Consider the following 57,671-nt stretch of genomic DNA (forward strand, 5'->3'; position numbering starts at 1 on the left):
CGATAGCCACCGATTGCGAGGCCGGTTTCGAGCACGGGCCAGACCGCGCCGAAGGCCGCGTCGGGCGGCGTATAGCCGGGCTTGTCCAACCGCCGATACCAGCGGCGGATGCCGGGATGCGAGGGATCGGGCGCGTTACGTCGCCCGACAAGCGCGCTCGCGCCGAGCACCACACCGACCGTCGCCAACGCCGCCAAGCGCGGAAGGCCACCGGATGCAAGGGGGTCGGGCCGCGCCATCGGCTCAAGCCTGCCCAAGATAGCGTTCGAGATCGTCGCTACCGCCGATCCGCTCGCCATCGATGAATATCTGCGGCGTGGTGGCGACGTCCTGTTCCGCCTTGAAGGCATCGACCTCCTCACGCGACTGGAGAAGTCGATCGTCGACGGTGAAGCCCGCCCCCTCCAGCATCTGCTTGGCACGGACGCCGAACGGACAGGTATGTTCGGGCAGCACCATACGGTAAAGGGTCGCCATCCTGCTATCCGCCATCACATATCTCCGCGAGCCTGAACGCTCATGGGGCTATAGCGACCGGCACCGCACGACGTTCCGGGCCCGGCTTCGAGGACAGCCTATGTCCTCGTCGATATGGGAAAGGCCGCATTCCTCTGTCCCGGCGGAACCGGCCCCCGCGATCAAGCGGCGGGGACCAATCCGGGCGATGACAATGGTCAAGCCTGATCGGTATCGGCTCCGGCTCAATCCGCCGCGATCGGGCCGGAGGGCGCGTTCGGGCGGCGCGTGAACCATACGATCGGGATCATCACCGCGCACAGCCAGGCGGACAGGCGGAACAGGTCGGTCGAGGCCAGCAGATAGGCCTGCCCCACCATCTGCCGCGTCACCGCGGCGGCCGCCTGCGTCTCGTTCAGCCCCAGCTTGGCGAGGCCGTCGCGCGCCATCTGCCACGGCACCCCCTGCCCGATCGCCTCGGACAGCCGGCTCTGGTGCAGCGCCTCGCGCCGGTCCCAGGCGGTGGTGATGATCGAGGCGGCGAACGACCCGGCGACGATGCGGGTGAAGTTCGACAGGCCGGTCGCGGACGGCAATCGCTGCGCCGGGATGCGGTCGAGCGAGATGGTGAGCATCGCCAGGAAGAAGGTGCTCATCGCCACCCCCTGCACTAGCACCGGCAGCATGATCTGCCCGAAACTGGCATTGGCGGTCAGCAGCGAGCGCATCCAATAGGAGGCGGCGAAGGACACGAACGCGACGGTCGCCAGCCAGCGCGCATCGATCTTGCCCGACATCCGCGCGACGAAGGGCGTCAGCAGCACCGCGACCACGCCGCTCGGCGCCGCGACCAATCCGGCCCAGGTCGCGGTATAGCCGATCTGCGTCTGCAGCCACAGCGGCAGCAGCAGCGTGTTGGCGAAGAACACCGCATAGCCGAGGCAGAAGGCGACTGCGCCGATCGTGAAGTTGCGGCTCTTGAACAGCGACAGGTCGACGATCGGATTGGCGTCCGTCATCTCCCAGATGATCCAGGCGATCGCACCGACCACCGCGATGACGCCGAACACGACGATGCGCGGCGACTGGAACCAGTCGTCATTCTTGCCCAGGTCCAACATGCATTGCAGCGACCCGACCCACAGCACGAGCAGGAACAGCCCGACCTTGTCGATCGGCAGCTTGCGGGTCGGCGTCTCGCGATCCTTCAGCCCGCGCCAGCACAACGACGCGCAGATCAGACCGAAGGGCACGTTGATCAGGAAGATCCAGCTCCAGTGATAATTGTCGGAGATGTAGCCGCCCAGGATCGGGCCCATGATCGGCGCGACCAGCGTCGTCATCGACCAGATGCCGAGCGCGGTGGACCGCCGGTCGGCCGCGAAGATCGAGATCAGCAGCGCCTGGCTGCCCGGCATCATCGGCCCCGACACCGCGCCTTGCAGCACGCGGAAGAAGATCAGCGACGACAGGTTCCAGGCGATGCCGCACAGGAAGGAGGCGATGGTGAACAGCAGCACCGACAGGCAGAAGGTCCGCACCACGCCGAACCGCCCCATCAGGAAGCCGGTCAGCGGCACGCCGATGCCGTTGGCCACCGCGAAGGCGGTGATGACCCAGGTCGAATTGTCGCTCGACACGCCGAGATTGCCGGCGATCGTCGGCAGCGACACGTTGGCGATGGTGGAGTCGAGCACCTGCATGAAGGTGCCGACCGCCAGCGCGATCGCGATCACCGCCAGCTTGCCGCCGGCGAGCGGGGGCGGCCCCTCGCCGGCCGCCGGGGCCGGGCCGGCCATCAGCGGTTCGCCGCGATGATCTGGCGGATACGCGCCTCGACCGCCGGATCGTTGGCGTCCTTCGCCGTCGCGCCGTATGCCTGCGCCGCCGGCAGGCCCAGCCGCTGGCCCGACTTGCTGGCGGTATCGACCGTGGCGGCCACCGACAGCCCGACGCGCAAGGGATTGGCGCGCAGCTCGCGCGGGTCGAGCGCGATGCGCACCGGCACGCGCTGCACGATCTTGATCCAGTTGCCGCTGGCATTCTGCGGCGGCAGCAGCGCGAAGGCGTTGCCGCTGCCCGCACCGACGCCGATCACCTTGCCGTGATAGACCACGTCATCGCCGTAGACGTCGCTGACCACGGTGGCCGGCTGGCCGATGCGCAGGTCCTTGAGCTGGGTCTCGCGGAAGTTGGCGTCGACCCACAGCCGGTCGAGCGGCACCACCGCCATCATCGGCGTGCCTGCCGCGACCTGCTGGCCCAGCTGCACCGTGCGCTGCGCCACCACGCCGTCGATCGGGGCGGCGACATGCATGTGGCTCGCCGTGATCGCCGCGCGGCGATAGGCCGCCGCCGCCGCCAGCACCGCCGGGTTGGTGTTCACCTCGGTGCCCTGCACGGCGGTGCGCGACTGGGTCTGCTGGCTGAGCGCCAGTTGCAGATTGGCGCGCGCCACCTTCACCGCATCGGCGGCATGGGCCAGTTCCTCGCCCGAGATCGCGCCCTCGGCCGCCGCACCCCGGCGGCGGCGGTAATCGTCGCTCGCCCGTGCCAGCTCGGCTCGCGCCTGCACCACCTGTGCCCCCGTTTCCGACAGGCGTGAGAAGGTGGCGCGGGTGGAACGCACCGCGCGCGCCAGCTCCGCCTCGGCCGAGGCGAGGCCGACATCGGCGGTCGCCGGGTCGAGGTCGATCAGCGGCTGGCCGGCCTTCACCATCTGGGTATTGTCGGCATGGATCGCGGTCACCTGGCCCGGATCGCGCGCGGTGATCGCCACCACGTCGCCCGCGACATAGGCGTCGTCGGTCTCCTCCTCCGGCTTGGCGAGCAGGAAGTGGAACACCGCCCAGACGATCACGCCGATCAGGACGATCACGCCCAGGATCAGCAGTGCCCTGCGCCGCCCGCCCGGATTGCCCCGGGGCGCGGGCGTGGTCTGCGGTGCGGCCTGCTCTGCGGAGTCGGCACGGTTGTCGGTCATGGCTGGACACTTTCGGCGGAGAAGCCGCCGCCCAGCGCCAGCACCAGCGCCACGCGCTGGCGGGCCGCTTCGGCGGCGAGGTTGGTGGCGGTCAGGCGGGCGTCGAGCAGGCGCACGTCATTGTCGACCAGATCGAGTTGCGAGTTGAGGCCGCTGGACACGCGCACGGCGTTGAGCCGCCCGGTCTCCGCGAAGCCGCGCACTACCTGCTCGGCACGCTGGCGCTGGGCCTGGAGGTTGGTGGAGAGGGCCAGCGCATCGGCCGCCTCGCGCACCGCGCCGACCACCCGCTCGTTATAGGCGGCATTGGCGAGGTCGACCTGCGCGGTCGCGGTCTCCAGTCCGGCGCGCAACCGACCGCCCTCGAAGATCGGCAGGTGGATCGCGCCACCGCCCCCGGCGGTGCCGGCATCGAGCGAGAAGAGATTGCCGATGCCGATCGCCTGGAGCCCGGCGAGCGCCGTCAGGTTGACATTGGGGTAATAGGCCCGCCGCGCGACCTGCTGCCCCGCCGCCGCCGCCGCGATCCGCGCCTGCGCCGCCGCGATATCGGGCCGGCGGGCGAGCAGATCGGCGGGCAGCACGGTCGGCACCGGCAGGCCGGCGTCGAGCCGGGCAGCGGTCGGACCGATGCCGGCGGCATACTCGCCCCCCCGCCCCGCCAGCGCCGCCAGCGCGTTGACCGCCAAGGCCCGCGATCCTTCCGCCGCCGTCAGCGCCTCGCGCGCCTGGGCGAGCAGCGTGGCCGCCGCCGTCGACTGCACCTTGCTGGCCAGCTGGTTGCGGACCTGCGACTCGACCAGCCGCAGCGAGCGTTCGCGCTCGGTGATCGTCGCGCGGGCGATCGCCGCCTGCGCATCGGCGCGGACCAGGTCGAGATAGGTCTGGACCACCGATCCCGCGATCGCCAGCCGCGCCGCCGCCACGTCGTAGCGCGCGGCCTGGGCGCTTTGCCGCGCCTCCAGGATCGCGGCCTGCTGCCGCCCGAACAGGTCGAGATTGTAGCTGAGATTGGCGACGCCGGTGCCGACGAAGCGGACGCTGCCGCCATAGGGGGGCGGAATGATGTAGCGGCCCGACAGGCGCTGCACCTGCGGCGACAGATCGGCGCTGACGTCCAGGTTGCGCTCGGCCTGCTGCCGCTCCAGCCCCGCCTGTGCCTGCCGGACCCGCGCCAGCGCGGTGGCGAGCGACGGATTACCGCCGGTCGCATCCGCGACGAGCCGGTCGAGCTGTGGGTCACCGAAGCTCCGCCACCAGGCCTGGTCGATATAGGGAGCGGGTCCACCCGCCAGTCCCATCTGCACCGGCGCGACCGGCGTCACCGACTGATGCGTCGCGGGGGCGGCGCAACCGGCGAGCAGCACGGCGAGCGTGCCCATCGCCCAGACAGCCCGGCTCATGCGCAGCCTCCCTCGTTCACGGCATTTTCGAACGTCGCCTTCAGGCGCTGCAATCCACCGATCAGCCCTTCGAGCTCCTCGCGGTCCCATTCGGCAAGGACTGCGTTCCAGCATTGCTGGACCTGTCGCTTGCAGCGGAGCGCGATCTCGCGCCCCTCCGGGGTCAGGGAAAGGTTGATCTGGCGACGGTCGCCATCGTCGCGTGCGCGGCGGAGCAGGCCGCGCTCCTCCAGCTGGTCGACGACGCGGGTCATCGCACCCTTGTCATACCCCATGTCCCGCGCCAGCGCGACGCAGGTATTGGCATCGGTCATGAGGATCATCGCCAGCGACGACCATTGCGTGGCGGTGATCCCTTCGCGCGCGAAGATCGGTTCGATCAGCTGCCCGCCCATCACATGGATGCGCCGGATCAGATAACCGATCGAAGTGTTCGGCCGAAACGACTCATCATCTTCGTACAGGTTCATGCGGTTGCCGTGGCAAAGGTTGCCTAGGCAGTCAATTATCTTTCCCGTCAGAAATGGACGAATTTCTGACCGATCCGGTCAGCGCTGATCAGGCGCGACCGATGAGCCCCCGCGCGATGCGATCGGCAACCTCGGACGCCGGCTCGCCGCTGGAAGCGCTTTCGGCCCAGACCTGCTCCAGCCGCTCCGGGATGCGGGCGATGCGCGCCATCACCTCGGCCTCGTCGCCATGCCCCAGATATTCCAGGCCGACATTGATGATGCCGCCGGCGTTGATGACATAGTCCGGTGCGTAGAGGATGCCGCGATCATGGACGCGCTGACCATCCTCGCGCACGGCCAACTGGTTGTTCGCGCCGCCCGCGATCACCTTGGCGCGAATCTGCGGGATGCTGGTCTCGGTCAGCACGGCGCCCAGCGCGTTGGGGCTGACCAGATCGACATCCTGGGTCAGGATCGCATCGGCCGGCACGGTGGTCGCGCCCAGTTCCGCCGCCATCGCCTCGGCGCGATCGGCGTTCACATCGGCTAGGGTCAGCACCGCGCCGTCGCGTGCCAGCAGCCGCGCCAGACCACCGCCGACCGAACCCAGGCCCTGCACCGCGACGCGCACGCCCTTCATGTCGGTCGCGCCCAGCCCGCGCTTCGCCGCCGCGACCACGCCCAGATAGACGCCGTGGGCGGTATAGGGGCCGGGATCGCCGCCCGCCGCGCCGCTTTCGACCGGCAGGCCGGAAACATAGCGGGTCTGGCCGGCAATGACCTTCATCCGCGCCTCGGACATGCCGACATCCTCGGCGGTCACATAGCGGCCGCCAAGCGATTCGACCGCCCGGCCAAAGGCTTCGAGCTGTTCGGTGGTGATGACGGCGCCCGGCTCGGGGGCCAGCACGACGCCCTTGCCGCCGCCCAGCTCCAGGCCGGCCATCGCGTTCTTGAAGCTCATGCCGCGCGACAGGCGCAGCGCATCGGTGATCGCGCGGTCGCTGTCGGCATAGTGCCAGAAGCGGACGCCGCCCGCCGCCGGGCCCAGCTTGGTGGAGTGGATCGCGACCACCGCCTTCAGCCCAGAGGCCGGGTCGGTGAAGAGATGGATGCCTTCATGGTCGTCGAAATCGGGAAAGCCCCAATTGCTGGTCATGGGCAGCCTCTGCGCGATGTCTGAAGATGGTGGGGCGACCGACGGGACTTGAACCCGCAACTTCCGGCATCACAAGCCGGCGCTCTAACCAATTGAACTACGGTCGCCGCGAAGGAGTTGGGCCGATAAGGGGTGATGGACGGTCCGTCAAGCGGATCAGAAGCGTCCTTCGACAGAAAGTTGATAACCGCGTGGACCAGCGACGAATCCGGCGGCCTGCAACCGACCGATCGTCGCCGCGTCGCCGCCCTGCATCACCAGTTCCGCCCGGTAGCGGCCATCGCCGGTGATTCGCAGCGTCACGCCTTCCGTCCCCGCCGCGCCGGTCAGCGGCAGGACCAGCGCGCCCGCATCGCACCGCGCATCGCCGCTGACCGAGGGCGGCAAGCCGACGCCCGCCACATCGCCCGCCAGGGTCGCGGTCACCCGACCCTGCGCCTCACTGCACTGGTCGTCGCGAAAGCGGATGGTGACATCGGCCAGGTCGAGGAACGCGACCGGCAGTGGCTGGAACAACGCCCCCGCCCCGATCCGGGCGGTCGCCCGCTCCACGCCCATGCCATGCCGGCTGACATAGGCGCGCGCCGACAGCGGCGGCACGCCGATCGCACCGTCGCGCTCCAGCGTCAGCACCGCGCGTCCGGTCAGCAGCCCGAGCGGCGACAGGCGCGCATCGACATCGCCGATCGGCAACTGGCCGAGGCTGGCGTCGCGCAACCGCGCGTCCCAGATGCTGCCCTCGACCTCGCGCGCGACCAGCCCCTGCCGCCCCGCCCCGGCCCAGCCGAGCACCGCGCGCATCGGCAGGAAGACGATCAGCGCCACCAGCATCATCGCGCCGAACAACGCCGCCGGCCCGGTGGTCAGACGAATCCGCCTCATGCCGCCCGCCCCCGCAACAGCAGCCGGGCAGAGACGGTGCGATCGCCATTGTCGCTGAGCGTCGCGCCCTCGACCACGATCCCCGCCCGCTCCAGCCGCGCCAGCCAGGCGGTCAGCGCCGCACCCCGAGCCGAGCTGATCGAGACGCGAACCCCGTCACCCTCCGGCTCCAGGCTGGCGAGCGGGAAGCCGGCCGTCTCCGCCTGGGCGCGGATCACGTCGGCCAGCGAGCCGGTGAGCGGCGGCACCTTGCGCGCCGCGCCCAGCGCGTCGACCACGGCGCGCGTCTCGCCCAGCCGGATCACCGCCGCCGCATGCCGCTCGCGGGCGCCGGCCATCACGTCCGACAGCGGCCGGATCACCAGCCCCCACAGGATCGTCACGATCGCCAGCGCGGCCATGACCAGCAACAGCCTCTGCTCGCGCTTGGAGCGGCCCTGGAACCAGTGTCGAAGCGCGCTCATCGGCCGCTCACCGTCAGTTCGCCGGTGATCCGGCCGTTGGCGGACTGGAAGACGCTGGCCTGCACCGCGAAGCCGGCGCGCTCCAGCGCGCGTTTCAAATCGGTGGCCAGCGCCTCGCGCTCGACCGCGACCGACAGGCGCAGATCGCCATTGGCAGTGAAATCCATGCCCGTCACTTCACTCCCCGGCACGCTGCGGATCGCGGCGAAGGCCGCCGCGGTGGTGGTGGTGAAGCCCAAGCCCGGCCCGATCACCCGGCCCGACCGCTCGGCCAGCTGCCGATCGGGATCGGTCACCGTCTCGCCGCGCGGCAGGGCGGTGGCGGCGAGCGCATCGGCCTGCGCCTCCAGCCGGTCGGCGGCGAAGCTGTACTTGGCGACGCGGACCAGCGAGATGGCGAAGCTGACCGCCAGGATCGCAGCACCCAGCGCGGCCAGACGCCGCACCAGCCGCCAGTCGATCGCGAAGCCCCGCCGCCGCGCGAACACGCCCTGGCGCAGGTCGAGCGTGGGCGCGGCGGTCGCGTCAAACAAGGCGGCGTCCAGCACCTGTCGCTCGACCGTCGCGGGCGGCTCACCGCCGGTGACCAGCTCGGTCAGCCGTGCTTCGTCGGCGAAACCACTGGTCCGGCCGCGCACCACCGCCTGGCCCGCCAGTTCGGCGCGCACATAGCCTTCCTCCGGACGGGGCAGCAGCATCGGGGCGGGCACAAGCGCGACCGGATCGACCCCGGCGGCGGCCAGCTGGCTGAGCCAGGCGCGCATCGTCTCCATCGCGACGACGCCGATCGGGCGTTCGCCGCCGCCCTCGTCGCCCACCGCGACATGAAGCTCGCCGGGCGGGGCGGCGCTCGCCTCGGCCGCGAGCAGCCGCGCCGCCGCCACCGCCTGGGCGGGGGACCGGGCGGGCAGTTCGGCCCAGTGCAGCGTCACCGCCTCGGCGGGCGCGACCGCGACGATCGGGTCCGGCTCCACCGGCACGCCGTCGCCCCGCGCCATCAGCCCGGCATCGCCGAACCGCATCCAGCGGAAGCCGGCCTCGCCGCTGGGCAGGAATAACAAGGTCGTCACGTATCTTCCCCCCATTGTCGCGCGACCAGGCGTACCGGCAGCCTCGACGCGTCGATCAACGCTCGTTCCTGTAGTTGCGCGCCCGGGACCGTTACGTCCACCGTCATTCGAAACCAGGCCGTGGTCGCCGCCGTCTGCGCCGCCGCGTCGCTGGGCGTCGTCGCCCCCTTCCACAGATCGAGCGCGTTCGACCAGCCCTGGGGCGGACGGCGCAGCAGCAATGCGCGGACCGAGTCGACCGACTGGCTGCCGTCGGGCGCCAGCATGGCGAGCAGCGGCGCCTGTTCGGGCAGGATGGTGTTGACGTTCATCCGGCTCGGCTCCGCCACCGGCAGGGCGCAGACCCAGGGCCGGAGCCGGGCATAGACCTCCGGCGTCACGCCCGACACCGCGCGCAATTCGCTGACATCCGCCATCAACGTGCCGGCGGTGCGATAGCCGGTCTGCTGGCCGGTGTAGAACGAGTCCTCCGCGCCGCCGGGCTGCTGGTCCTGGTCGCTGTCGATCCAGTCGGCGGTGCTCGCCGCGATCTGGTCGGCGACCTGGCCGGAGATGCCGAGCAGCCGCATCAGCCGCGCGAACTGGATGCGCTGCAATCCGGCGGTCTGGTAGAGGCCCGGCGCGCCTGCCGACGTCGCCAGCCCGTTGAGGTTGAAGCAATTGCCGCCATCCACCACGCGCGCCACCGCCATCCCCCCGCCGGGTAGCGGCAGCGGAAAGGGCCGGTCGCTCCAATTGCCGAGCAGCGTCACCCGTCCATCGCTCTTGGTCAGCAGATCGCCCAGGCGAACGGTCGCCATCGCCTCCGCCCCGATGGCATAGGCGCGCGCCTGGTCGGCGGCGGCGGCATTGGCGGCGAGGCGGGTGGACAGGCGCAGCTTCTCCAGCGCCGCGCCCGCCATGACCGCGATCACCGCCACCAGCATCAGCACGGTGAGCAGCGCCGCGCCGCGTTCGCCGGCGCGCCTAGACGCCATTCTGCCCTCCCGGCGGCGCGAGCGGGGCCGGCTCTCCGCGCGGCATCGATGGCGGGGTGGTCGGTGCGCCCTCCGGCGTGCTGGCCTTGGGGCCGGGCACGCGGATGCCGCCGGGACCGAAGCCGGTGCCGACCAGCGCCATCATCCGCCAACTCGTCCCGTCCGTCCGGGTCAGGCGCAGCTCCAGCGCCTGGGGCAGCGCGATGCCCCCCGCCCCGTCCCAGCGATCGCTCCACGCACCGGCATAGCGGTAGCGGACGACCATGGCGCTGACCCGGTCCAGCATCGGCGTCTGCGCCAGCGGCTGTGCGCCGTCGACCTCCGGATAGCCGATGCGCACCAACGTCTGCCCGGACAGGCGCCACAGCACCTTCTGCAGATTGGGCCGGGCGGTGGCGTCCAGGTTCGTCCAGCCGCCGCGCGTGAACAGCATCTCGCCCGGCTCGCCGACAAAGGCGGGACGCAGCCGCCCGGCCTCGTCGCGTGCAGCACGAGGAGTCGCCTGCGCCAGATCGGCGGTCAGCGCGGAGACGGTGCGGGCGATCGCCGCCTGATCGTCGAGCCGCGCCCCCGTCGCTGCCTGTGCCCGGATGCTGAACGACAGGATCGCAACGCCGGCCGAGGCGATCATCGCGAAGATCAGCAGCGCGACCATCACCTCGACCAGCGTGAAGCCCTGTTCGGCGGACCGTCCGGCGGGGCGGCGATCCGTCATGTCGCCACCGCGACGGCGGCGGCGGGGCTCGGCGGGCGGATCATCGTCATGCGGCCGAGCACCTGGCCGCGGACATTCTGCACCACCACGTCGATCCGCACCACCTGCCGGTCACCGAGCGAAGTGATCTGGCGGGTCCAGCGCCAGTTGCGGCCGCCATTGACCTCGCCGCCTTCGGTCCGGCCGGGTTCGGGCGGTTGCGCCTCGGTATAGGCGTCGAGCGCGACATTGTGCGCGACCATCTGCGCGACCAGCGTATCGTCGATCAGCCCGACGCCGCGCACGGTCGCGCCCTCCAGCCGGACGAGCGCCAAAGCGGCCAGGCTGAACACCGCCAGCGCGACCATGATCTCGATAAGGGTGAAGCCGCGCTCGGCGGAGCGGTCACTGCGCATCGGCGCGCACCTCGCCATCCGCGCCGATCCGGACCAGCGCGTCGTTGCCGTCGCGGGTCAGGCGGATATCGGCATTGCGGTCGGCGATACCGGTGGGGTCGAAGGTGACGCGCAGCCGCCCCTGCCCCTCCACCAGCGACGCCCGCGTCCCCTCGGCCCAGCGCTCGACGCGCAGCGGCTTGTCGGCGACCGGGGTCCATGCCCCCGCGACGCGCCGGTCGAAGCCATAGCCGCCGCTCGTCACCCACAGGCTGATCGGCTGGGACTCGACGATCGCCAGGTTGCGCGCCGCCCTGGTCCGCGCGGCGAGCCGCAGCCCCTCGTCCAGCACGCGTCCACGCGGATCGGGCATGACGAACGCGACCACCGCCGCCGACAGGCCGATGATGGTGATGACGATCATCAGTTCGACCAGCGTGAAGCCGTGTTCGGCGGAACGCCTCACAGGTGTGAAGCCGTGTTCGGCAGAGCGCCTTACGGACGCCAAGCCGGCTTCGGCGGAACGCGCAGATCCAAAGAGGAAAGCCGGCTTACTGCCAGCTGCCGATATCGGCATTGATCCCCTCGCCGCCTTCCTTGCCGTCGGCGCCATAGGTCCAGATGTCCGCCTCGCCATGCTGGCCGGGCGAGGCATAGAGATAGGGCCGGTTCCACGGGTCCTGCGGCAGGCGCTTGATATAGCCGCCCTGCTGGTAGCGCGACGCATCGACGCCGGCCGGTGCGCTGGTCAGCGCCGCCAGTCCCTGCGTCGTCGTCGGATAGCTGCCCATCTGCAGGCGATAGAGTTCCAGGCCATTCTCGACATTGGCGATATCGGCCTTGGCCTTCTGGATGCGCGCGGTGTCGCCCGAGGGCAGCACGTTGAGCGCGACGATGGTGGCCAGCAGGCCGATGATGACGATCACCACCATCAGCTCCACCAGTGTGAAGCCGTGTTCGGCGGAACGCCTCACGGAGGTGAAGCCGTGTTCGGCGAAGCGCCTCACGGGCGTGAAGCCGTTGCGCCGCTTGCGACGCGTCTTGTCCTCGATACGCATGAACATCCTCATTGCCCGGCCAATGTGTTGAGTTGCAGGATCGGCAGCAGGATCGATAGCACGATCGTCGCGACGATGCCGCCCATGATGACGATGATCGCCGGCTCCAGCAGTGACAGCGCGGTGGCGGTGAAACGGTCGAACTCCCGCTCCAGATAGTCCGCCGCCCGCTCCAGCATCTCGTCCAGCCGCCCGGCCGCCTCGCCGCTCGCCGCCAGATAGGTGAGCAGCGGCGGGAACACGCCCGCGCGCCGCATCGCCGCCGACAGGCTGCCGCCGCCCCGGATCGCCTCGACGATGTCGTCGGAGGCGACCCGCAGCCGGCGGTTGTGGATGGTGCCGGCGGTCAGCGTCAGCCCTTCCAGCAGCGGCAGCCGGCTGGCGACCATCGTGCCCAGCGTCCGCGCCATCCGCGCCGCATGCAGGTCGCGCAGCAACCGGCCGAGCAGCGGCAGCCGCAACAGCCAGCTGTCGAAGGCGAGCCGGATCGACGGCTCCTTCAGTGCCCGCCACCCGATCAGGCCGATGCCGACCACGACCAGCAGCATGATCCACCAGCCATTCACCAGCACGTCGGACAGCGTGATCACCATCCGCGTCAGCAGCGGCAGTTCCTGTCCGACCGTGTCGAACTGTTCGACCACCTGCGGCACCACGAACATCATCAGCGCGGTGACGACGCCCAAAGCAACCAGCGCCAGGATCGCCGGATAGGCGAGCGCGGTGATCAGCTTGCCACGGATTTCCGCCTGCCGCTCCAGCAGGGCCGCCAGCCGGTCGAGGATCGTCGGCAGCGTGCCCGAACTCTCGCCCGCCGCGACCATCGCGCGGTACAGCGGCGGAAAGCTCTTCGGCTCGCGCGCCATCGAGTCCGCCAGCCGCCGCCCCTCGACCACGCCGGCATGGACGGTGGCGACGATGCCGCGCACGCTCTCCTGCTCGGTCTGGCGGGTGATGGTGCGCAGGCTCTCCTCCAGGGGCGACACGCGGTTCAGCGTCGCGAGCTGGCGGGTGAACAGCGTCAGCTGCTTGCCCGACATACGCGCCCGGCCCAGTTGCAGGCCGAACAGCGGCCGCGCGCGGACCGCGGGCGGCGCGCCCGGCTCGATCCGCACGACATAGAGCTTCTGCCGGTCGAGCGTCTTGCGGGCCGCGTCCAGATCGGCGGCGGCGACATGGCCGCGCTTCTCCACGCCGCGCGTATCGATCGCGACATAGTCGAAATCAGCCATGCGCAGTCGTCATCATCGCGCCGCCTCGGCGGGAACGGCGTCCTCGATCGCGGGCGCGACATCGGTGACGTCGCGGCGCGACACCCGGATCGCTTCTTCGGGCGTGGTCTGGCCCGCCAGCACCAGCGCGCGCGCGGCACTTGCCAGGTCAGACGACCGGCGAAAGGCGTGATCGACGATCGCCTGCTCGTCGCCGCCCTCGTTGATCAGACGGCGGATCGTCTCGTCGACGCGTACCGCCTCATAGACGCCGGTACGACCGCGATAGCCGGTATGGCCGCACTCGTCGCAGCCGACCGCCTGATAGACGATCGCGTCGCTGGCGATGCCCAGCATCGGCGCGACCGTCTCGTTCGCCGGCACCGGGCGGCGGCAGGCGGGACAGAGCCGCCGCACCAGCCGCTGCGCGATCACCGCGCGCAGCGTCGAGGCGAGCAGGAACGGCTCCACCTTCATGTCGCGCATCCGCGTGATCGCGCCGACCGCGTCATTGGTATGGACGGTCGACAGCACCAGATGGCCGGTCAGCGACGCCTGCACGGCGATCTCCGCCGTCTCCCGGTCGCGGATTTCGCCGACCATCACCACGTCCGGGTCCTGGCGCAGGATGGCGCGCAGGCCGGCGGCGAAGGTCAGGCCGACCTTGGCGTTGACCTGGGTCTGGCCGACACCCTCGACCGCATATTCGACCGGGTCCTCGACGGTCAGGATGTTGCGGCTGCCGTCATTGAGCAGGCGCAGCGCGGCATAGAGGCTGGTGGTCTTGCCCGAGCCGGTCGGGCCGGTGACCAGGATGATGCCGTTCGGTTCCGCCAGCGCGCCGCGCAACAGGCCCAGCATCGCCGGGGTCATGCCCAGCGCGTCGAGATCGATGCCGGCATTCTCCTTGTCCAGGATACGCAGCACCACCCGCTCGCCCGCCCGGCTCGGCAGCGTCGAGACGCGCACGTCGAGCAGCTTGCCGCCCAGCGTCAGCCCCATGCGGCCGTCCTGCGGCACGCGCCGCTCGGCGATGTCGAGCCGCGCCATCACCTTGATGCGGCTGACCACCACCGGTGCGACATGCGGCGGCATCCGCATCGTCTCGCGCAGCACGCCGTCGATCCGCATCCGCACGACCAGCCCCGTCTCATAGGGCTCGACATGGATGTCGGACACGCCGTTGCGCGTCGCATCGGCGATGATGCCGTTGATCAGCCGGATCGCCGGCGCATCGTCGGCGGTGTCGAGCAGATCCTCCGCGGTCGGCAGATCGCCGGCCAGCGCGTCCAGCTCGTCGCCCATCCCGACCGCCGCCAGCGCGGTCGCCTGGCCCGTCATCGCATAGCCGTCCGACAACAGCCGGTCGAACGCCGCCGGCTCGACGATCGCGATGTCGAACGCGCGGCCGAGATGACGCCGCACCTCGATCAGCGCCTTGGGGTCGGCCCCCTCGCGCAGGGCGATGGTCAGGTGCGAGTCGACGTCGCTATGCTGCACCACCACGCCGAACTTGCGCGCGAAGGCATAGGGGATCGTGACCTGCGGCAGCGGGGCGATCGCCTCCGCCGGGGTCTCGACCGGCAGCGCGGTGTCGGCCGCGACCAGCGGCGGCGGCTCCGCCATCGCCCCCATCGGCAGCGGGGCCGGATCGTCGCCGTCGCGGATCATCTCTTCCCCTTCGGCCGGATCGCCATCGACGGCTGGGTCTGGACGGGCACCGCGATATTCGGGTCCTCGATATTGCCCGGCATCGGCGCGCGCGGGATCGGCGGCGCGGCATTCATATAGTCGCGCACCAGCTGGTCGATCGACGGCTCGACGCCCGGCTGGGCATAGCCCTGGAGCGCGCGGAGATAGCCGTAGCGCTGCTCGGTCACCCGCCGGCTGTCCTCGGCGGTGCGCAGGATGGTCGGCCGGATGAAGACCATCAGGTTGCTCTTGGTGCGGCTGCGGGCGCGGCTCTTGAACAGGTTGCCGACGACCGGGATGTCGCCCAGCAGCGGGATCTTCTCGATCGTCCGCCGTTCCGCATCGTCGAGCAGGCCCCCGATCACGGTGATCTGCCCGTCGTCGGGCGTGAAGACATTCTCGAACGCACGCTTGTTGAGGATCAGCTCGCTATTGTTGCTCGACACCGGCCCGGCAATCGAGCTGACCTCCAGCCGCACGAACAGCTTGAGCGAGCCGCCGGCATTGACCTGCGGCTTCACGTCGAGCTGGATGCCGACATTCTGGCGCTGCACCGTGCGGAAGGTGTTGTTGAAGTCGTTGGACAGCGCCTGCCCGGTGGTGACCGGAATTTCCTGACCCACCAGGCTGTGCGCCTGCTGGTTGTCGAGCGTGATCAGGTGCGGCACCTGGAGCAGGTTCGACGTGTTGTCGCTCTTCACCGCGTTGATGATCGCGCCGAAAATGGTGTCGCCGACCCGGCCGCCCCAGCCCGCAAAGCCGCCCGACGTGCCGAGCAGCGAGCCGATCGCCGATTGCGCCAGCTGGTTGGAGATGGTGTTGTCGGTGGTCGTCGTCGTGTTATTGCCGTTGATGACGGTGGTCTGCGTCGCCAGCGACCGCGCGCCGATCGCCCCGGCGATCTGGAGGATGTTGGGCGCGGAATTGCTGAAGGTGGAGGCGGCGAACGCCCCGCCCGACAGGTTGCCGAGCAGGAACTGCGCGCCCAGCCGGTTGACCGTGGCGTCGGACACCTCGGCGATGATCGCCTCGATCAGCACCTGTTCGCGCCGGGTGTCGAGCTGGCGCACCACCTCCGACAATTGGCGCTGGATGTCGGCCGGGGCGGCGATGACGATCGCATTCGCCCCGGCGAAGCGAGTGACGACCGCCGCCGTCCTGCCGCCTTGCGTCGACACCGCCGCCTGCTGGCCGTTGGGCGTGGCATTGCCGCCGCCGCTGTTCGCGCTCGGCTGACTGGGCTGGATGATCTGCGGCGTGATCGTGCCGCTCGACGTCCCGGTCGTGCCGTTGGTATTCTGGAACGAGCCGCGCGACAGTGTCGTCTCCTGCACCGGATCGGGCGTCTGCCCGACCAGCCGCTGGAGCACGGGCAGCAGCTGCTCGGCATCCGCATTCTCCAGGAAGACGACCCGGATCTCGGTGCCGCTCCGGGCCTTGCGGTCGAGATCGGCGGCGACGCTGGCGAGGCGCGACACGGTCGCCGGGTCGCCCCGGATCACCACCGAATTGCTGCTGTCGACCGACACGACCGACACGGTGCCGCTGCTGCCGCCGGCCGGCGCGCCGCCACCGCCCTGCCCCGGCCCCTGGCTGGCCGCGCCGCTGCCGCCGCCGGCCAGCGTCTGGAGCGCGGTCGCGATCTCGCGCGATCCGGCATTCTGGAGCGTGACGACGCGGGTCGCGGCATTGTCCGTGTCGATCCGGCGCAGCACCTCGCGGATGCGGCGGATATTGTCGCCAAAATCGACCACGACCAGGCTGTTGCCGGCGCGGTTGGCGGTGACCGAACCCTGGGGGGAGACCAGCGGCCGCACCGTCTCCACGGCACTCTGCGCGTCGACCGAGCGCAACCGCACGATCTCGGTCACGAAGCTGTTGCGTTGCGCCCCCGCCGAACCGACGCGGGTCGGCTGCGACGCGGCATTGTCGAGCGGCTGGATGCGGAAGCTGCCATTGCCGGTCGGCACCGCGACCAAGCCGTTGGCGCGCAGCGTCGACAGGAAGATCTCGAAATATTCGGAGCGCGACAGTGGCCGGTCGGTCACCACCGTCACCTTGCCGTTCACCCGGTTGTCGATGATGAAGGTGCGCCCGGTCACGCGCGCGGCGTCGGCGATGAAGGCGCGGATATCGGCATCGCGCACGTTCAGCGTCGTCTGCGCGACGACGGGCGCGGCCGCCAGGGCGGTCAGCGGCAACGCGGTGAAGGCAAGGAAATGCGAAAGCTTCATTTGGAAGGGGCCGCTATCGTGATGGCGAGCGCCAGCGTCTGCTGGCCGCGCTCGACGGTGATGGGGACGTTGCCGCCCCCGGCATAATCGGTGGCGATCCGGTCGAGATCGCCGGGTCCGCTGACCGCGCGCCCGCCGATCGCGGTGACGACGTCGCCCTCGCGCAGGCCGGCCTGGCGGAATGCCGCGCCGCTGCCCTGTGGCCGGACGACCAGGCCGCTGATCCGGCCGCCGTCGATGCGCGGGATGAAGCCGATCTCCTGGCGAAGCTGGCCGACCGGCACGCCGGCGCCGGCACCCGCGCCGGCGGGGGCCGGGCCGCCCAGCACCGGGGTCGCGCCCGCCGCGCGTGATCCGATCTCCGGGCCGGCCGGAGCCGCGCCGGTCGGCGGCGGCGCGTCGGACTGGTCGAGGAACAGGTCCTCCGCGGTGCCGCCGCGGTCGAGCGTGATATGGTCGAAGGCGACGGCCTTCAGCGTGACGCCGGGCTGGATCTCCTCGCCGACCGCCACGCTCTTCTGCACGCCATCCGCCCCCGCGACGATCGCCGAGCCGCGCCCCGTCGCCTCGTCCAGCCGGATGCCGAACAACGTCAGTTGCAGCGGCGTCACGGTGGCGGGGCCGGCTTGGGGCGCGTTGAGGCGGAAGAAGGGGTCGAACTGGCTGAGGATCGCAGCCGGCGAGCCGGGCAACGTCACCCCCGCCGGACGCCAGTCGCCGACCGGTCCGACCGGCGTCGCCACGACCCAGACGAAACGCGCGCATTGGACCGCCAGCGCCCCCATCAGCACCAGTTCGGCCAGTGAATAGACGTTGACGACGGGTATCCGCCGCAACCAGCGGCGTGCCCGCGCGTCGAGCTTCAATCGCATCCTGTTCCCATCCCGCCGGCCAGGGGCTTTAACCATGCCATGTTACGTCTCGGCGTCAAACATCGGAAACAAAAATCCGCTGGCGTCACCGACCCGATGTTCGGCAGAGAGCGATGCCATGACACCGCTTCCCTCCCTCGGCAATGGACTGGATGCCATTGCCGTCACCGACCGGATCCTTTCGCATGGCCAGGTGCAGAAGATTCCCGGCGGCAAGCTGACCCTGTTTGTCCGTCGCGCCTTCCTCTCGCCCGCGCTCTGCGCCGAGCTGGTCGCCCGGATCGACGCGGTGCGCCGTCCCTCGACGCTCGCCGACGCCAATGGCGATGCCGCCTATCGCACCAGCGAGACCGGCGACCTCGCCGCCGACGACCCCGTGGTCCGCGAAACGGAGGCGTGCATCGCCGCGCTGACCGGCCTGGACGGCGTCTATGGCGAACCCTTGCAAGGGCAGCGCTATGCCGTGGGGCAGGAGTTCAAGGGTCACACCGATTATTTCGAACCCGGCGGCCTCGACTTCGACCGCTATTGCGGCGTCGCCGGCAACCGCACCTGGACGGTGATGGTCTATCTCAACGAGCCCGAAGCAGGCGGCGCGACGCGGTTCAAGGCGATCGACAAGATCATCCAGCCGGAAACCGGCAAGCTGGTCTGCTGGAACAATCGCCGGCCCGACGGCACGCTCAACCCCGCCACGCTGCATCAGGGCATGAAAGTGCGCAGCGGCGTGAAGTACGTCATCACCAAATGGTTTCGCGAACGCCCCTGGGGATGATCGCATCGCCGGAATGCAGGACGCGCCCTGCGGCCTGAAAGCGGGGGCGGTATCGACCGCCCCCTCCGCCCGATCAGAAGGTCACGCTCGCGCCCAGCGTGAATATGCGGCCCTGGCGATAGCGGTTGATGAAGACCGTATTGCCAGTCTCGAAATCCTGCCGCTCCTGATAACGCGTGCCGGTCAGGTTGCGCGCCTCGGCCTTGATCTCGAACTGGCCGCCGAACGCCTCCACGCCCTGGCGCGCGACCAGGTCGAGCCGGATGCCCGGCCGCTCGATGATGTCGGGCTGGAAACCGGTGCCGCTCAGATAGCTGGGGCCGCGATTGGTGACGCGGTTGCTGGCATAGTTGAACAGCAATGTGATCGCCGACAGGCTGTCCGTGTCCTCGACGCCGAGCTGAAGGTTGACCAGATGGTCCGACTGTCCGGTCAGCGGCGCGCCGTTGCGGAACTGGACATTGGCGGGCGCGAAGCCGGGGCCGCAGGGCGCGATCTGCACGCCCAGCACGCTCGGCACGCACTGCGCGTTCGCCGTGATCTTCGACTGGGTATAGGTATAGTTGGCGATGATCACCGCGCGCCGCGTCTCGAACAGCCCGCCCAAGGCGGTCAGCGGCACATATTTCTGCACCTCGGCCTCCGCGCCCCACAGCGTCGCCTTGGGCAGATAGGTGAAGCCGGTCTGGAGCCGCGCATCGGGCGTCGGGAAGAAGCCGACCTGCTCGATCGGATTGTCGATCCGCTTGTAGAAGCCCGACAGCGTCGCCCGCTGGTCACGCGCGAAGAACCACTCGTAGCGCGCCTCCAGATTGTAGAGCTTGGAGTCCTTCAGGAACGGGTTACCGAAGAACAGCCGGTCGGATTCGAAATCGCGGAATGCCTGGGGGGCCAGTTCGCGGAACTGCGGACGGGCGATCGTCTTCGAGGCGCTGGCGCGCAGCTGCATGTCGCTGGCGAAGTTCCAGGTCAGCGTCGCCGCCGGCAGGAAATAATCGTTGTTCAGCCGCGTGCCGGTGGCGTTGATCGGGTCGACGCGCTCCTTCGCCGTCTCGTAGCGCAGGCCGATCGTCGCGCGCAGGCCGTCCGTCGCCTCCGCCTCGACCTGGGCGTAGCCGGCATGGATCAACAGGCTGGCGTCATAGGCATAGGAGCCGTTCTGCCCGGCGTCGAAGCGCAGCTGCACCGCGTTCTGCGCCGGATTGGCGGCGACCGGGCAACCGTTCAGCACGTCCGGCGACAGCAGGAAGTCGGGGCGGAACAGGTTGCAGGGGAACGGGATCGCGCCGCCCGTCGTGGTCTGGAACACGAAGGGCAGACGGGTCGAGCTGCGGTCGTTCTTCTGGAAATAATAGCCCGCCGACAGCGTCATCGGACGCTCCAGATTGGGCCGCCACGACGCATCGGCCTGCGCGGTGTAGAGATTCTCGTTCAGCCGGCTGAACACCACGGTCGCGAACCGGTCGAAGGCGTTGGTCGCCTGATAGGCGCCGGGGCACTGGATGCCCTCCGCCGCATTCGCCTCGGTGACGGTGACGTTGAGCGAGGTGTTGCAGAGATAGATGAACTGCCGCTCATAGGGCGCCAGCCGCTTGGAATTGGCATAGGCGCCGCGCACATCGAGCTGCACCCGGTCGAACGGCTTGAACTCGCCGACCAGCTGCGATTCGATCAACTGGCGTTCGAACCAGTTGGTGTTCTGCTGGAAGATCGGCGCGCCGCTGCTGTTGTTGTAGACGGTCGCGGCCGAGCCCCGCGCCTGCTTCAGCGTGTCGTGGATATAGATGTTGGTCAGGCGGATGGTGTTCTTGCCGAACTCATAGCCGAGCCCGAGCAGCGCGTTCACCACCGCGCGATTGTCGGTGATCAGCGTCGAGAAGTCGTTGCGCAGCGCGCCGTTCGCCGAGATCGTGTCCTGCTGCGTCGCGTCGCGGGTGCGCCAAGAGTTGCTGATGCTGGCCGAGCCGATCACGCCCAGCCGGTCGCTGCCGACATCCTTGACGATGCCGAAGCTGACCTCGCCCGATCCGTTGGCGGGCAACTGGTTGTTGCGCTGGAGCAAGGTGGTGCGCGCGTTGGAGAGCTGCGCGACCTGCTCGGTCGGGATGATGCCGTTGCCGCCCGGCGCATCGGTGATGAACTTGGGCACGCGGCGCTCGCCCGAATCGAAGCCGATCCAGTCGTGCTTGCCGCCCTTGTAGGTATAGCCCAGCTCGCTGGTCGTCACCGTGTCGGCGGAGATGGTGCCGCCCATCGAGACGAAGCTCTTGTCGGGGATCGCCTTGGTCGTCAGGTTGATGACGCCGCCGCCGAACTCGCCGGGGTAATTGACGGAATAGGTCTTCTGGACCAGCGCCGAGCCGACGATCGTGGTTGGGAAGATGTCGAGCGGCACCGAGCGGCGCAGCGGCTCGGGACTGGGCAGCGGCGAGCCGTTGAGCAATGCCGAGGAATAGCGGTCGCCCAGACCACGGACATAGACGAAGCCGTTGCCGACCACCGACAGGCCGGTGACGCGGGTCAGCGCGCCCGCGATATCACCCTCGCCCGTCCGCGCGATATCGGCGGCGGACAGGACCGAGATGACCTGCGGCGTCGCGCGGATCGTGTTGGGGATGTTGCGACCGACGACGACGATGTCCTCGGCGGCGGCGGGGTCATAACCGGGCGTCGAGACCTCGACCGCCGGCTCTTGCTGGTCGGCCCCCTGCTGGTCGGCGGTCGTGCCGGGCTGGGCCAGCGCCCGATCCTGCGCGGTGTTGGCGGGGGCGTCGACCTCGGTGCCGGTGGTGCTGGCCGGCGGAGAGGACTGGCCCGCCGGGCTGCCGCCCGCGACCTGGGCGAGCGCCGCCGGGGCGACGAAGTGCGAGGTGAGAAGAAGAAGCGAAGCGAAGGCGGGGCGCTGCAGCATGACCGATGTCCGGATCAGGGGGGAAATGGACGATGCCGGGGCGGTGGAGGCCACCCCGGCATCGCGTCGCTCAAGGGGCGATGCGCCTCAGCGGCCCTGGCACTCGAAATAGACCGAGTTGAAGGTCGGCGGGCCGACATCCTGCAGCGCCGCATTGGCGGCGCGGACGGTGGTGCGGCCGCCATTGTCCTCGCCCGCCACCATGTTGACGCAGGCGACGCCCTGCGGCGTCTTCACGATGCCGTTGACGAAGGCCATGTCGGCGCCGCCGCGCAGGCGGATCGCCGCCGGGGCGGTCGCGGTCTGGATGAAGGTGAAGTTGGCGTAGCGCGCGAAGGTGCGCGGCAGCAGGTCCTCGGCCCCGTTGGAGTCGATTTCGGTCGAGAAGCTGTCGGCGGTCGCGCCCAGCGGCTTCTGCGCGGTGATCATGAACTGGATGAAGCCGCGATAGCCATTGTCGATGTCGAAGCCGTCATCGTCGGCGCCGGTCATCACCATATACTTCATGTTGGCGGTGCCGCCGAAGATCTCGACGCCGTCATCGGCCGAATTGTGGCTCTGGATATGGTCCAGCGTGGTGCCCGAACCGACGCCGCCCAGCGTCAGGCCCTGCAACTCGTTGCCTTCGCTGATCGCGATGCCGGTGTAGCGGATCTGCACATATTGCATCGTACCGCTGCTGTCGGCCTGGTTGGTGCCGCCGTAGAAGCGGTTGGTCACACCCTCGATCGGGTTCTGGCAGGTGGCGCTGGTGCCGTCGGCATTGTTCGGGCCGGTGCCGGCGGCGCAGACGGCGGTCGGCGCGCGGCCGAGCAGGACGATGCCGCCCCACAGGCCCTGCGTCGCGTCCGACACGCCGTTCGACGCCAGGTTCTGCTGCGCGGTGAAGACGATCGGGGCGGAGGCGGTGCCGACCGCGTTGATCTTCGACCCGCGATTGACCAGCAGCAGGTCGTTGGTGCTCTCGCTCGAGTCCGCCGCCAGCACGACGCCCGCCGCGATGTTCAGCGTCGCGGTCGCGCCGGTCGCGACGTTGCCGACCTCGGTCTGGCCACGGAAGCGATAGACGACGCCGGCGACCTTGGGCAGCGACAGGTCGGTGTCGATGATCTGCGGCAGGCGACAATAGCGGAAGGTCGGGCTGCTCGACGAGTTGGTGCCGTCGTCGATCGTGCCGGTCGGGCAGGAACCCGCGACCGGCGAGCCGATGCTGGGCACGGCGGTGCAGGACGCGCTGCCGCTGCCGAAATTGGCGGCGGTGGAGTTGCAGGTCCAGCCGACGAAATTATTGTCGTTGGGGCCGCTGGTCGCACCGATGAAGTTGGCGGGCGTGAAGAAGCTGCCCAGGCGGGTCGGATCGGCGGCGGTCACCGGCGTGGCGTTGCTCGGATAGACGCCGTTCAGGATGTTGGTGCCGTTGACGTTGTTGTTGGCGCCGGCATTGACCAGGTCGAGCTGCTCCTGCGACGTGACGGTGATGCCGTTGACCGTCGTCTGCGCGGCGAACTGCGACGCGGTCAGCGCGGTCGGGGTCGGCGTGCCGGTCGGCGTCGGGGTCGGCGCGGGCGTCGCGGGATTGATGATGGTGATCGCGCCGGCGCCCGGCGACGCCACGCTGTCCGCCCCGCCGCACGATGCGAGCAGGACACAGGCCGAACCCGCCATCAGCAGGCGGGAATAGCGCGAAAAGCTTGCCATCTCGAAGAACTCCGTCGATCGTTGTCTTGGTGTCGGTGCCTGGGCGGCGCCGCGATCGACGCGGGTCCCCCTGCCGATCTCGCAACTGCGGTAGGCGGGTTAGATGACGGGAAAATGCGATTCCGGTGACGGGATCGTGACGGTTGCATGACGGAACGATGACACGCGCTTTCTGCACCATGGCGTCATGACATGTTGTAACATGATCATGTCCGTGGCTATAGGCGCCCGACGTTCCGGGGGATTACCGTTCGATGATCATGTTCCGCCGCCGTGCCGCCGCACGGCTTGCCACCTTGTGCCTGCCGCTCGTTACGATCGGGCTTGCCGGCCCCGCCGTCGCGCAGGTCGCCCCGTCGACCGATGACGCCGCCAGCGTGCCGGAGGACGATCATGGCGACATCGTTGTGCTCGGCACCGCATCGCGTCGCGACACGACGCTCGGTTCCGACCTGCTCACCCGCCGCATGTCGCAGTCCAGCCGCTCGCTGGAGCGCGACCTGCTCGTCGCCAACGGCACCTATCGCCTGTCGGACGCGCTGGAGCTGTTCAGCGGCATCAGCCAGCAGAACAACCGCGGCGGCTTCCTCGACAATTTCGCGATCCGCGGCTTTCTCGGCACGCCAGATGGCGGCGCGGAATATTATGTCGACGGCTTCCTGGCCAATCGCGGCCTCGCCCCGCCGCGCGACCCGGCCACCGTCGAGCGGATCGAGGTGCTGAAGGGGCCGGCCGGCGCGGTGTTCGGCGATATCGATCCGGCCGGCCGCGTCAATATCGTGTCGAAAACGCCGCGCTTTACCCCGGCGGTCGATGCGACCTTGCTCTACGGATCGTTCGACACCCGGCGAGGCGAGCTGGACGTCACCGGCCCGCTGTCGCGGACGATCGCCGGTCGCATCGTCGTCGCGGCCGAGGATACGGACGGCTATCGCGATTTCGTCGGCCTCTCGCGCCGCACCGTCTCCCCCTCCCTCACCTGGCAGCCGGGCGCGCGCACCAGCCTCACCGCGCTGGCGGAATATACGAGCTTCGCCTCCGCCTTCGACCGGGGCGTGCCGGCGATCGGCGGCGATGCACTGGCGGTGCCGCGCAACCGCTTCGTCGGCGAACCGGCCGATGGTCGGCATCAGGCGCGCAATACCCGGCTGCAACTGACCGGCCGTCACGACCTGGGCGGCGAATGGTCGATCAATGGCGGCGTCGCCTGGCGCTTCTCCACCTTGCGCGGCTTCTCCAGCGACCAATCGTCGCTGCGCCCCGACAATCGCACCCTGTGGCGGCAGCGTCGCCAGCGCGGCTATGAGGCGACCGACCTGTCGACCCGGCTGGAGCTGGCGGGCCGGTTCGAGGCGGCGGGCGTCCACCACCCCAGCCTGGGCATCAAGGGCTATACGCTGGACTATCTGGAGCGGCTGCCCCGCTTCCGACCGAGCGCCACGCGCCCCTATGCGATCGACGTGTTCGCACCCGTCTATGGCCAGCCCCGCCCCGCCGTCCTGCCCAATATCGACCAGCGCGAGAAGCGGGTGGTCGGCACCCTCTATCTCCAGGATATGTGGGACGTGACCGATCGGCTGACGCTGACCGGCGGCGTGCGCTACGACGCCTATCGCCAGCGGCTGCGCCGGAACCTGACCGGGCTGACCACCCAGGCGACGGGCGAGCCGGTCAAGTTCCGGTTCGGCGCGCGCTATCGCCTGACCGACACGATCGCGGTCCATGGCAATTGGGGCGAGTCCTTCCTGCTCAATTCCGGCAGCGGCCGCCCGACCGCGCAGAACCCGCAGGGCGATGCCTTCGGCCCGGAAAGCGCGGTCGGTTGGGAAATGGGCATTGCCGGCCGCTGGACCGGGATCGATGCCGCCATGACCGTCTTCGACATCCGGAAGCGCGGCATCCTGACCAACGATCCGGTCGATCCCGGCTATAACGCACCGGTCGGCAAGCTGACGAGCCGGGGCGTCGAACTGGATGCTTCGGTCCGGGTGATCAAGCATTGGCAGATCGTCGGCAACTATGCCTATATCGACGCGCGCGCCGACGATAAGACCTTCGCGACGCCCGATGTGCTGAACGTCGCCGAACATTCGGGCACGCTGCTGGCGGTGGGTCGCTATCCGACCGGCTGGGGCACCGACTGGTCGCTGAGCGGCGGCGTCGCCTATGTGGGGGACCGGGCCGGCGCGATCGACACCAGCGGCCTGCGCCTGCCCGCCTATACCAAGGTGAAGATGGCGGGCGAGATCGGCGTCACCCCCGCCCTGACCGTCCGGCTGGAGGCGGACAATCTGTTCGACGTCCATTATGCGATGAGCTCGTACAGCCCGCTCTGGATCTATCCGGGGGCTCCCCGCACCGTCCGCCTGTCTGCCCGCGTCGCCTGGTAGGGCGTCGATCCCGATAAGTCCCGACATCGCGCCGCCGCCCTCAGCCAGGGCGGCGGTTCGACCTGCGTGCCTGATGCAAATCGGCAACAGGTTAACGCGCAATTTCGTAAGCCATTGCGTTCGCTGACTTCGTTTATTGCCTTCCTCCATGCCTGGTTTAATGTCCGACATATAAGCGGACGTGATCCGCATCATGGGGAGAGAGTAGATGGCTATCGCACGCTGGCACCGGCTGTTCGGCACGGCTTCGATCCTGGGGCTGGCGATCGCCGCGCAAGCGGCGGCGGCGCAGGATGCCAGCGGGACGCCCGCGTCGCGCACCGGCGCCACCCAGGCCACGACATCGACCGCACAGGAGACGGCAACGGGCGTGGACGCTGCGCAGGCCCCCTCCCAGGCTCCGAGCGAAAGCGACGCCAATGCCGACGACATCATCGTCACCGGCGTCCGCGCCAGCCTCGCCTCCGCCCAGTCGATCAAGCGCAACGCCAGCCAGATCGTCGACTCGATCGTCGCCGAGGACATCGGCAAATTACCGGACAATACGGTTGCCGACGCGCTCCAGCGGGTGACCGGCGTGCAGGTGACGCGCGGTGCGGGTGAGGCCGGCACGGTGCTGATCCGCGGCCTGCCCAATGTCGCGACGGTGCTGAACGGTCGCGAGGCGTTCACCGGCGTTGGGCGCGGCTTCGCGCTCCAGGATATCCCCGCCGAACTGATCGCCGGCGTCGATGTCTACAAGACCAGCACGCCCGACCTGGTCGAGGGCGGCGTCGCCGGTTTGATCGACGTGCGCCTGCGCCGCCCCTTCGACTTCGCCGGCAGCCAGGTCGCCGCCAGCGGCCGCGCGGTCTATAGCGACCAGTCGAAGAAATGGGGCTATATCGGCTCAGGGCTGGTCAGCCAGCGCTGGGACACCGGCATCGGCGAGATGGGCCTGCTGGTCGCGGCCTCGTACAACAAGCGCCTCTACCAGGATCAGACCGCCTTCGACTTCGTCTCGTCGGGCACGCCGATCGCCACGCCCGACACGGTGGGCGGCCTCTACACCTCAGGTGACCGGCGGCGCACCGCGCTCAACGCCTCGTTCCAGTGGCGGCCCAATGCCGATGTGGAATTCTATGCGGACGGCGTCTTCACCCGCTACGATAACAAGATCGCGGTCGATTTCTTCATCGGCCTGCCCAAGGCGGGTACACTGTCGAACGTGGTCGCCAATGCCGGTTATCCGCTGCTCGCGGCCAGCAGCAGCACGACCAATGCCTATACGCTGTCCAGCAAGCAGGCCTATCTGAACCGCACCGACAATTACCAGGCGGTGGTCGGCGGCAAGTGGACGCTGGGCCAGGCTGTGCTGAACACCGAGGTCACCTATAACTACAGCAAGGTGCCGAACCGCAACGCGATCCTTGACACCTCGTTCAACGTGCCCCGGCTGGACGTGACCTATGATGTCGGCGGCACGCCCCAGGTGGCGCTGACCGGTGCCGACCTGACCGATCCCGGCATCTTCACGATCCGCACCCTGTTCGACAACAACAGCCTGGACACCAGCGAGCAGATCGCCTGGCGCAACGACCTGACGATCAAGCCGGACAGCCCGGTGATCCAGATGCTGAAGATCGGCACCCGCTATACGCATCGCAACGTCCGCTCGCAGGCGACCGCCTCCATCCCGATCGGCTTCCCGACGGCGGCGGGCGCGCCCCTGTCCTCGATCCCCGGCTTCGCCTCCCTATCGCCCGGCGGGCTGGTCAAGGGGGCGCTGGGCATCGACCGGTTCGTCACCGCCGATACCGGCATCCTGCTGAACGACACGGACACGATCCGGACGCTGTTCGGCCAGCCGACCGGTCCGCGCGCCTATGAGCCCAATCTCGCCTTCTTCAACGGCGAGGACACCTATGCCTTTTACGGGCAGGTCGGGTACCGGTTCGACCTGGGCGGCATGGTGCTGGACGGCGTGGCGGGTGCGCGCGTGGTCAACACCGTCGAGAACCTCAACGGCAATGGCGTGTCGAGCAAGCAGAATTATCTGAACGTCCTGCCCAGCATCAACGCGCGCCTCGGCCTGACCGATACGCTGTTCCTGCGCGCCGCCGCCGGCAAGACGGTGACGCGGCCGGAATTCGGCCAACTCAACCCGCTCATCACGCTGGTGCCGAGCGGCGCGACCGGCACGCAGCAATATATCGGCACCGGCAGCGGTGGTAATCCCGACCTGCAACCGATCCGCTCCACCGCCTATGACGCATCGATCGAATGGTATGTGGCGCGCAGCACCTCGCTGACCGCCGCCGGTTTCTATCGCGACCTGTCCGGCTATATCCAGACCTATTCGCAGCCAGAGAATTTCGGCGGCTCCTATCTGGTCAACCGTCCGCGCAATGCCGGCAACGGCTATCTGGCGGGTGCGGAGGTCGCCTATCAGCAGTTCTTCGACTTCCTGCCGGGCGCGCTCAGCGGCCTGGGCGTCCAGTTGAACGGCACCTATATGGACGGCAAGACCGACGACCCGATCAATGGCGGCAAGCAGCGGATCGTCAACGTCTCGCACTGGGCGTATAATGCGGTCGCCATCTACGAGAAATACGGCGTCTCGGCGCGCCTCGCCTACAATTGGCGCTCCAGCTATGTCGACAGCTATAATTCGGGCGGCGTGCAGGCCAGCACGATCCTGGTCGATCCGGTCAGCCGGCTCGACTTCTCCGGCAGCTATTCGCCGACCGAATGGCTGACGCTGACCTTCGATGCGACCAACATCCTGGACGATGTCTATCACGACCGATTCAAGGGGAAGAACTCGGTCACCGGCCTGTTCTACGACTCGCCGCGCGACACCCGCACCTATGACCGGACGATCCAGATCGGCGCGCGGGTGAAGTTCTGATGCGCGGGCGGAGCGCCCTGGCGGCGCTGCTGCTCGCGGCGGGCGGGGCTCCGGTCCCCGCCGCCACGGCGCAGGCCTCGGCCGAGTTGCAGGGCGACATCGCGCCTACGCATGACCCCGTCATCATCCGCGAGGGCGGCCTCTACCATGTCTATTCGACGGGATTGGGCGACGGTGACGGCCGGATCATCGCGCACCGCGTCTCGACGGACCGGGTGCATTGGCAATCGGCCCCCACGCCCCTGCCCGCGCTGCCCGACTGGGCGAAGCGGGCGATCCCGGGCGCGACCAACGCCTGGGCCCCGGACATCTCCTATGTCGGCGGGCGCTACCGGCTCTATTATTCCATCTCGACCTTCGGCTCCAACCGGTCGGCGATCGGCCTGCTGACCAGCCCCACGCTCGATCCCGCCCGGCCCGGCTATGGCTGGCGCGACGAAGGGATGGTGGTCCGGTCAAATCCGTCGGACGATTTCAACGCGATCGATCCCAATTTCATCCGCGACCGGGACGGCCGCCAATGGCTGGCGCTCGGCAGTTTCTGGAGCGGGTTGAAGCTGTTCGCACTCGATCCCGCCACCGGCAAGCCGGCCCGACCGGGCGAGGCCCCCGTCTCCATCGCGCGGCGTCCGGCGCCGGCGGGTGCCGCCGCGCCGGTCGAGGCGCCGTTCCTGTTCGACCATGGCGGCTGGTACTGGCTGGTCGCCTCCTACGACTATTGCTGCAAGGGCAATGCCAGCACCTATTACACCGTCATCGGCCGGTCGCGCGCGATCACCGGCCCCTATCTAGGCAAGGACGGCAGCGCGATGATGCAGGGCGGCGGCACGCTGTTGCTGGCGGCGGACCTGCCGGAGAAGCAGCGCTTCCGCGGACCCGGCCATGCCGGCCACATGCGCGACGCGGACGGGACCGACTATCTGGTCTATCACGCCTATGACCGCGAGAACAAAGGCACCCCGACGCTGCGGCTGGCGCGGCTGCGCTGGGGCGCGGACGGCTGGCCCGTCGCCGAACGATGATGCAGGAGAGAATGCCGATGACCCATCCGACCCGTCGCCTGATCCTGGCCGGCGGTGCGCTGGCCGCTGCCGCGCCGACGCTCGCCCGCACGGCCGCGAGCTCCGCCATCGTCAATCCGTTGGTGCGCCAGCGCGCCGACGCGCAGGTCTTCCGCCACACCGACGGCTGGTACTACATGACCGGGTCGGTGCCCGAATATGACCGGCTGGTGCTGCGCCGGTCGCGCACGCTCGCCGGCCTGTCGACCGCGAAGGAAGCGGTGCTGTGGCGGCATCAGGCCAGCGGGCCGATGTCGGGCTTCCTCTGGGCGCCCGAGCTGCACCTGATCGACGGCCGCTGGATCATGTATTTCGCCGCCGGACCCAGCGGCGGCGGCGCGGACGTGTTCCGCATCCGCACCTATGCGGTGGTCTGCGACGGCCCCGATCCGATGACCGGTCGCTGGACTGTTCTCGGCGAGTTGCAGACGCCCTGGGACAGCTTCAACCTGGACTCGACCAGCTTCGTCCATCGCGGCACCCGCTATCTCGCCTGGGCGCAGCGCGAACCGGGGATCGAGACCAACTCGAACCTCTATCTGGCCCCGCTTGCCACGCCGCTGACGCTGGCGGCGAAGCCGGCCCGGCTGTCGGTGCCGACGCTCGACTGGGAAGTCCGGGGCTACAAGGTCAACGAGGCCCCCGCCCTGCTGGCGCGCAACGGTCGGCTGTTCCTGACCTATTCGGCCAGCGCCACCGATGCGCGCTACTGCATGGGCATGCTGACCGCGCGCGACGATGCCGACATCATGGACCCCGCCGCTTGGACCAAGAGCCAAGTGCCGGTGATGACCACGTCGCCCGCCCACAAGATCTACGGACCCGGCCATAACAGCTTCACCGTCGACGAGCGGGGCCGCGACATGCTGGTCTATCACGCCCGCGATTATGCGGCGATCAAGGGCGATCCCCTGTTCGATCCCAACCGCCACACGCGCGTCCAGCCGATCCGCTATACCGGCGACGGCGTGCCGATCTTCAATCCGCCGGTCGCCAACGGGCCACTGGCCTGAACGGCAGGGGGCGGCGCGGCCTGCTCGCCTGCGCCGCCCCCTCGAACCAGGGCGTCACCAGCAGATGCGGCACGGCGAGCGCCGCCATGCAGGCGAACAGAATCTCCACGCCGCCATGCTGTCGCACCAGCAGCAGCGCGCACGCCGCCGCCATCACCAGCGCAAGCGTCAGGATCGGTGCGACCGCGCGGAGATAGGCGAAGACGGTCCGACACCCGATCCGCTCCCGCCGGATGTCGGTCTGGGGCAAGGCGTGGAGGATCAGGAAGCCGAGCGAGAAGCCGACCAGCGGCGGTGGCAGCAGCAAGGCGAGCGTGCCCGACATCAATCGCCCGTCCCGCCGGAGCAATGCCATGGCCAGCAGCGCGCCGCCGGCCAGCAGGCCGAACAGGCGCATCGTGTCGACCATCGCCGGGACGATCGCCGACTGCCCCGTCGCGCTGGCGAGCAGATCGGCGAGGCCGACCGGATGCAGGACCGCCGGCACCGTCACCAGGCCGACCCCGCGCGCCAGCCGTTCGAGCATGCCGGCCTCGGCTCCATCCTCCAGACCGAAATGCAGCGCCGAGGCGAGCAGGAACAACGGCATGGCCGCGGCCGGCTCGCGCAACCACCAGAGCAGGCACAGGGCGGCGGCGGTCAGATAGCAGGCGAGGAAGAGCGTCCGCCGCGCCGGTGCGACGATCGCCAGATCGCTCGCGCCATGCGCCATGCCGATGACGCCGATCGCCACGACCGCGAAGCCGAGTTGCACCGGGAGCGACGCGATAGAGGCCAAACCTGCGCCGGCCAGTAGCACCCCCCATCCGATCGCCGCGCCCTTGCGGATCACCGGCGGGTGCTGCGAACGGGTTCCGTCCCCACCAGGGCCGAGTCCAGATTGGCGGCCGCATAGAAGGCGTAGACGACCTTCGCGACCACATCCAAGACCAGGATCGCGGTGACCGAGGCGGGGTCGGAGATGATCTTCAGCCCCTCCGGACCGACCAGGAAGACGATCGGATAGAGGAACCAGATCACGGTCAGGAAGACCAGATTCTTCGAATACGCGCTGGCCAGCGCCCCGCCCCGCTCGTTCGCCACGGCCTTGAGCGGCACCCAGAGCAGATAGAGCACGCCGGCAAAGGCCGCGCAGGACCAGCCATACCATATCCACTTCACGACCGGCACCTCGACCAGCGACGACACCAGCCCGGCGACGATCATCAGTACGTCGAGCACGATGATCGCGGTCAGATACCCGCCGACCTCGCCCGTGCGGCCGCGCTCGTGAAAGGCGAGCAGCACCAGCCCGGCAAGCAGGATCGGCGTCGTCACCGACCAGTCGGCATAGCGCGCCAGATAGGTGACCGACCCGGTGATGCTGACCAGCGTCCCGATGCTGAAGGCCATAGCGAGATAGGCGGTGGCGGCGATGAACGGCACGCTGGAATGCAGCAGCGTATGATGACGCGCCGGTGGTGCCTTGCTGCCCTTGGTGTAGATGGCGAGCGACCCCAAGGCCATAGTCGCAAAGCCGATCAGGAAAGCAGTCTGGTCCACGAACATGGTCCCTCCGAACGGAACGACCCGGTGCCGATCCTTGAGGCCGCCAACGTGGATCAGCGTCATCCATGTCCATGAATAATCGTTCATTTTGGTTCGGATCAGGGATTTAAGCCGGCCCATATGTCCGTCGACGCCCCTGGTGCGTTGCCCGTGTCGACAGGGAGTGACCGGCATGGCGGACGAGCGGACGAACGACGAGAAGACGGAAGACCGGCAGGAGGCGGACGAGCGCAGCGCCCCGTCGGCGCGCGTCGTCTATGGCGCGGTGATCGAGCAGGGCGAGGACGAGTTGAAACGTCCGGTCGCCTCGCTCTTCTGGTCGAGCTTCGCCGCCGGCCTGATGATCATGGCGTCGCTCTGGGTCAGCGGGGCGCTGCACCATTATCTGCCGGAGACGTCCTGGGCCGGGGCGGTCGCCGATCTCGGCTATCCCTTCGGCTTCCTGATCGTGATCCTCGGCCGGTTGCAGCTCTTCACCGAGCATACGGCGGTCGCGGTGCTGCCCGTGCTGCGCAAGCCGAGTGGCCGGGGCGCGCGCGGGCTGGCGCGGCTCTGGGCCATCGTCTTCCTCGGCAACATGCTGGGCGCTGCCGCCGCCGCCGGGCTTGCCGCGCATGGCCATGTCCAGTCGGCGGAGACGCTGGACGCCATGGTCGCGGTCTCGCGCCGGCTGCTCGATCGCACGCCGCTGGAGACATTGATGCAGGCGATCCCGGCCGGGCTGCTGATCGCCTCCATCGCCTGGATCCGCTCCGCGACCGAGGGCAGCGGTTTCTGGATCGTCTTCGCCATCACCTATGCGATTTCGGTGAGCGGCTTCGCCCATGTCGTCGCCGGCGCGTCGGAGGCGTTCCTGCTGCTGTGGCATGGCGACGTCTCGGCCGGTTGGGTGGCATTCGGCTTTGTCGGGCCGGCGCTGCTCGGCAACATCATCGGCGGCACCGGGCTGTTCGCGCTCCTGGCCCATGCGCAGGTCAAGGAGGAAGTGCCGACCGCCTGACCCCTACGACCATAACCCGCTCGCCTGCCGTCACCTTTCTGGTAACGGTACGGCGATCTGGAGAGGGAATGAGGACCACATGCGCGCAATTCTGACCGGGGCCGGAGCCGCGACCGCGCTGGCGCTGGTGATGGCGGCCCCGGCGGCGGCGGCACCGCTCGCGACGCTCGACCGCAACGGCAGCCTGGTGTCGATCGAACCCTATGCGCCCAATATCGTCCGCGTAACGATCGCGACCGACCGGACCCAGGTCGATGCGCCGCCCGGCGAAGGACCGAATGCCAAGCCCGACGCCACCGGCTGGACTCACCGCAGCGAGGCCGGCGGCGACGCCTTCACCTCGGGCGCGATGACGCTGACGGTGAACGCCCAGCCCTGGCCCAAGGCACCGACGCAGATGCAGCGCTATTTCGCCTCGGCGCTGCCGCCGGTGTCGATCCGCGTCGGCGATGCGCGCGGCACGACCGTGGCGGAGATGACCGGCTGGGAGATGTCGCCCCACGTCGTCAACGGGGAGAAGACGTTCCGGGTCGGCGCCAGCTTCGCCGTCCAGCCGGACGAACATTATTACGGCCTGGGCCAGAACCAGGAGGGGCAGCTCGACCTGAAGGGCCGCACGATCGACTGCCGCCACAATTACGATGCCCCGGCCGGCGAGACGGTGTGCGTGCCCTTCATGGTCACCAACAAGGGCTATGGCATCGTCTGGGACAATGCGTCCGTCACGACCGTCTCCCCCGGTCTCGGCAACGCCACCCACTGGCAGTCCGAGGTCGGCGAGCGGGTCTCCTTCTTCGTCATCACCGGCGCGACGGCCGACGACCTCTATGCCGGCTATGCGCGGCTGACCGGGCGCACTCCGCTGCCGCCCAAGGCCGCCTTCGGCCTCATCCAGAGCAAGGCGCGCTACGAAAGCCAGAAGGACCTGCTCGACATCGCGCAGGGCTATCGCAGCCGCAACCTGCCGCTCGACGTGATGGTGCTCGACTGGTTCTACTGGACGCGGATGGGCCAGCTCGACATCGACCGGACCTATTTCCCCGATCCCAAGGGGATGAACGACCAGTTGCGCGCGATGGGGATGCGCTCGATCATCAGCGTCTGGCCCCGGTTCGAGAAGGAGTCGCGCTACTTCAACCTGCTCGAAAGCAAGGGCTGGCTGCTCAAGGATGCGGACGGCCGGACGGTCGACGGCCTGCCGGTCCGCAACGACCGCGCCGGCGCGCTGATCGACAGTACCAATCCGGACGCCCGCGCCTGGTTCTGGGACCGGATCCGCGACAATATCGCGAGCCAGGGCTTCGACTGGTTCTGGCTGGACGAGACCGAGCCCGACCTGGTGCCGGACGGCAAATTCTATGCGATCGGCTCGGGCGACCGCTATCACAACCTCTTCCCGCTGGTGCACACCGATGGCGTAGCCGAGGGTTCGGCGCGCGATCGGCCGGCCTTGCGCAACCTGATCCTGTCGCGTGCCGCCTATCTGGGCGTGCAGCGCAACGGTGCGCTGTTCTGGTCGTCGGACATCAAGTCCAATTGGGAAGCCTATCGTCACCAGGTGCCCGCCGGCCTGGGCTTCACCGCCACCGGCATGGCCTATTGGGGCAGCGACATCGGCGGCTGGCAATGGCCCAGCGGCCCCAAGGCGGAGAAGCCGGTGCTGCTCGATCCCGCCGGCGCGACCGCGATGGCGCCGACCTATACCGACTATCCGGAGCTCTTCACCCGCTGGTTCGCCTATAGCGTGTTCACGCCGACGCTGCGTATCCATGGCCAGCGGCCGGGCACGGCCTTGTGGGAATATGGCACGGCGGCGGAGCCGGTGCTCGCCGGCTTCCTGAAGCTGCGCTACGCGCTGATGCCCTATCTCTACGCGCTCGGCCGCCACACCTATGAAAGCGGCGCGCCGTTCATGCGGGCGCTGTTCATGGACTTCCCGAACGACCCCCAGGTCGCGACGATGGGCGACGAATACATGTTCGGCCCCGCCTTCCTGGTCGCGCCGGTGACCGAACAGGGTCAGACCAGCCGCCCGGTCTATCTGCCGGCCGGCGCCGACTGGTATGATTACTGGACCAACGAGAAGCATCGCGGCGGCCAGACCATCACCGTCGCCGCACCGATCGATCGCATCCCGCTGTTCGTGCGCGCCGGATCGATCGTGCCGATGGGCGTGCCCGTGCAGAGCACCGCGACGCGCCAGCCGCTGGCGAGCATCCGCGTCTATCCGGGGGCCGATGCCCGCTTCACGCTCTATGACGATGACGGCGTCACCAACGCCTATCGGGACGGGAAGAACGGCAGCAGCGCGACGCTGCGCTGGGACGACCGCACCGGCCGCCTGACCGTCGATGGCAAACTGCCGACCGGGCAGAATGCCGCCTCGCTGGTGCAGGTAATGGGCGGCCAATAGTTCTTCGACCAAGGGCGGCCGCCCGGCGCCGGGCGGCCACCTCAACTGCCGGAGAGACCGCGGGTTTTCCCGATTGATGCACGCCCGACGCATCGCTTAGGAAGGTTAACCATCCCCTGCCCCGCGGCCCGTCCCCGCCCCCAATGTGAGACCCTGATGATCCGTCCGACCTTCTCGCGATTGCTGCTGTCCGCCGCCACGATCCTCGCCCTCGCGCCGGCCGGCATCGCCGAGGCTCAGACGACCAACAATGCGCCCCAGGCCGCCGCCGCCCCCACCGACGGCCCGAAGGAACGCCCCTGGATGAACGCGGCCCTGTCGCCCGACCAGCGCACCGACCTGCTGCTCAAGCAGATGACGCTGGCGGAGAAGCTGCAACTGACCTTCGGCTATTTCTCCACCCAGGCGGACTGGCTGCGCAACGCGACCAAGAACTGGGTCTTCCCCAAGGACGGGCTGCCCGGCTCGGCCGGCATCGTGCCCGGCATCGCGCGGCTGGGCATTCCCGCCCAGTGGCAGACCGATGCCGGCGTCGGCGTCGCCAGCCAGCGCGGGCCGACGCCGCGCCTGCGCACCTCGCTGCCCTCGGGCCTGGCGACCGCCGCGACCTGGAACCCGGAACTGGCGCAGGCCGGCGGCGCGATGATCGGTAACGAGGCCTTCCTGTCCGGCTTCAACGTGCAGCTCGCGGGCGGCATGAACCTGATACGCGAGCCGCGCAACGGCCGCAATTTCGAATATGGCGGCGAGGACCCGCTGCTCGCCGGCATCATCACCGGTCATGAGATCCGGGGCATCCAGTCGCAGCATGTCGTCTCGACGATGAAGCATTATGCCTTCAACGACCAGGAGACGAACCGGATGGTCATGGACCATCGCATCGGCGAGCAGGCGGGGCGGCAGTCGGACCTGCTGGCGTTCGAATTCGCCAACGAGGTCGGCCAGCCCGGATCGGTGATGTGCGCCTACAACCGCGTCAACGGCGCCTATTCCTGCGAGAATGACTGGCTGCTCAACAAGGTGCTGAAGCAGGATTGGGGCTTCAAGGGCTATGTGATGAGCGACTGGGGCGCCACCCATTCGACCAGCGAGGCGGCCAATGCGGGGCTGGACCAGCAGTCCGGCTGGGCGTTCGACCGCTCCGCCTATTTCGCCGACGCCCTGCGTGAGGCGGTGAACAACGGCCATGTCAGCAAGGACCGCGCCGACGACATGGCGCGCCGCGTCCTCCATGCGATGTTCGCCAACGGGCTGTTCGATCACCCGGTCCAGGGCGACCAGTCCGCCAGGATCGACTATGCCGGCCATGCCGCCGTCACCCGCGCCGATGCGGAGGAAGGCATCGTCCTGCTCAAGAACCGGCCCGGCCTGCTGCCGATCGCCAAGTCGGTCCGCTCGATCCTGATCGTCGGCAGCCATGCCGATGTCGGCGTGCTGTCGGGCGGCGGCTCCAGCCAGGTCTATCCGCATGGTGGCCCGGCCAATGGCCTGATCGTGCCCGACGAGCATCCCAGCGGCTTTCCCGGACCCAAACTCTACCACAATTCCTCGCCGATGAAGGCCTTGCAGGCGCGCACCACCGCCACCGTCACCTATCTGGACGGCAAGGACATGGCCGCCACCGCCGCCGCGGCGCGCAAGGCGGACATGGTCGTCCTGTTCGGCGAGCAATGGACCGGCGAGTCGCTCGACGTGCCCGATCTCAACCTGCCGGATGGCCAGGACCGGCTGATCGACGCGGTGGCCAGGGCCAATCGCAACACCGTCGTCGTGCTGGAGACGGGCGGGCCGGTGGTGATGCCCTGGCTGTCCAAGGTGGGCGCGGTGCTGGAGGCCTGGTATCCCGGCACGTCGGGCGGCGAGGCGATCGCGCGGGTGCTGACCGGCGAGGTCAATCCATCGGGCCGCCTGCCCGTCACCTTCCCCGCCTCGGTCGCGCAACTGCCCCGGCCGGTGCTGGAGGGCGATCCCAAGCTGGACAGCGACTCGCACCCGGTCAGCGACTATGACAAGGAGGGCGCGGCAGTCGGCTACAAATGGTTCGAGAAGACCGGGGCCAAGCCGCTCTTCCCGTTCGGCTATGGCCTGTCCTACTCCCGCTTCGCGCTGAGCGGCCTGACCGCCGAGCCGAGCGGGCGCGGCATCTCGGCGCGCTTCACCGTCACCAATAGCGGCCCGGTCGCGGGCAAGACGGTGGCGCAGGTCTATGTCGCCGGACAGGGTTGGGAGGCGCCGCGCCGCCTGGGCGCGTTCCGCAAATTCGACCTCTCGCCGGGGGCCAGCGACTCCGCCGCGGTGACGATCGACCCCCGGCTGCTCGCCACCTTCGATCCCGCCACGCGCAGCTGGCATGTCGCGGCCGGCCGCTACACCGTGACGCTGGCGGACTCGGCCGGCGATCCCGGCCGGTCGGTGACGGTGCAACTCGGCGAATCGACCTTCCGCCATCCGGGGGAATAAACTGCCGGGGCGGCGGCGGTGCCGTCGCCCTACAGGCCGCCGTCGCGGATCGTCTCCATCGCCACGAAGGTGGAGGTGTTGGCGACATGCGGCAGCGCCGAGATGCGCTCGCCCAGCACCTCGCGATAGCGGCGGATGTCGGCGGTCCGCACCTTGAGCAGATAGTCGAAGCTGCTGGCGATCATATGGCATTCCTCCACCTCGGGAATGCGCAGCACCGCGCGGCGGAACTCGTCCAGCGCCGCCTCGCGCGTGTCGGACAGCTTCACCTCGGTGAAGGCGATATGGTCCAATCCCAGCTTGGCCGGATCGATGATCGCGCGGAAGCCCAGGATATAGCCCTGGTCGATCAGCCGGCGCAGCCGTACCTGGCACGGCGTCTTCGACAGGCCGACCCGCTTCGCCAGTTCGGTGACCGACAGCCGGCCGTCGGCGCGCAATGCCTCGACGATGCGGCGGTCGAACAGGTCGATCGGACCGGCAGGGGCGGGTTTGGCGTCCGTTCGATCCGTCATCACCGCTCCGATAAGTGCGTTCGGCGCGAATTTGCCCCAAATCCGGGCGGACCGCCAGCGCGATCATCATTATAGCGGGGGCGAGAGGATCGCCCGACCATGTCCCAGTTCGCCGCCCCCGCCTTCGCCGACTTCGCCCCCCCGATCCGCCCGCAGGACGATCTGCGCCGCGCGATCACCGCCGCCTATCGCCGCAGCGAGGTCGAGTGCCTCGCCCCCCTGCTCGATGCCGCGACGCTGCCCGATGCGATCCGCCGCGACGCCACGGCGACCGCCACCGCGCTGGTCACCGCGCTGCGCGCCAAGCACAAGGGCACCGGGGTCGAGGGGCTGGTGCAGGAATATGCCCTGTCCAGCCAGGAGGGCGTGGCGCTGATGTGCCTGGCGGAGGCGCTGCTCCGCATCCCCGACACCGCGACCCGCGACGCGCTGATCCGCGACAAGATCGCCGGTGGCGACTGGCGCGCGCATGTCGGCGACGGGCGTTCGCTGTTCGTCAATGCGGCCACCTGGGGTCTGGTCGTCACCGGCAAGCTGACCGGCAGCGTCAATGACAGTGGCCTGGGCGCGGCGCTGACCCGGCTGATCGCGCGGGCGGGCGAGCCGGTGATCCGGCGCGGCGTCGACATGGCGATGCGGATGATGGGCGAGCAGTTCGTCACCGGCGAGACGATCGGCGAAGCGCTGAAGCGCGCCCGGCCGCTGGAGGCGCGCGGCTTCCGCTACAGCTACGACATGCTGGGCGAGGCGGCGACCACCGCCGCCGATGCCGATCGCTATTACCGCGACTATGACACCGCCGTCCGCGCGATCGGCGAGGCGTCGGCGGGACGCGGCATCTATGCGGGTCCGGGCATTTCCATCAAGCTGTCGGCGCTGCACCCCCGCTATGTCCGCGCCCAGGCGGCGCGGGTGATGACAGAGCTGCTGCCGCGCGTGAAGGCGCTGGCGCTGCTTGCCAAGCGCTACGATATCGGCCTCAACATCGATGCCGAGGAAGCCGACCGGCTGGAACTGTCGCTCGACCTGCTCGAAAGCCTGGCGACCGACCCGGATCTGGCGGGTTGGGACGGTCTGGGCTTCGTGGTCCAGGCCTATGGCAAGCGCTGCCCCTTTGTGATCGACTGGATCATCGCCCTTGCCCGGCGGGCGGGCCGGCGGATCATGGTCCGGCTGGTCAAGGGCGCGTATTGGGACGCGGAGATCAAGCGCGCGCAGGTTGACGGACTGGCCGATTTCCCGGTCTATACGCGCAAGATCCACACCGACGTCGCCTATATCGCCTGCGCCCGCAAGCTGCTGGGGTCGCGCGATGCGGTCTTCCCGCAATTCGCGACGCATAACGCGCAGACGCTGGCGACCATCTACCAGCTCGCCGGCCCCGACTTCACGGTCGGCGATTACGAATTCCAGTGCCTCCACGGCATGGGCGAGCCGCTGTATGACGAAGTGGTCGGCGCGGAGAAGCTCGACCGGCCGTGCCGCATCTATGCGCCGGTGGGCACGCATGAGACATTGCTCGCCTATCTGGTCCGCCGCCTGCTGGAAAATGGCGCGAACTCCTCCTTCGTCAACCGCATCGCCGATCCCGAGATATCGATCGCCGACCTGGTCGCCGACCCGGTCGAGACGGTGCGCGCTATGGCGGTGCCGGGGCAGAAGAACCCGAACATCGCCCTGCCCCGCGACCTGTACGGCACGCGCGTCAATTCCGCCGGGATCGACCTGAGCGACGAGGCCGCGCTGGCGTCGCTCGGCGCGGCGATGAAGGCGACGTCGACGTGGCAGGCGGGCAGCCGGGGCGCGAGCCGGCCGGTACGCAATCCCGCCGATCACCGCGACACCGTCGGCACGGTGCAGGAAATGTCCGTCGCCGACGCGCAGGACGCCGCGCGCAGCGCCGCCGCCGCCGCCGAGCGCTGGGCCGCCCTGCCCCCCGCCGAGCGCGCCGCGATGCTCGACCGTGCGGCCGACATGATGCAGGCGCGGATGCCGGGCCTGCTGGCGCTGATCGTCCGCGAGGCCGGCAAGTCGCTGCCCAATGCCATCGCCGAGGTGCGCGAGGCGATCGACTTCCTGCGCTATTATGCCGATCAGGCGCGCTCGACGCTGGGTACGGCGCATCGCTCGCTGGGCGTCGTCACCTGCATCAGCCCGTGGAACTTCCCATTGGCGATCTTCATCGGCCAGGTCGCGGCGGCGCTGGTCGCGGGCAATGCCGTGCTCGCCAAGCCCGCCGAGGAAACCCCGCTGATCGCCGCGCAGGGGATCGCCATCCTCCATGCGGCGGGCGTTCCCGCCGACGTGCTGCACCTCGTGCCCGGTGACGGCGCGATCGGTGCGGCGCTGGTCGGCGCAGCGGAGACGCAGGCGGTGATGTTCACCGGCTCGACCGAGGTCGCCCGGCTGATCCAGAAGGAACTGGCCAAGCGACTGCGCCCCGACGGCGCGCCCATCCCCTTCATCGCGGAGACGGGCGGTCAGAACGCCATGATCGTCGATTCTTCCGCGCTCGCCGAGCAGGTCGTGGCCGACGTGATCGCCTCCGCCTTCGACAGTGCGGGCCAGCGTTGCTCGGCGCTCCGCATCCTGTGCCTGCAGGAGGAGGTCGCCGATCGGACGCTGGCGATGATCCGGGGGGCGCTGCATGAACTGTCGATCGGCCGCACCGACCGGCTGGCGGTCGATATCGGCCCGGTCATCACCGCCGAGGCGAAGGCGAATATCGAGGCGCATGTCGAGCGGATGCGCGGGGCCGGCCACCGCGTCGAACAGGTCGCGATGACCGATGCGACGGCCCATGGCACCTTCGTCGCCCCGACGATCATCGAGATCGACGACATCGCCCGGCTGGAGCGCGAGGTCTTCGGACCGGTGCTGCACGTCGTCCGCTTCCGCCGCGCCGATCTCGACCGGCTGATCGATCGGATCAACGCCACCGGCTATGGCCTGACCTTCGGCCTGCACACCCGGCTGGACGAGACGGTCGCGCACGTCACGGCGCGGGTGAAGGCCGGCAATCTCTACATCAACCGCAACGTCATCGGCGCGGTGGTCGGGGTTCAGCCCTTTGGCGGCCGTGGCCTGTCGGGCACCGGGCCCAAGGCGGGCGGGCCGCTCTATCTCGGTCGGCTGGTCGCGGGCGCGGACCTGCCGCCGCCGGTGGTGTCGGACCAGGCCGATCCTGCCGCGCGCGAATTGGCGATCCTGCTGGAGGCACGGGGCGAAACGGCCCTCGCCGCCCGCATTCGCGAGGCGATCGAGGCCTCGATGCTGGGCGGCGCGGTGGAGCTGGCCGGGCCGGTCGGCGAGCGCAACCTCTATGCGCTGCACCCCCGCGGTCGCATCCTCGCGCTGCCCCGCACGCGCGACGGCTTGATCGAGCAGATCGGCGTGGCCCTCGCCGCCGGCAACCAGCTGGTGATCGGCGAAGCGGGCGCCCTGCGCGAGGCGCTGGCGAGCCTGCCGTCCGGCATCGCCGCCCGCCTCGCCTGCGTCGAGGATTGGCGGCAGGAGGGGCCCTATGCCGGCGCGCTGATCGAGGGGGATGCCGACACGGTCGCGGCGGCGCTCGGCACGCTGGCCGAGCTGCCGGGGCCGATCGTGCTGCCCCAGGTCGGCTCGGCCGGCTATCGGCTCGACTGGCTGGTCGAGGAGGTCTCCACCTCGATCAACACCACGGCGGCGGGCGGCAATGCCAGCCTGATGGCGGTCAGCTGATCGCGCGCGGGCCGTGCAGGCGGCCCGCGCCACCGCTTCCCCGGCCGGGCTTCCTGTGCGATGTCCGCGCCTTATGACGACGATCCACCTCTCCGCCGAACCGCGCCCGCTGGGTCGCAGCGACATCCTGATATCCCCCATCGCCTGGGGCATGTGGCGCTTCACCAGCGAGGATGTGCCGGCGGGCCGCGACCTGGTCGAGGCGGCGCTGGAGGCGGGCATCACCCTGTTCGACACGGCCGATATCTATGGCGCCGGCAGTCCGGGCGGGTTCGGGTCGGCGGAGGCGCTGTTCGGCCGCGTGCTGGCCGACGCGCCGACGCTGCGCGACCGCATGGTGATCGCGACCAAGGGCGGCATCCGGCCCGGCATCCCCTATAATTCGTCCGCCGCCTATCTGGCGGAGGCGCTGGACGATTCGCTGGCGCGCATGGGGGTGGACCGGGTCGACCTCTACCAGATTCATCGTCGCGACCTGCTCGCCCATCCACAGGAGGTGGCCGGCGCGCTGTCGGCGATGGTCGCTGCGGGCAAGGTGCGCGGGATCGGCGTCTCCAACCATAGCCCGGCGGAGCTGGACGCGTTGCAAGCGTTTCTGGACCTGCCGATCCTCAGCACCCAGCCGGAATTCTCGCCGCTTCATACCGCGCCGCTGTTCGACGGCACGCTCGACCAGGCGATGGTCCGCGACCTGGCGGTGCTCGCCTGGTCGCCCCTGGCTGGCGGGCGGCTGCTTGCCGAGGGCCATCCCGCCGGCCTCCTGCTCGCCGATCAGGGCGAGCGCTACGGCGTCGATGCGGCGACGGCGGCGCTGGCCTGGGTGATGGCGCATCCGGCACGGATCATCCCCATCGTCGGGTCGCAGACCGCCGCCCGCATCCGCGCCGCCGCCGGGGCGTACCGGGTCGAATGGACCCGGGCGGAATGGTATGCGGTGCTCCAGGCCGGCCTGGGGCAGCGACTGCCATAGGCGCGGGTCAGCCGGATCGCAGCAGCGCCACCCCCGCCTCACGCTCGAACAGGTAGAGCGCGATCCGTGCCGCCTGCCCGCGCGCGCCGTGCAAGCCGCCGTCGCGGTCGATCAGCAGCCGCGCATCGTCCTGCGCGCATTGCAGCAGGTCGGGCAGCAATTCGGGCGGGGCGAGGCGGAAGGCGGCGTCACCCGACTGGCGCGTGCCCAGCATCTCGCCGCCGCCGCGCAGGCGCAGATCCTCCTCGGCGATGCGGAAGCCGTCATTCGTCTCGCGCATCAGCGCCAGGCGCGCGCGCGACGTCTCCGACAGCGAACTCCCGCGCAGCAACAGGCAGCGCGACAGGCCTCCACCGCGACCCACGCGCCCCCGCAACTGGTGAAGCTGCGCCAGGCCGAAGCGATCGGCATGTTCGATCACGATCAGCGTCGCATTGGGCACGTCGACGCCGACCTCGATCACCGTCGTCGCGACCAGCACCGACAGGCGGTTGGCGGAGAAGGCCTCCATCACCGCATCCTTCTCGGCGGGCTTCATCCGGCCATGGACCACGCCGATCCGCTCGCCGAACCGCGCCGCCAGCGACTCCGCCCGCGCCTCGGCGGCAGCGAGGTCGGACTTCTCGCTCTCCTCGACCAGCGGGCAAACCCAATAGGCCTGGCCGCCATCGGTGATGTGGCGGCCGATCGCATTGACGACCTCGTCCAGCCGGTCTTCGGAGACGACGCGCGTCTCGATCGGTTCGCGGCCGGGGGGCATCTCGTCGAGCCGGCTGACGTCCATCTCGCCATATTGCGCCAGCGTCAGCGTGCGCGGGATCGGCGTCGCGGTCATCGCCAGCAGATGCGGGCTGCGGCCCTTTTCCTGGAGCAGCAGCCGCTGCGCCACGCCGAAGCGATGCTGTTCGTCCACCACCACCAGCGCGAGATCGCGATAGGCGACCGCCTCCTGGAAGATCGCATGCGTGCCGACCAGGATGTCGATCGATCCGTCCGCCAGCCCCATCAGCGTGGCTTCGCGCACCTTACCCTTGTCGCGGCCGGTCAGCACCCCGATGGTGATCGGCAGGCCGGCGAGCAGCCGCCGCAGCGACTCATAATGCTGGCGCGCCAGGATCTCGGTCGGGGCGAGCATCGCGCCCTGCGCCCCCGCCTCCACCGCGACCAGCAGCGCCATCGCGGCCACCAGCGTCTTGCCCGAGCCGACATCGCCCTGGAGCAGGCGGAGCATCGGCGCCTCCTGCCGCAAATCGCCCTCGATCTCCGCCACCGCACGGCTCTGCGCCCCGGTCGGCGTATAGGGCAGCCGCAACTGATCGCGCAGCCGCCCGTCGCCCAGCAGCGCCCGGCCACGCCGCTTGCGCGTGTCGGCGCGCACCAGGGTCATCGCCAGCTGGTTGGCGAACACCTCGTCATAGGCCAGCCGCTCGCGCGCCTTGGCATCGGCGGGGTCGGCATGGATGCGGACCAGCGCGTCGCGCCAGTCGGGCCATTCGCGCTTGGCCTTCAGCCCGGCGTCGATCCATTCGGGCAGGTCCGGCGCGCGCGCCAGCGCCTGTTCGACGAAGCCGGCCAGCCGGCGCGAGGTCATCCCCTCCGACAGGGGATAGATCGGCTCGCGCTCGCGCATCGGTTCGCCCGGTTCGGCGAGTTCGGGATGAACGATCTGCAAGTCCTGGCCATATTGGTCCAGCCGACCCGACACCTGTTTCGGCTCGCCGAGCGGCAGCAGCTTCTTCGCCCAGCCGGGATGGCCGCCGAAATAGACCAGGGCGACGACATTCCCCTCCCGGTCGATCGCCATCACCCGCGTCGGCGCGCGGCCATTGCCCTCGCGATAGGATTGCGGGGTCAGCGTGATCGCGATGATCCGCCCCGCATCCGAGGTCATCAACTCGGTGCGCGGCAGCCGGTCGACATGGCCGGTCGGCAGGTGGAAGGCGACATCGACGACGCGCGACAGGCCCAGCCGGTCGAGCGGCTTGGCCAGCGCAGCCCCCACGCCTTTCAGCGCAGTGACTTCGGCGAACAGGGGATTGAGGATTTCGGGACGCATGACTGACCGCCTCATGCCAGCGATTGCGCGCATCTTCCAGTTGACCCGGCGGCTTTCCGGTCCGACATGCCGGCTTTCGATTGACGGGAACGAATGTGGACCACGAAATCCGGCTGAAACGCCTGCGCTTCCGCGCCTGGCACCGCGGCACGCGCGAGGCCGATCTGATGATCGGCGGCTATTTCGACGCGCATCACCAGGAATGGACGCCCGACCAGCTCGACTGGTTCGAGACGCTGCTGGAGGAGCAGGATGTCGACATCATGGGCTGGGCGATCGGCTCCATCCCCTGCCCGCCGCAATGGGAAAGCCCGATGATGCAGGCGATGCGCACGCTGAACTTCGTGCCGGTGTCGCGCTAAGCCGTTTCATTCCTTTCCCGTGGAAGGGGAAATTGGCGGCTCGATGCGTTGCTGCCATCCATCGCCTCCAGCCGGAGGCGCGTAGCGAGACCTGAATGCCCGACCTGACGCAGATCCTCTCCGCCCGCCAGCCGCTAACCCTGGCCGGCGTGCCCGGCGGCTTCCTGCCGTCGCTGCTCGCCGATCTGGCGCGGGCGGCCCCGGCGCGGGCGGTGTTCGTCGCGTCGGACGAGCAGGCGATGCGCGCGATCGCGGCCACCGCGCCCTATTTCGCGCCCGAGCTGGAGGTGGTGCAGTTCCCCGCCTGGGACTGCCTGCCCTATGACCGCGCCTCGCCCTCGCTGCGGGTGATGGCGGAGCGTATCGCTGCGCTGCACCGGCTCCAGGCCAAGGCGAAGGGGCCGCAACTGCTGCTGACGACGGTCAACGCCGCGACGCAGCGCGTGCTGACGCCGTTCCGCATCCGGCAGCTGATCGCCACGCTCGCGCCCGGCGAGCGGATCGACCGCGAGAGCCTGGCGCAACTGCTCCAGGCGAACGGCTATATGCGGACCGAGACGGTGCACGACCAGGGCGACTATGCCGTGCGCGGCGGCATTGTCGACCTGTTCCCCAGCGGCGAGGATCAGGCGCTGCGCCTCGACTTTTTCGGCGACGAGATCGAATCGGTCCGCACCTTCGACCCCGCCGACCAGCGCACCACCGGGCGGATCGACGGCTTCACGCTGCTGCCTGCTTCCGAGGCATTGCTCGATCCCGACTCGGTCAAGCGCTTCCGCACCCGGTATCGCGACACGTTCGGCGCGACCGCGACCGGCGATCCGCTCTACCAGGCGGTGTCCGACGGGCGGCGCATGGCCGGCATGGAACATTGGCTGCCTTTGTTCGAGGAGAAGCTGGCGACGCTATTCGACCATCTGCCCGGCGACACGGTGGTGATCCGCGACCAGGCGAGCGGCGCGGCCGGCGAGCAGCGGTTCGAGGCGATCGCCGACTATTACGAGAACCGCAAGCGCGCCGAGGCGGCCCAGCCCGGCAGCTACCGCCCCCTGCCCGCCAAGGCGCTCTATCTGGATGCTGCGGAATGGCGGCGCGGGCTGGAGGCCGTCACCGCGCACGTCACCACCCCGTTCCACGAGCCGCCATCGCCGACCGTGCTCGATTTCGAGGTCGACGGCCCGCGCGACTTCGCGCCCGAACGCGCCGCTCAGGCCAACGTCTACGAGGCCGTGGTCGACCATGTCCAGGCGCTGCGCAAGCAGGGCCGCAAGCCGGTCCTGGCCAGCTATTCGAACGGCGCGCGCGAACGGCTGGGCAACCTCCTCAAGGACCATGGGCTGAAGGGCGGCAAGGCGGCCGAGACGTGGCAGGACGCGCTGGGCGTCGCCGATCTGGCGAAGAGCTTCGGCGTCGCGCTGGTCGTGCTGCCGCTCGACCATGGCTTCACCGCGCCCGGCGTCGCGGTGCTGACCGAACAGGACATGCTGGGCGACCGGCTGATCCGCCGGCAGAAGCGCAAGAAATCGGCCGATGCCTTCCTCGCCGAGCTCGCCACGCTGTCGCCGGGCGATCTGGTCGTCCATTCCGACCATGGCATCGGCCGTTACGAGGGGCTGACCTCGATCCCCGTCGGCAAGAGCCCGCATGACTGCGTCGCGCTGGAATATGCCGGCGGCGACAAACTCTACGTGCCCGTCGAGAATCTCGAGGTCCTGACCCGCTATGGCTCGGGCGAGGACGGCGCAGCGCTCGACCGGCTGGGCGGCGAGGCGTGGCAGCGCCGCAAGTCGAAGATGAAGGAGCGCATCCGCGAGATCGCCGGCGAGCTGATCGCCACGGCGGCTGAGCGGGCGCTTCGTGCGGGCGAGGTGGCGGAACCGGACAATGCCGGCTATCCCAGCTTCGTCGACCGCTTCCCCTATGACGAGACGGACGACCAGGACCGCGCGATCGGCGATGTGCTGAACGACCTGGGCGCGGGCCGGCCGATGGACCGGTTGATCGTCGGCGATGTCGGCTTCGGCAAGACCGAGGTCGCGCTGCGCGCCGCCTTCGTCGCCGCCATGTCGGGCTTGCAGGTCGCGGTGGTGTGCCCGACGACCCTGCTCGCGCGCCAGCATTACAACCAGTTCGTCCAGCGGTTCGAGGGCTTCCCGATCAAGATCGGCCGCCTGTCGCGTCTGGTCGGCTCCGCCGAGGCCAAGGGGGTGAAGGAGGGCGTGGCGTCGGGCGATCTCGACATCGTCGTCGGCACCCATGCGCTGCTCGCCAAGGGCATCACGTTCAAGCGGCTGGGGCTGGTGATCGTCGACGAGGAACAGCGGTTCGGCGTCACGCATAAGGAGCGGCTGAAGGCGCTGAAGGCGGACGTGCACATGCTGACGCTGACCGCGACGCCGATCCCACGCACCTTGCAGATGGCGATGTCGGGCCTGCGCGAACTGTCGGTGATCCAGACCCCGCCGGTCGATCGCCTGGCGGTCCGCACCTATGTCATGCCCTGGGACCCGGTGGTGCTGCGCGAGGCGTTGCTGCGCGAACATTATCGCGGCGGGCAGAGCTTCATCGTCACGCCCCGCGTCGCCGACCTGCCCGATATCGAGGAGTATCTGCGCGAACAGGTGCCCGAGATCCGCTATGTCGTCGCGCACGGCCAGATGTCGGCGACCGAGGTGGAAGAGCGCATGTCCGCCTTCTACGACCGCAAGTTCGAGGTGCTGGTATCGACCACCATCATCGAGAGCGGCATCGACATTCCGTCCGCCAACACGATGATCATCCACCGCGCCGATCGTTTCGGCCTGGCGCAGCTCTATCAGCTGCGCGGGCGCGTCGGCCGGTCGAAGACGCGCGCCTATGCCTATCTGGTGACGCCGCCCGAGAGGCAGATGACCGATGCGGCGGAGAAGCGGATGAAGGTGCTGTCCGACCTCGACTCGCTCGGCGCCGGCTTCCAGCTCGCCAGCCATGACCTCGACATTCGCGGGGCCGGCAATCTGCTCGGCGACGAACAATCGGGTCATATCAAGGAGGTCGGCTACGAACTCTACCAGTCGATGCTGGAAGAGGCGATCCTGGAGGCCAAGGCCGGCGGCGCGTTCGAGCGGCCGCGCGACTTCTCGCCCCAGATCACGGTCGATGCGCCGATCCTGATCCCGGAGGATTATGTCCCCGATCTCGACCTGCGCATGGGCCTCTATCGCCGCCTCAACGAACTGGAGAAGCGCGAGGAGATCGAGGCCTTCGCCGCCGAGATGATCGACCGGTTCGGCCCCCTGCCCGACCCGACCGACAATCTGATCCGCGTCATCGAGATCAAGCTCAACGCCCGCAAGGCGTGCATCGCCAAGATGGATGTCGGCGTGCGCGGCGTGCTGATCAGCTTCCACGACGACCGACCGCCCAATGTCGAGGGGCTGCTCGCCTATGTCGAACGATTGAAGGACGTGGCGAAGCTGCGCCCCGACGGCAAGCTGGTGCTCAACCGCGCCTGGCCCGATACCAAGTCGCGGCTGCACGGGGCGCTGCAATTGTCCAAGGGCTTGGCGAAAGCGGCGCGCTGACCGGCGCGCCGCCTCGGCAGGTCAGCCGTCGATGGTGACCACCAGCTTGCCGATCGCGCCGCGCGCGGCCATCTTCGCGATCGCCTTGCCGCCGCGCTCCAGCGGATAGGTTTCGGTGACGCGCGGCGCGATCCGCCCCTCTTCCCAGAGGCGGAACAGGTGGTCGACATGCGCGGCATTGGCCTGCGGATCGCGCGCCGCAAAGGCCCCCCAGAAGACGCCGCACACGTCGCAGCTCTTCAGCAGCGTCAGGTTGAGCGGCAGTTTGGGGATGCCCGCCGGGAAGCCGACGACCAGATAGCGCCCCTCCCAGCCGATCGCGCGCAATGCCGGCTCGGCATAGTCACCACCGACCGGGTCGTAGATCACGTCGAACCCGGCCTTGCCGCCCGCCGCCTTGAAGCGTTCGGCCAGCGCCTTGGACTGGTCCTTGTCGAAGGGGGCGCGGCCATAGACGATCGTCTCATCCGCGCCCGCGTCCCGGGCGGCGGCGGCCTTTTCCTCGGAGGACACGGCGGCGACGACGGTCGCGCCGAACGCCTTGCCCAGTTCGATCGCCGCCAGCCCGACGCCGCCCGCCGCGCCCAGCACCAGCAGGCGGTGCCCCGCCGCCAGGCGTCCCCGGTCGAGCAGGGCATGGATGGTGGTGGCATAGGTCAAGAGCAGCGCCGCCCCCTCGGCGAAGCTGCGCCCCTCGGGCAGGCGATAGAGGCGCGCCGCATCGACCGCGACCCGTTCGGCCAGGCCGTTATGGCCGACCATCGCGATCACCCGGTCGCCGGGCTGGAATTGGGTGACGCCGTCACCGACATGGTCGACGATCCCGGCGATCTCGCCGCCCGGCGCGAAGGGGCGCGGCGGCTTGAACTGGTAGCGATCCTCGATGATCAGCACGTCGGGATAGTTGATCGCACAGGCCTTGACCCGCACCACCACCTGTCCCTTGGTCGCGACCGGATCGGCCACCTCCGTCAATATCAGAGTTTCAGGTCCGCCCGGCGCCTTGGACAGCAATGCCTTCATAGCCGCGTCTCTCCTCGATCCAGGGGCGATGCTCGGCGAGCTCGCCCTCGAATTTCGAAATCGCGGTATCCTGCGCCAAGGTCAAGCCGATCTCGTCCAGCCCCTCCATCAGGCAGCGGCGGCGGAAGGGATCGAGCGGGAAGGCGAACCGGTCCTGATAGGCGGTGGTGACGGTCATCGTCTCGAGGTCGACGGTGATCGGCGCATCCGCCGCCGCCTCAACCAGCCGGTCGATCGCCTCCTGCGGCAGCACCACGGGGATGATGCCGTTCTTGAAGGCATTGCCGGAGAAGATGTCGGAGAAGGAGGGCGCGATCACCGCGCGCACGCCCATGTCGACCAGCGCCCAGGCGGCATGTTCGCGGCTCGACCCGCAGCCGAAATTGTCGCCGGCGATCAGGATCGGCGCACCGGCATAGCGCGGGTCGTCGAAGATATTGCCTGGCACCGCGCGCACCGTCTCGAACGCGCCGCGTCCCAGTCCCGTGCGGCTGATCGTCTTCAGCCAGTGCGCGGGGATGATGACGTCGGTGTCGATATTCTTGGCACCCCAAGGATAGGCGGTGCCGCTGACGATGGTCACGGGGTTCACGAAACTGTCCGTCCTTGATCGATGGAGCGCGCGGATCAGCGCGCGGCGGGCGAGCCCGGCTGCGCGGCCGGTCGGGCGACGCTGGCGCTATAGGCGGCGATGCCGCTCATCAGCGCGCCCGCGACCAGCAGGATCAGGACCCTCTTCATTGCGTATCTCCCATCAATTCCCGCACATCGGCCAGCCGCCCGGTCACCGCCGCCGCCGCCGCCATGGCCGGCGACACCAGATGTGTACGCGCCCCCGGCCCCTGACGGCCAACGAAATTTCGATTGCTAGTCGAGGCGCAGCGCTCGCCGGGCGGCACCTTGTCCGGATTCATCGCCAGGCACATCGAACAGCCCGGCTCGCGCCATTCGAACCCGGCCCCGGTGAAGACGCGGTCGAGCCCCTCGGCCTCGGCCTGGCGCTTCACCAGCCCCGATCCGGGCACGACCATCGCCCGCACCCCGTCCGCCACCTTGCGGCCATGGGCGACCGCCGCGGCGGCGCGCAGATCCTCGATCCGGCTGTTGGTGCACGAGCCGATGAAGACATGCTGGACGCCCACGTCCTGCATCGCGGTGCCGGGGGTCAGGCCCATATAGTCCAGCGACTTGCGCGCCGCCGCCCGCTTGGCCGGATCGGCGAAGCTGTCGGGATCGGGCACATGGCCGGTGATCGGCACGACATCCTCGGGGCTGGTGCCCCAGGTCAGCGAGGGGGCAATGTCGCTGGCGTGCAGCACCACGCTGCGATCATAGACCGCGCCCGGGTCGCTCGGCAGCGTCCGCCACCACGCCTCCGCCTTGTCCCAGGCCGCGCCGGTCGGGGCCATCGGCCGGCCGCGAACATAATCGATCGTGGTCTGGTCGGGCGCGACCAGCCCGGCACGCGCGCCGCCCTCGATCGACATGTTGGCGACGGTCAGCCGTCCCTCGATCGACATGGCGCGCAGCACCTCGCCGGTATATTCGACGACATAGCCGGTGCCGCCCGCCGCGCCGATCCGGCCGATGATCGCCAGGATCACGTCCTTCGGACTGACGCCATAGCCCAGCGTGCCGTCGACGCGGATCTCCATCGTCTTCGACGGCTGGAGCAGCAGCGTCTGGGTGGCGAGCACATGCTCCACCTCCGACGTGCCGATGCCGAAGGCCAGCGCGCCGAGCGCTCCGTGCGCCGAGGTATGGCTGTCGCCGCAGACCAGCGTCGTGCCCGGCAGGGTGAAGCCGAGCTCGGGCCCGACGACGTGGACGATGCCCTGTTCGGCCGCCGTCGCGTCGATATAGTCGATGCCGAACTCGGCGGTGTTGCGGCGGAGCGCGTCGAGCTGCTGCGCGCTTTCCGGATCGGCGATCGGCAGTAGCCGGCCCGCGGCATCGACTCGCGGGGTCGTCGGCAGGTTATGGTCCGGCACCGCCAGCGTCAGCTCGGGCCGGCGCACCCGGCGACCGGCGGCGCGAAGCCCCTCGAACGCCTGCGGGCTGGTGACTTCGTGGACGAGGTGACGGTCGATATAGATCAGGCACGTCCCGTCGTCGCGGCGCTCCACGACATGGGCGGCCCAGATCTTCTCGTACAGGGTGAGTGGACGACTGGCCATGATGGCGCGGCCTTTACTGATATTGCGGCGAAAGCGCCAGCGGCAGACGAAAGATTACGTCGCCGCCGACGCTCATGCGTCGTAGGCGGCGGTCGTCTTGGCGCGCACCTCCTCGGCCGACACGCCGGGCGCGCATTCGACCAGGCGGAAGCGCGACTGGTGATCGGGCCGCTGGAACACCGCCAGGTCAGTGACGATCATGTCGACGACGTTGCGGCCGGTCAGCGGCAGGGTGCAGGCGGGCAGGAACTTGGGATCGCCGTTCTTGGCGACATGCTCCATCACGACGATGATCTTCTTGACGCCCGCGACCAGGTCCATCGCGCCGCCCATGCCCTTGATCATCTTGCCGGGGATCATCCAGTTGGCGATGTCGCCGCCCTCGCTGACTTCCATCGCGCCCAGCACGGTCAGGTCGATATGCCCGCCCCGGATCATCGCGAAGCTGTCGGCGCTGCTGAAATAGGCGGATTGCGGCAATTCGCTGATCGTCTGCTTGCCGGCGTTGATCAGGTCGGGGTCGACCTCGTCCTCATAGGGGAAGGGCCCGATGCCGAGCATCCCGTTCTCCGACTGAAGCGTCACCGTCATTCCCGCCGGGATATTGTTGGCGACCAGGGTCGGGATGCCGATGCCGAGGTTGACGTAGAATCCGTCCTCCAGTTCCTGCGCGGCGCGCGCCGCCATCTGATTGCGGTCCCAGCCCTTGGTAGCCATCACAATTCCTTCCGCATGTTTCGGATCGATCGCCTCACGGCTCCGGGGCCCAGGCCGAGTCGGCCGGGAACACCTCGTCCAGCCGGCCTTTCAGCGCCGAGCCATAGACCGGATTGGGCAGCACGAACCAACCCGCGCCCCAACGGGCGGCGATGGCCGGTGCCTCGGTGGCGGCGCGGCGCTCGGCCGGGGTCTGCCCCTGGTTGAACAGGTCGCTGAAATCGCCAAGCTGGTCGCCGCCCATCGCCACCACGCAATAGCGCGCGGCGATCGCGGCGCGGCGGCTGTCCTTGCGCGATCCCGTGGTCGCATCGGCCAGATAGAGCGTGTCGCCGGGCACCGCCGGCCCCAGTCCCAGCCGTTCGATCATCGCCTGGGTCGCGGCGGCGTTGTCGACCGAGCGATTGGTGTTGAAGATCACCGCCACGCCCATCGCGCGCAAGGCGCGGATGCCCGCCACCGCGCCGGGCACGGCCCGCGCGGTGGTGCCCCCGGTCCGCTCATAGGCCTTCCACCGCGCCTCCTCATAGGCGCGCCCACCGGCGGCGTCGCGTTCGAACCCCAGGTTGAGCACGACCGTCTCGTCGACATCGAACACGGCGGCGAAGGGCTTGCCGCCGCAGGCCAGATAGCGCGGCGCGGCGAGCGTGGCGCCGGGCGCCAGCACCACCGAGTCGCGCGGGCGGGCGCGAACCTGGCGCGCGACATAGTCGGTCAGCCCGCGCCACATCTGGAGGCTGATCGCCGCCGCCTCGCCCGAGCCGTAGAGATACTGCATCCCCGCCGGCACGCCATCGACCGTGGCGGGCGCGGTCAGCACCCGCGTCGTGGCGGCGGGTGATGAGACGCTGACCGGTGCGACGACGCAGCCGGACAGGCCGGCCAGCGCCGATGCGGCCAGCAACAGCCGCGCGGGCATCATGCCGCCGCCGTCTCGCGCGAGCGGGTCATGCGGAACTCGATCTTCTTGTCATAGGGCGCGCCGACGATCATCCGCTTCACATAGATGCCGGGCAGATGGATATGGTCCGGGTCCAGGCTGCCGACCGGCACCACCTCCTCCACCTCGGCGACGCAGACCTTGCCGGCCGTCGCCATCGGCTGGTTGAAGTTGCGTGCCGTCTTGCGGAAGATCAGGTTGCCGCTCTCGTCCGCCTTCCAGCCCTTGATGATCGACAGATCGGCGCGGATGCCGCGCTCCAGGATATACTCCTCCCCGTCGAAGACCTTGACCTCCTTGCCCTCGGCTACCTGGGTGCCGACGCCGGTCTTGGTGTAGAAGCCGGGAATGCCGGCGCCGCCCGCCCGGCAGCGCTCCGCCAGCGTTCCCTGCGGGCAGAACTCCACCTCCAGCTCGCCCGCCAGATACTGCCGCTCGAACTCCTTGTTCTCGCCGACATAGGAGGAGATCATCTTGGCGACCTGGCGCGAGCGGAGCAGCTTGCCCAGCCCCTCGTTATCGATGCCGGCATTGTTGCTGGCGATCGTCAGGCCGGTGACGCCCGAGGCCTGGATCGCATCGATCAGGCGTTCCGGAATGCCGCACAGGCCGAACCCGCCCGCGCAGATCGTCATCCCGTCGAACAGCAGCCCGTCCAGCGCCGCGCTCGCATCCGCATACAGCTTCCGCATCGCATCCCTCCGTTTGCCGGCGCAGCGATAGCGCGGCGTGCGGTCGGGTCAACGGCGATTGCAGCGGGATCGGCGCGGTTGACTTGCCCGCGCGTTCCGCTATGGGGAGCCCGCGTCCGCCGGGCCCGCCCGGCAGACACTCGTCCTAGACAGCAGGCGATCGGCACTCTGGCCGATCTTAATATCCTGCCGAGACGGGGAAACGGATTTTACCGGCATCGCCCCTGCGGCGCGTCCGGTCTGCACCCATTCCCCATCGATGGACAAACCGGCCGGGCCATCGCCCTGCCGGCTGTAACCGGACATGCCCTTCACCGGGCCTGTCCATGAACGTGGAGAATGGCATGGATCGTGCTCAAAAGGCCGCAGCCGTCGCCGAACTGAACCGCACCTTCTCCGAGGTCGGCGTGGTGGTCGTCACCCGCAACCTCGGCATGACCGTCGCGCAATCGACGGATTTGCGCAACAAGATGCGGGCAGCCGGCGCGGCCTATAAGGTCTCGAAGAACAAGCTTGCCAGGATCGCGCTCGACGGGACCGACTATGGATCGATCGGCGACATGCTGACCGGCCCGGTCGGCCTCGCCACCTCGACCGACCCGGTCGCGGCCGCCAAGGTGGCCGTCGACTTCGCGAAGACGAACGACAAGTTCGAAATCGTGGGCGGCGCGATGGGTTCGACCGCTCTCGACGTGGCTGGCGTTCAGGCGCTGGCGACCCTGCCCTCGCTGGATGAACTGCGCGCGAAGATCGTGGGCCTCATCGTCGCTCCGGCGACGAAGCTCGCGACCATCACCCAGGCTCCCGCGGCGCAGATCGCCCGCGTGCTGTCCGCCTACGCGGAGAAGGAAGCGGCCTGAATTTCGGGCATTCCTGGTTTTTGATTTCACGACATCTGGGGCCAAATCGCCCCGACATGGAGATTACACATGGCAGACCTGAACGCGCTGGTTGACCAGCTGAGCGAGCTGACCGTCCTCGAGGCCGCCGAGCTCTCGAAGATGCTCGAAGAGAAGTGGGGCGTCTCGGCCGCCGCTGCCGTCGCAGCCGCTCCGGCCGCTGGTGGCGCCGCTGCCCCGGCCGCCGAAGAGAAGACCGAGTTCGACGTGATCCTGACCGGCGACGGTGGCAAGAAGATCAACGTCATCAAGGAAGTCCGCGCGATCACCGGCCTGGGCCTGACCGAAGCCAAGGCGCTGGTCGAGGGCGCTCCGAAGCCCGTCAAGGAAGGCATCAACAAGGACGAGGCCGAGAAGCTGAAGAAGCAGCTCGAGGAAGCCGGCGCGACCGTCGAGCTGAAGTAATCCGACGAGGCGCGCGGGCTCCGGCCCGCCGCCTTTCGGTGAAGCCGGTCGCGGGGCGGAAGCCAGACGACCGGTGTTCAGCAGAAGAGGGGCGATTCCCATGCGGGAGTCGCCCCTTTTTCGTGTCGGTGTCGATGGAATGGAAGGATGGCGGAACCGCTACCCGGCGATCAGCCAGAGGATCACGCCGATACCGATCAGGAACAGGATCAGGGCGAGCACCGCGCCAGCCCAGCTCCACCACCGATAGGCTAACTCGGTCAGCCATTGCCCGAGATCGAAGACAAGTTCTACCGCGTCACCCAGTTCGATCATTCCGTCGGTCCCCTTCGGCAGAAGCGTCTGAGCGGTGGCACGCCGGCGACCAAGCCTTCACCAACCACCGCGCCCCCCGGCGATCATGCCGGTTCATGCGAAACCTCCGCCCCCTGGACGGGGACATTTCTCCGATCCGGCATCAATCGAGGCCGGCCGATCAGCTGGTTGAGGTCACGCAACGCCCGCAACAGCGACAGCCCGCCCGGTCCGGCAATGTAGCGCGGGGCCCAGTCCGGCGCGTATTTCTCCTTATAGGCCCGCAAGCCGCGAAAGCCGTAGAAGCGCTCGCCGTGCCGGAACAGCAAGGCCGCCGCCTTGGCCCAGGCGGGGGCCAGCCGCCGCCCCTCGATACCCGAGAGCGGGGCTAGGCCCAGGTTGAACCGGGCATAGCCCTGCGCCTTGCCCCATTGCATCAGCTCGACGAACAGGAAGTCCATCACGCCGGACGGCGCGTCGTTGGCGTGGCGCATCAGGTCCACCGACAATTCCCCCTGGTCACCGGTGCGCCAGACATTGGCGAAGGCGACGATCCGGTCCTCGACCCGCACCACGGCGCAGTCGAAGTGCGACAGATAATGGTCGTCGAACCGGCCCAGGCTGAACCCCTTCTCGAGGTGCCGCTTCGCCACGACCCATTCGTCCGACACCCGGCGGAGTTCGGGCAGCACCGAGGGCAGATCGGCGGCCGGCACCAGCGCGAAGACCGCGCCTTCGCGCCCCAGCTTGCGCACCGCATGGCGCAACGACCGCTTCACCCCGGTCTCGATCGTGAAGCGATGGAGGTCGACGATCGCCTCCTCGCCATATTTGATGATCTGGAGACCCATCTCGATCGCGATTTCCAGCACCTCGGCGCTGATCTGGTAGAGGAGCAGCCGCCCCTGCGCCGCATCCGCCAGCGCGCGCAACTGCCAGAGCAGGTCGGCCCAGGCGTCGCGCGCGCCGACCGGGTCGGCCATCACGATCCAGCTTGATCCGCGCACCTGATACATGACGAAGGCGCTGCCATCGGGCGAGAAGAGGAAACGCTTGTCGCCGGTCAGCGCCAGCATCGCGTCGGTCCGCTCTGCCGTGGCGAGGACGGCGAGCACTTCCTCCTCGCGTGCCTGGTCGCCGGGCCGGGCGGGCGCAGGCAGGAACAGCCGCCAGCAGG

The 57,671-nt window shown here is 69.1% G+C and carries 46 protein-coding genes, 1 tRNA gene and 1 pseudogene (2 of these 48 only partly in view); 14 read left to right on the forward strand and 34 right to left on the reverse strand.

All coding sequences use genetic code 11. The annotated features are described in order from the left end of the window. The 20 genes from QE452_RS07630 to QE452_RS07725 all read right to left on the reverse strand — a co-directional run. Positions 1-239 carry the 5' end (the start) of a TspO/MBR family protein gene (locus tag QE452_RS07630; RefSeq protein ID WP_309658829.1) on the reverse strand. It extends 289 nt beyond the left edge of the window, so the window shows 239 of its 528 coding nt (coding positions 1-239); it begins with the start codon at positions 237-239; the stop codon falls past the left edge of the window. A gap of 4 nt (positions 240-243) precedes the next feature. Then, positions 244-477 (reverse strand): glutaredoxin domain-containing protein, encoded by a 234-nt coding sequence (locus QE452_RS07635; protein ID WP_309658828.1) that lies wholly within the window; start codon positions 475-477, stop codon positions 244-246. Between the two features lie 224 nt (positions 478-701). After that, positions 702-2,255 carry a DHA2 family efflux MFS transporter permease subunit gene (locus QE452_RS07640; RefSeq protein ID WP_309658827.1) on the reverse strand — a complete coding sequence of 518 codons (1,554 nt, stop codon included), beginning with the start codon at positions 2,253-2,255 and terminating at the stop codon, positions 702-704. Further along, entirely contained in the window at positions 2,255-3,439 is a 1,185-nt protein-coding gene (locus QE452_RS07645) for an efflux RND transporter periplasmic adaptor subunit (protein WP_309658826.1), read from the reverse strand. The genes QE452_RS07640 and QE452_RS07645 overlap by 1 nt, the downstream gene beginning before the upstream one ends. Continuing rightward, a complete protein-coding gene (locus QE452_RS07650) occupies positions 3,436-4,842 on the reverse strand; it encodes an efflux transporter outer membrane subunit (protein ID WP_309658825.1) in 1,407 nt (468 codons plus the stop codon). Before QE452_RS07650 ends, QE452_RS07645 begins: the two co-directional genes overlap by 4 nt. Next, on the reverse strand, positions 4,839-5,312 hold the full coding sequence (locus QE452_RS07655; protein WP_309658824.1) for a MarR family transcriptional regulator: 474 nt from the start codon (positions 5,310-5,312) through the stop codon (positions 4,839-4,841). Before QE452_RS07655 ends, QE452_RS07650 begins: the two co-directional genes overlap by 4 nt. Positions 5,313-5,400: 88 nt before the next feature. After that, entirely contained in the window at positions 5,401-6,453 is a 1,053-nt protein-coding gene (locus tag QE452_RS07660) for a Glu/Leu/Phe/Val dehydrogenase dimerization domain-containing protein (protein ID WP_309658823.1), read from the reverse strand. Positions 6,454-6,483: 30 nt separating this feature from the next. Next, a tRNA-His gene (locus QE452_RS07665) sits at positions 6,484-6,560 on the reverse strand. A 49-nt stretch (positions 6,561-6,609) separates the two neighbouring features. Continuing rightward, a complete protein-coding gene (gene gspN, locus QE452_RS07670) occupies positions 6,610-7,335 on the reverse strand; it encodes a type II secretion system protein N (protein WP_309658822.1) in 726 nt (241 codons plus the stop codon). Next, complete coding sequence (gene gspM, locus QE452_RS07675) at positions 7,332-7,799, reverse strand: type II secretion system protein GspM (RefSeq protein WP_309658821.1); 468 nt, start codon at positions 7,797-7,799, stop codon at positions 7,332-7,334. The genes gspN and gspM overlap by 4 nt, the downstream gene beginning before the upstream one ends. Next, positions 7,796-8,869 carry a type II secretion system protein GspL gene (gspL, locus tag QE452_RS07680; protein ID WP_309658820.1) on the reverse strand — a complete coding sequence of 358 codons (1,074 nt, stop codon included), beginning with the start codon at positions 8,867-8,869 and terminating at the stop codon, positions 7,796-7,798. Before gspL ends, gspM begins: the two co-directional genes overlap by 4 nt. Next, positions 8,866-9,846, reverse strand: coding sequence for a type II secretion system minor pseudopilin GspK (gspK, locus tag QE452_RS07685; RefSeq protein ID WP_309658819.1), 981 nt, complete (start codon positions 9,844-9,846; stop codon positions 8,866-8,868). Before gspK ends, gspL begins: the two co-directional genes overlap by 4 nt. Further along, complete coding sequence (gspJ, locus tag QE452_RS07690; protein ID WP_309658818.1) at positions 9,836-10,561, reverse strand: type II secretion system minor pseudopilin GspJ; 726 nt, start codon at positions 10,559-10,561, stop codon at positions 9,836-9,838. Before gspJ ends, gspK begins: the two co-directional genes overlap by 11 nt. Further along, the gene (gene gspI, locus QE452_RS07695) at positions 10,558-10,956 is read right to left on the reverse strand and encodes a type II secretion system minor pseudopilin GspI (RefSeq protein ID WP_309658817.1); all 399 of its coding nucleotides are present in this window, start codon (positions 10,954-10,956) and stop codon (positions 10,558-10,560) included. The genes gspJ and gspI overlap by 4 nt, the downstream gene beginning before the upstream one ends. Next, positions 10,946-11,401 carry a GspH/FimT family pseudopilin gene (locus tag QE452_RS07700; RefSeq protein ID WP_309658816.1) on the reverse strand — a complete coding sequence of 152 codons (456 nt, stop codon included), beginning with the start codon at positions 11,399-11,401 and terminating at the stop codon, positions 10,946-10,948. The genes gspI and QE452_RS07700 overlap by 11 nt, the downstream gene beginning before the upstream one ends. An 85-nt stretch (positions 11,402-11,486) precedes the next feature. After that, positions 11,487-11,993 (reverse strand): type II secretion system major pseudopilin GspG, encoded by a 507-nt coding sequence (gene gspG, locus QE452_RS07705; RefSeq protein ID WP_309658815.1) that lies wholly within the window; start codon positions 11,991-11,993, stop codon positions 11,487-11,489. 8 nt (positions 11,994-12,001) lie between these two features. Then, on the reverse strand, positions 12,002-13,225 hold the full coding sequence (gene gspF, locus QE452_RS07710) for a type II secretion system inner membrane protein GspF (protein ID WP_309658814.1): 1,224 nt from the start codon (positions 13,223-13,225) through the stop codon (positions 12,002-12,004). A gap of 12 nt (positions 13,226-13,237) precedes the next feature. Next, on the reverse strand, positions 13,238-14,875 hold the full coding sequence (gene gspE / locus QE452_RS07715; protein ID WP_309658813.1) for a type II secretion system ATPase GspE: 1,638 nt from the start codon (positions 14,873-14,875) through the stop codon (positions 13,238-13,240). Continuing rightward, a complete protein-coding gene (gspD, locus tag QE452_RS07720) occupies positions 14,872-17,130 on the reverse strand; it encodes a type II secretion system secretin GspD (RefSeq protein WP_309658812.1) in 2,259 nt (752 codons plus the stop codon). Before gspD ends, gspE begins: the two co-directional genes overlap by 4 nt. Further along, positions 17,127-18,002 (reverse strand): type II secretion system protein N, encoded by an 876-nt coding sequence (locus QE452_RS07725; RefSeq protein WP_309658811.1) that lies wholly within the window; start codon positions 18,000-18,002, stop codon positions 17,127-17,129. Before QE452_RS07725 ends, gspD begins: the two co-directional genes overlap by 4 nt. Before the next feature lie 118 nt (positions 18,003-18,120). Between QE452_RS07725 and QE452_RS07730 the strand changes: the two genes are divergently transcribed. Next, positions 18,121-18,777, forward strand: coding sequence for a 2OG-Fe(II) oxygenase (locus QE452_RS07730; RefSeq protein ID WP_309658810.1), 657 nt, complete (start codon positions 18,121-18,123; stop codon positions 18,775-18,777). Between the two features lie 73 nt (positions 18,778-18,850). Here the strand turns inward: QE452_RS07730 and QE452_RS07735 are convergent, their stop codons facing one another. Both QE452_RS07735 and QE452_RS07740 read right to left on the reverse strand, forming a co-directional pair. Continuing rightward, complete coding sequence (locus QE452_RS07735) at positions 18,851-21,688, reverse strand: TonB-dependent receptor domain-containing protein (RefSeq protein WP_309658809.1); 2,838 nt, start codon at positions 21,686-21,688, stop codon at positions 18,851-18,853. An 87-nt stretch (positions 21,689-21,775) separates the two neighbouring features. Next, the gene (locus QE452_RS07740; protein WP_309658808.1) at positions 21,776-23,386 is read right to left on the reverse strand and encodes a hypothetical protein; all 1,611 of its coding nucleotides are present in this window, start codon (positions 23,384-23,386) and stop codon (positions 21,776-21,778) included. Positions 23,387-23,640: 254 nt separating this feature from the next. Here QE452_RS07740 and QE452_RS07745 point away from each other — a divergent pair, with 254 nt between their 5' ends. The 4 genes and pseudogenes from QE452_RS07745 to QE452_RS07760 form a co-directional block, all read left to right on the forward strand. Continuing rightward, on the forward strand, positions 23,641-25,776 hold the full coding sequence (locus QE452_RS07745; protein ID WP_309658807.1) for a TonB-dependent siderophore receptor: 2,136 nt from the start codon (positions 23,641-23,643) through the stop codon (positions 25,774-25,776). Positions 25,777-25,984: 208 nt separating this feature from the next. Further along, the gene (locus QE452_RS07750) at positions 25,985-28,666 is read left to right on the forward strand and encodes a TonB-dependent receptor (RefSeq protein WP_309658806.1); all 2,682 of its coding nucleotides are present in this window, start codon (positions 25,985-25,987) and stop codon (positions 28,664-28,666) included. Next, positions 28,666-29,688 carry an arabinan endo-1,5-alpha-L-arabinosidase gene (locus QE452_RS07755; protein ID WP_309658805.1) on the forward strand — a complete coding sequence of 341 codons (1,023 nt, stop codon included), beginning with the start codon at positions 28,666-28,668 and terminating at the stop codon, positions 29,686-29,688. Before QE452_RS07750 ends, QE452_RS07755 begins: the two co-directional genes overlap by 1 nt. A 17-nt stretch (positions 29,689-29,705) precedes the next feature. Continuing rightward, a pseudogene (locus QE452_RS07760) lies at positions 29,706-30,734 on the forward strand (family 43 glycosylhydrolase); the annotation flags it as partial. On the opposite strand, the gene QE452_RS07765 reads toward QE452_RS07760, so the two are convergent. After that, complete coding sequence (locus tag QE452_RS07765) at positions 30,706-31,572, reverse strand: Brp/Blh family beta-carotene 15,15'-dioxygenase (protein ID WP_309658804.1); 867 nt, start codon at positions 31,570-31,572, stop codon at positions 30,706-30,708. The pseudogene QE452_RS07760 and the gene QE452_RS07765 overlap by 29 nt on opposite strands. Then, the gene (locus QE452_RS07770; protein WP_405052749.1) at positions 31,569-32,288 is read right to left on the reverse strand and encodes a bacteriorhodopsin; all 720 of its coding nucleotides are present in this window, start codon (positions 32,286-32,288) and stop codon (positions 31,569-31,571) included. Before QE452_RS07770 ends, QE452_RS07765 begins: the two co-directional genes overlap by 4 nt. Before the next feature lie 172 nt (positions 32,289-32,460). On the opposite strand from QE452_RS07770, the gene QE452_RS07775 reads away from it, so the two are divergent. From QE452_RS07775 to QE452_RS07785, 3 genes are all read left to right on the forward strand, one after another. Further along, on the forward strand, positions 32,461-33,288 hold the full coding sequence (locus QE452_RS07775; protein WP_309658802.1) for a formate/nitrite transporter family protein: 828 nt from the start codon (positions 32,461-32,463) through the stop codon (positions 33,286-33,288). A gap of 79 nt (positions 33,289-33,367) precedes the next feature. Further along, complete coding sequence (locus tag QE452_RS07780; protein ID WP_309658801.1) at positions 33,368-35,701, forward strand: glycoside hydrolase family 31 protein; 2,334 nt, start codon at positions 33,368-33,370, stop codon at positions 35,699-35,701. A 156-nt stretch (positions 35,702-35,857) separates the two neighbouring features. Continuing rightward, positions 35,858-38,161, forward strand: coding sequence for a glycoside hydrolase family 3 C-terminal domain-containing protein (locus QE452_RS07785; RefSeq protein WP_309658800.1), 2,304 nt, complete (start codon positions 35,858-35,860; stop codon positions 38,159-38,161). Positions 38,162-38,190: 29 nt separating this feature from the next. Here QE452_RS07785 and QE452_RS07790 read toward each other — a convergent pair whose 3' ends face one another. Further along, entirely contained in the window at positions 38,191-38,676 is a 486-nt protein-coding gene (locus tag QE452_RS07790) for an Lrp/AsnC ligand binding domain-containing protein (protein ID WP_309658799.1), read from the reverse strand. Between the two features lie 99 nt (positions 38,677-38,775). Here QE452_RS07790 and putA point away from each other — a divergent pair, with 99 nt between their 5' ends. Further along, entirely contained in the window at positions 38,776-42,396 is a 3,621-nt protein-coding gene (gene putA / locus QE452_RS07795) for a trifunctional transcriptional regulator/proline dehydrogenase/L-glutamate gamma-semialdehyde dehydrogenase (protein WP_309658798.1), read from the forward strand. A gap of 73 nt (positions 42,397-42,469) precedes the next feature. Beyond that, positions 42,470-43,366 (forward strand): aldo/keto reductase, encoded by an 897-nt coding sequence (locus tag QE452_RS07800; protein WP_309658797.1) that lies wholly within the window; start codon positions 42,470-42,472, stop codon positions 43,364-43,366. A 7-nt stretch (positions 43,367-43,373) separates the two neighbouring features. Here the strand turns inward: QE452_RS07800 and recG are convergent, their stop codons facing one another. Further along, a complete protein-coding gene (gene recG / locus QE452_RS07805; RefSeq protein WP_309658796.1) occupies positions 43,374-45,422 on the reverse strand; it encodes an ATP-dependent DNA helicase RecG in 2,049 nt (682 codons plus the stop codon). Positions 45,423-45,517: 95 nt separating this feature from the next. On the opposite strand from recG, the gene QE452_RS07810 reads away from it, so the two are divergent. Together QE452_RS07810 and mfd are read left to right on the forward strand one after the other, a co-directional pair. Then, positions 45,518-45,784 carry a succinate dehydrogenase assembly factor 2 gene (locus QE452_RS07810; RefSeq protein ID WP_309658795.1) on the forward strand — a complete coding sequence of 89 codons (267 nt, stop codon included), beginning with the start codon at positions 45,518-45,520 and terminating at the stop codon, positions 45,782-45,784. Between the two features lie 95 nt (positions 45,785-45,879). Then, entirely contained in the window at positions 45,880-49,347 is a 3,468-nt protein-coding gene (mfd, locus tag QE452_RS07815; RefSeq protein WP_309658794.1) for a transcription-repair coupling factor, read from the forward strand. A 21-nt stretch (positions 49,348-49,368) separates the two neighbouring features. Here mfd and QE452_RS07820 read toward each other — a convergent pair whose 3' ends face one another. The 6 genes from QE452_RS07820 to QE452_RS07845 all read right to left on the reverse strand — a co-directional run bounded on the left by QE452_RS07820 (position 49,369) and on the right by QE452_RS07845 (position 54,896). Beyond that, positions 49,369-50,370, reverse strand: coding sequence for an NADPH:quinone oxidoreductase family protein (locus tag QE452_RS07820; RefSeq protein ID WP_309658793.1), 1,002 nt, complete (start codon positions 50,368-50,370; stop codon positions 49,369-49,371). Next, positions 50,333-50,962 (reverse strand): 3-isopropylmalate dehydratase small subunit, encoded by a 630-nt coding sequence (leuD, locus tag QE452_RS07825; RefSeq protein ID WP_309658792.1) that lies wholly within the window; start codon positions 50,960-50,962, stop codon positions 50,333-50,335. The genes QE452_RS07820 and leuD overlap by 38 nt, the downstream gene beginning before the upstream one ends. A gap of 145 nt (positions 50,963-51,107) precedes the next feature. Beyond that, entirely contained in the window at positions 51,108-52,547 is a 1,440-nt protein-coding gene (gene leuC / locus QE452_RS07830; RefSeq protein WP_125995216.1) for a 3-isopropylmalate dehydratase large subunit, read from the reverse strand. Between the two features lie 72 nt (positions 52,548-52,619). Beyond that, complete coding sequence (locus QE452_RS07835) at positions 52,620-53,264, reverse strand: CoA transferase subunit B (RefSeq protein WP_125995214.1); 645 nt, start codon at positions 53,262-53,264, stop codon at positions 52,620-52,622. A gap of 34 nt (positions 53,265-53,298) precedes the next feature. Beyond that, positions 53,299-54,183, reverse strand: a complete 885-nt coding sequence (locus QE452_RS07840) for an HAD family acid phosphatase (RefSeq protein ID WP_405052792.1) — start codon at positions 54,181-54,183, stop codon at positions 53,299-53,301. After that, entirely contained in the window at positions 54,183-54,896 is a 714-nt protein-coding gene (locus tag QE452_RS07845) for a CoA transferase subunit A (RefSeq protein WP_125995210.1), read from the reverse strand. The genes QE452_RS07840 and QE452_RS07845 overlap by 1 nt, the downstream gene beginning before the upstream one ends. 344 nt (positions 54,897-55,240) lie before the next feature. On the opposite strand from QE452_RS07845, the gene rplJ reads away from it, so the two are divergent. Both rplJ and rplL read left to right on the forward strand, forming a co-directional pair. Next, positions 55,241-55,756, forward strand: a complete 516-nt coding sequence (gene rplJ / locus QE452_RS07850; protein WP_125995244.1) for a 50S ribosomal protein L10 — start codon at positions 55,241-55,243, stop codon at positions 55,754-55,756. A 69-nt stretch (positions 55,757-55,825) separates the two neighbouring features. Continuing rightward, on the forward strand, positions 55,826-56,200 hold the full coding sequence (gene rplL / locus QE452_RS07855) for a 50S ribosomal protein L7/L12 (RefSeq protein WP_125995208.1): 375 nt from the start codon (positions 55,826-55,828) through the stop codon (positions 56,198-56,200). 159 nt (positions 56,201-56,359) lie between these two features. Here the strand turns inward: rplL and QE452_RS07860 are convergent, their stop codons facing one another. Together QE452_RS07860 and mprF are read right to left on the reverse strand one after the other, a co-directional pair. Next, on the reverse strand, positions 56,360-56,515 hold the full coding sequence (locus QE452_RS07860; protein WP_309658790.1) for a hypothetical protein: 156 nt from the start codon (positions 56,513-56,515) through the stop codon (positions 56,360-56,362). Between the two features lie 83 nt (positions 56,516-56,598). Then, on the reverse strand, positions 56,599-57,671 hold the 3' portion of the coding sequence (gene mprF / locus QE452_RS07865; RefSeq protein WP_309658789.1) for a bifunctional lysylphosphatidylglycerol flippase/synthetase MprF. Its footprint extends 1,540 nt past the window's final position; the window shows 1,073 of its 2,613 coding nt (coding positions 1,541-2,613); the start codon falls outside the window, past its right edge; its stop codon occupies positions 56,599-56,601.

The sequence above is a fragment of the Sphingomonas sp. SORGH_AS_0438 genome (assembly GCF_031453475.1).
GTDB lineage: Bacteria > Pseudomonadota > Alphaproteobacteria > Sphingomonadales > Sphingomonadaceae > Sphingomonas.

Excerpts from the sequence above, each read along its gene's own strand:
- QE452_RS07800 (WP_309658797.1), top strand. The coding sequence starts at position 42,470 with ATGACGACGATCCACCTCTCCGCCGAACCGCGCCCGCTGGGTCGCAGC.
- QE452_RS07725 (WP_309658811.1), bottom strand. The coding sequence starts at position 18,002 with ATGCGATTGAAGCTCGACGCGCGGGCACGCCGCTGGTTGCGGCGGATA.
- QE452_RS07845 (WP_125995210.1), bottom strand. The coding sequence starts at position 54,896 with ATGCGGAAGCTGTATGCGGATGCGAGCGCGGCGCTGGACGGGCTGCTG.
- mfd (WP_309658794.1), top strand. The coding sequence starts at position 45,880 with ATGCCCGACCTGACGCAGATCCTCTCCGCCCGCCAGCCGCTAACCCTG.
- QE452_RS07790 (WP_309658799.1), bottom strand. The coding sequence starts at position 38,676 with ATGACGGATCGAACGGACGCCAAACCCGCCCCTGCCGGTCCGATCGAC.
- rplJ (WP_125995244.1), top strand. The coding sequence starts at position 55,241 with ATGGATCGTGCTCAAAAGGCCGCAGCCGTCGCCGAACTGAACCGCACC.
- leuC (WP_125995216.1), bottom strand. The coding sequence starts at position 52,547 with ATGGCCAGTCGTCCACTCACCCTGTACGAGAAGATCTGGGCCGCCCAT.
- gspM (WP_309658821.1), bottom strand. The coding sequence starts at position 7,799 with ATGAGCGCGCTTCGACACTGGTTCCAGGGCCGCTCCAAGCGCGAGCAG.
- QE452_RS07745 (WP_309658807.1), top strand. The coding sequence starts at position 23,641 with ATGATCATGTTCCGCCGCCGTGCCGCCGCACGGCTTGCCACCTTGTGC.
- gspN (WP_309658822.1), bottom strand. The coding sequence starts at position 7,335 with ATGAGGCGGATTCGTCTGACCACCGGGCCGGCGGCGTTGTTCGGCGCG.
- gspF (WP_309658814.1), bottom strand. The coding sequence starts at position 13,225 with ATGGCTGATTTCGACTATGTCGCGATCGATACGCGCGGCGTGGAGAAG.
- rplL (WP_125995208.1), top strand. The coding sequence starts at position 55,826 with ATGGCAGACCTGAACGCGCTGGTTGACCAGCTGAGCGAGCTGACCGTC.
- QE452_RS07645 (WP_309658826.1), bottom strand. The coding sequence starts at position 3,439 with ATGACCGACAACCGTGCCGACTCCGCAGAGCAGGCCGCACCGCAGACC.
- QE452_RS07640 (WP_309658827.1), bottom strand. The coding sequence starts at position 2,255 with ATGGCCGGCCCGGCCCCGGCGGCCGGCGAGGGGCCGCCCCCGCTCGCC.
- gspG (WP_309658815.1), bottom strand. The coding sequence starts at position 11,993 with ATGCGTATCGAGGACAAGACGCGTCGCAAGCGGCGCAACGGCTTCACG.
- recG (WP_309658796.1), bottom strand. The coding sequence starts at position 45,422 with ATGCGTCCCGAAATCCTCAATCCCCTGTTCGCCGAAGTCACTGCGCTG.
- QE452_RS07660 (WP_309658823.1), bottom strand. The coding sequence starts at position 6,453 with ATGACCAGCAATTGGGGCTTTCCCGATTTCGACGACCATGAAGGCATC.
- gspJ (WP_309658818.1), bottom strand. The coding sequence starts at position 10,561 with ATGACGGATCGCCGCCCCGCCGGACGGTCCGCCGAACAGGGCTTCACG.
- QE452_RS07840 (WP_405052792.1), bottom strand. The coding sequence starts at position 54,183 with ATGCCCGCGCGGCTGTTGCTGGCCGCATCGGCGCTGGCCGGCCTGTCC.
- putA (WP_309658798.1), top strand. The coding sequence starts at position 38,776 with ATGTCCCAGTTCGCCGCCCCCGCCTTCGCCGACTTCGCCCCCCCGATC.
- QE452_RS07835 (WP_125995214.1), bottom strand. The coding sequence starts at position 53,264 with ATGGCTACCAAGGGCTGGGACCGCAATCAGATGGCGGCGCGCGCCGCG.
- QE452_RS07730 (WP_309658810.1), top strand. The coding sequence starts at position 18,121 with ATGACACCGCTTCCCTCCCTCGGCAATGGACTGGATGCCATTGCCGTC.
- QE452_RS07735 (WP_309658809.1), bottom strand. The coding sequence starts at position 21,688 with ATGCTGCAGCGCCCCGCCTTCGCTTCGCTTCTTCTTCTCACCTCGCAC.
- QE452_RS07780 (WP_309658801.1), top strand. The coding sequence starts at position 33,368 with ATGCGCGCAATTCTGACCGGGGCCGGAGCCGCGACCGCGCTGGCGCTG.
- gspK (WP_309658819.1), bottom strand. The coding sequence starts at position 9,846 with ATGGCGTCTAGGCGCGCCGGCGAACGCGGCGCGGCGCTGCTCACCGTG.
- gspD (WP_309658812.1), bottom strand. The coding sequence starts at position 17,130 with ATGAAGCTTTCGCATTTCCTTGCCTTCACCGCGTTGCCGCTGACCGCC.
- QE452_RS07750 (WP_309658806.1), top strand. The coding sequence starts at position 25,985 with ATGGCTATCGCACGCTGGCACCGGCTGTTCGGCACGGCTTCGATCCTG.
- QE452_RS07655 (WP_309658824.1), bottom strand. The coding sequence starts at position 5,312 with ATGAACCTGTACGAAGATGATGAGTCGTTTCGGCCGAACACTTCGATC.
- QE452_RS07770 (WP_405052749.1), bottom strand. The coding sequence starts at position 32,288 with ATGTTCGTGGACCAGACTGCTTTCCTGATCGGCTTTGCGACTATGGCC.
- gspI (WP_309658817.1), bottom strand. The coding sequence starts at position 10,956 with ATGCGCAGTGACCGCTCCGCCGAGCGCGGCTTCACCCTTATCGAGATC.
- QE452_RS07860 (WP_309658790.1), bottom strand. The coding sequence starts at position 56,515 with ATGATCGAACTGGGTGACGCGGTAGAACTTGTCTTCGATCTCGGGCAA.
- QE452_RS07775 (WP_309658802.1), top strand. The coding sequence starts at position 32,461 with ATGGCGGACGAGCGGACGAACGACGAGAAGACGGAAGACCGGCAGGAG.
- QE452_RS07785 (WP_309658800.1), top strand. The coding sequence starts at position 35,858 with ATGATCCGTCCGACCTTCTCGCGATTGCTGCTGTCCGCCGCCACGATC.
- QE452_RS07755 (WP_309658805.1), top strand. The coding sequence starts at position 28,666 with ATGCGCGGGCGGAGCGCCCTGGCGGCGCTGCTGCTCGCGGCGGGCGGG.
- QE452_RS07650 (WP_309658825.1), bottom strand. The coding sequence starts at position 4,842 with ATGAGCCGGGCTGTCTGGGCGATGGGCACGCTCGCCGTGCTGCTCGCC.
- QE452_RS07740 (WP_309658808.1), bottom strand. The coding sequence starts at position 23,386 with ATGGCAAGCTTTTCGCGCTATTCCCGCCTGCTGATGGCGGGTTCGGCC.
- QE452_RS07635 (WP_309658828.1), bottom strand. The coding sequence starts at position 477 with ATGGCGACCCTTTACCGTATGGTGCTGCCCGAACATACCTGTCCGTTC.
- QE452_RS07820 (WP_309658793.1), bottom strand. The coding sequence starts at position 50,370 with ATGAAGGCATTGCTGTCCAAGGCGCCGGGCGGACCTGAAACTCTGATA.
- gspE (WP_309658813.1), bottom strand. The coding sequence starts at position 14,875 with ATGATCCGCGACGGCGACGATCCGGCCCCGCTGCCGATGGGGGCGATG.